Source organism: Companilactobacillus huachuanensis (genome assembly GCF_005404815.1).
GTDB lineage: Bacteria > Bacillota > Bacilli > Lactobacillales > Lactobacillaceae > Companilactobacillus > Companilactobacillus huachuanensis.
Map to the genome: position 1 here is coordinate 1 of NZ_BJDF01000006.1, position 57,671 is coordinate 57,671.

Sequence of the window (57,671 nt, forward strand, 5' to 3'; positions counted from 1 at the left end):
TAGTCATCTACCTCATTAAGTGGATTATATCAAAAAAGCACCCATAACTGGATGCTTAAAAAACATTATAAATATCTTATGGACTTTTTCAGCAGCCTCGCGCGAGACCTTGGCTCGCACCGGTCACATAGCATGCGAGACTCCCTCGTTCCCTCCGGCGGCAGGCAGAGTTGACACAAGCTATAATCTATAATATATTATTAGTGAAATCATATTATACGACGTATAATATTATAGAAACGAGGAGATAATATGGCAATTCAAGTTTCGACTGAGATTCTTGAGGGTTCAGTTTTAGCTCTGTTGACCAAAGAGGATTACTACGGTTATGCGATTACTCGAGAGGTAAAGAAAGTTTTTCCAATCTCAGAATCAACTATGTATCCCATTTTACGTCGCCTAAAAAAAGAAGATTGGTTAAGTACCTACGATGAAGCCTATGAAGGTCGAAATCGACGTTACTACAAGGTTACTGATCAAGGCTTGAGACGTTTGGAAGAGATCAGAAGCAATTGGCAGGAATTAAAGGCAGCTACGGATGCTATCTTGGAGGGGAATAATGAAGAATAAAGCGATTGATACTTACATTGATGAATGTGAAATATATTTACATCAATTAAGTGATAAAGAGAGACAAGATGTGCTTGAATTTTATCGAGAGTATATTATTGATGCGAATTTACAATCATCAGATGCCATCATTAATGAATTGGGGACACCGAAACATTTAGCTCGTAAGGTTTTGGCTGACTATTCAATCAAAATGTCCGAGGAAAATTATCAAAATGTTGATAATGGACAGATGACTAGTAATCAACGTTTTTCTAAAAATTTAAAAATGATAGGCTTAGTTATTTTAGCGCTGATGGCATCGCCCGTTGCAATTATGATTGCAATTATTTTGATTCCATTGGTTGCGGTATTCTTAGGCCTAATAGTTTTATTTATTCTACTATTCCTATTCATGGTTGCCATGTCAGTCGTCGGCGGAATCGGAGCAATATTTATTGGACTATCAGTTATTTTCCAATCATTTGGGACAACAATTTTCTACGTGGGAGCAGGTCTCTTAATACTTGGAGTCGATTTCTTTATTATTCCGATTATTGTTGCATTACTCAAATGGTTCTTCAGTGTTATCGTAATTTTCTTCCGTTGGCTAGGTAAGAAATTATTGCACGGCAGAAAGACTCCAATGAAGGGGGAAAATGAAAATGCGTAAGTATTTCGTAACCGGATTTTATCTACTGATCATTGGTGGGTTATTGTTGCTTGGCGGTGTTTTGATGGGGGGCAGTCACTCAGTTATTTGGGATCATGGATTCAAAGTTGCTCAAGTTAAGGATGAGACTTATCCACTATCCGATTTTAATAACATTTATGTTGAAGGTCGCGATGCCGATATTAATATTAAATTCGGGGACCGGTATAAGATTCATGTTGACGGTGACAGATCACAGGCGCCTACTTATAAGGTGAAAAATGGAACTTTGACAGTCACAGGCAGTAACAAAAGGGGGCGTATTGGCGTTGATGTTTTAGGCAGTGAGAAAATAACAATTACTATTCCGATGAATAAAACTTTGGACAATGTCGAATTGAGAACGGCCAATAGTAAAATTAATATCAGTGATGTAACGATAAATAATTTGGTTAAAACGGCTAAAGATATGGATTATGATGCTGATATGTCCTTGAGCGATGTAACGGTACATAATGCCGATAAAATTAATTTATATAACGCTGATTTAGAAATAAAAAATTCTAATATTACTAATATTTCACTAACGGCCAGCACACGTTCTGATATTGAGGCTGATAATACAACCTTAAAAAATGCCACTATCAATTTAGATCAATCGAATTTGAAAATTAATAATTCCAACATTGATTCAATAAAAGCTTTATCCAATCATGGAAAAGTTGAAATTAAGAGTACAACTCTGATGAACAAGAATCTCGTCAGACTTTTCAATACTGGACGTTTTACTGGTGAAAAATTAACTGTCGATGGATTGAAACTCAACACTGACAAGGGAATTGTACGTTATTTTGATAAGAGCTATGGAACTAGTTATGAAAATAAAACTGATGCTGGTAATTTACTTGATGTGAAGGCCACCAAAGGAAATATTACGATTAAGTAGATTAGGTTGTTGTAGTCATCTTTGTTATAATGGCGTTATTTATTGCGAGGGATATTGATGAATACTAACTTTAATCGAATATCTGCCATAGAAGTTCGTCGAGAAGCCCATCGAGCTTTTCGAAAAGATATTAAGGGAAATATTTCCTTGAACGTAATTCCAATTTTATTGAGATTCTTGGCAGTATTTTTTGGAACCAAACTTTATACAACCTGGATGGCTAATTTAAATGTTAATTTGGCTGACCCCGGGCAAGCTAGCCGACGCTTATCAGAAATTTCAACGGAGATGGCGAACAATCCAAGCTCGGCTGATAAATACATGTTGACGTTGACACCGCAAACTAGTGTGATTGTTTATGCATTTATGTTTTTCTTTATCATGGTTTGTGTCGGAGTATCATATACAATACTTGATAAGTTACGAAATCCAGATTACCAGATCAATGCTTTACGGGATGGACTACAAGCATTCTCAGGGCGTTACTTTTTCCCAATGCTTTTCATTACAGCTTTGTTTGGCTTGTTTCTTGAGGCTGGATTCATGTTGTATGTTATTCCAGGTATCTGGTTCTTGCTGATTTTCTCACAAGTATTCTTAGTATTTAAGGATGATGTGGAAGATCAAGGAAAATGGTCATTAAGGATGGCATTTTCAACTTTTAGTCGTAGTTCAGTTTTGATGCGGGGTTATAAGTGGACTTATTTTTCATTGTGCTTAGAGTTTTTCTTCTGGGAAATTTTGAATGCATTTACACATGAAATATTATCCGTGTGGTTGCAACCTTATGAACAATTGACTATGACAGTTTTCTATCAAAAAGTTTTAGAGAACAATCAAAAGAATCAACAAAAATAATTGAGTCCTGATGAATATTTAATTCGTCGGGATTTTTTTAGTATGCAAACAGGCACTGCAATCCGATTCTGGATTACAGTGCCTGTTTATCTTAATGCTTGAAGTTGACCATGTTTTGTCAGACCTTCTAGTTTATCTATTTTCAACGAAAATGTAATCGATAGCCTTGGCACCGATTGTAATGTTGGTTCCATCTGCTTTACGAATAACTAGAGAATTATCGAATTTCTCATGTTTAATAATTTCTATAGTGTCATCAATTTCCAGATTTAGGCTGCCGAAGTATTGTAAGAAATCATAATTATCAGAAACTCTGACGATTTGGACTTTGGCACCATCAGGAATCATGCTGAGCAACTTGTCGTCAGCATCGGTTTCTCCTTGACCGTTACCAGGAATAATACCACCATGTGGACAACGTTGTGGATGGTCCAAAAAGTCGTTTAGATGGTCCACTAGGTCGTCATCTGAAGAATGTTCTAGGGCATCAGCATTATGATGCACATTATCGACCGGATATTTGAGACACTCATGTAAAAAAACTTCCCATAATCTATGAGTGCGGACTAGTTTTTCAGAAACCTTGTTTCCCTTTGGGGTCAACACAATTTTGTTATATGGGGAGTGGGTCAAATAGCCTTCACTAGCCAACGCATTTAACATTTCTGTTACTGAAGGAGCGGAAACGTTCATGATTTCCGAAATACGTTTGTTAGTTATTTTTGTGAAGTCATAATTTAATTCATATATAGTTTTAAGATAATTTTCTTTGTTAGGGGACAATTTTACAACCTTTCGTTTAACCTAATAATATTATTAGCCATTCTATTATAGCGCATATCGCTCAACTTTGATAATGGATAATGTTAAAATATTTTCGAGGAGAGGAGGGATTTTTATGAATGAACCAAAGCGTCGTTTTGACTGGTTCGGTTTTATTATCGGATTGATTTCTTTATATGCTGGTTATTTAGTTATTTGGTACCCATTGAAAAGTTTGTCAACTGTTGCCGTAATTTTTGGAGTTTTCGTTATTTTGCGTGGGGTCTACCAATTGTGGTTTGGATCACAGATGACACGATTCTTGGGTGTTCGCAGTGGTTGGACCATTTTTGGAGCCATTGTTAATATTATTATCGGTATTATTTTCATATCTCACATTCACGTGGGAGTTGCAGTAATCGTTTATATGTTTGCCATCTGGTTCTTGTTGGATGCAGTTTTCCAAATTCTAACATCACGTCTTTACCATTTCTTTGGTAAAAAATATTACATTTTGATTGTTATTGTAGCTTGTCTAAACTTGCTATTTGCTATCATCTTGTTATTTAATCCAGTTTTGGCCGGAGGTTTCATCGTCTTTATGTTGGCATTTTTCTTCTTTGCCACCGGAATTTCCGAAATTATTGAAGCATTTTAAATAAAAGCATTTTCTACGTTTGGTAAGTTTGCTAAAATGTAGAAAGTGTTTACGCCGTCTTAGCTCAGATAGGTAGAGCATCACCATGGTAAGGTGGGGGTCGTCGGTTCAAATCCGATAGACGGCTTTATGTGTGTTTCACATAGTTTTATAGTCGGCTTTAATAGTCCCTCAAGCGTTGATATTATAACGCTTGAGGGACTATTTTATTTTTTACACAATTGCTAATTTAATATCCCATACTTCATCAGTACAATTTTTTATTTGTATTGACCATTGTAAAAGTAATCTTTTAACTTGAAGCTTAGTTTTCCCTTCCAGTACGTAGGGGACTGCATAATCAGCATATCTTTTTGAGAAACGTAGTCAGGATAGGGTACTTGGTACTTTAACATTTTATAGCTGTAAAGAAAATTAGGGTCATTCACACGTTTTAAATTGGCGTGATAATTCGAAACCGTCATAAACATTATTATTAGATAGGCACAAGCAACACAAATTGCTAACGCTTTATGCAATAAGTTAGCAAAGCTAATTTCGTATAATGATATTGCCTTGTTTAGGAACATCACACATAGAATGAAAAGAAATACGAATGAACTAAAATATTCTCTTACAAAAATTGGAGATAGGATAAACATAAATGGAATAAATAATGCAATTGAACTAAATAAGTAAAAATAAATATTTATATATTTTAATCCCTTAAAGATTATTAACACGCTTGCAATTAAGTAAATGTAAAAGAATATTGCGGCAACACTATCTAGTAGAGCTAAGTTACGATTAATGTCATGGATTCTATCGATATAGTCGATTGAGCAATTGAAATGTATATAAATATTTATGAACAGGTAGTAGGCAATAAATAAAATCGAAGCAAAAATTAAGGTGTACTTCAATTTTATATTGGAAATTTGAACAATTGAGATGCCAATAATTGATGAGGCAATTAGGATTATAACAACATAGTTGAAAGTAACCATCCAAAAATGAGTGATGTAAACATAGTTTCTAATGTACTGGTCAAACGTTGATGCAACCTGACGATAACTGCCGCTAGTTTGATAATATGAGGGATGAGTAAACATGATTAATCCGGATAAAATTGCACCCGTAGAATAATAATACGCTGGTTTTTTGGAAAGATTATGATTAGTCAGTTTATTGAAGTATATAATGAATATTATTGAAATGATTCCCACGAATACTTGATACAAGGTCATATGTTCAACGAACAGACCACCCATTATCGCTATCAAAAAATAGATTAGTGAATTAAGTTGGTGTTTGGTTTTAACGTATCGTTCAAATAACACGCAAAAAAGTAGTAGAAGGGTGATTGGTGGTAAGTAATTAGAAAAGCCCGCGAACCAGAAGAATACGTTTCGGATATATCCGGATTGAATAATTATAAAGATTGCCGAAGACATTATTAGGGACAGTGTTTTCTTGCCGGTTAACTGCCAAATACACCAAATAAATAAGGTTATAACCCCGGCGTAAATTAATCCTGCAAAGATAGGACTATGCATCATCGATATTTCAAGGATATTTCCTAGATATCGACCGTTTGAACTGCCACCATAATTTGGATTTGTACTAAAGAAGTTGTGATGTAATAAGTATATTCCTGACTTTCCCCACCAGAAGTAATCGTCACCTGAAGGAATGATCATAAATGAAATTGCGAAGAAGTATATATAAATCAACCCTAGGATAAATTTGTTTGTGTTTCTTTGTCTGAGTAAATTCCCCATAATTTATCCCTCCTAAAGTAATTTGTTTTAACAAACAAAAGTATGATAGATGTAATGCGAACATATGTCCAGAGAATCTTTGTATTTTAATCTGAAGGTTGAAAGGTGAGAAAGTGATATAAACATTTTTGTGACAGTCCTAAATTCAATTTATTTAACTAGCACAACACGTTACTTTCAAATAATCATGCTATATAGAATCCAGTACCCTCGGATGGATATGAATAAAATTCGTAAAATGAAAAATAGTTGATATGAATTATAAATGTTAGAATAAGATAAGTTAAATGTTGAATATCGGGAAATAATCCTTTTTATTTGGATGTGCGGTGCACCTAGTATCTAAAACTAGCTAATATAATTTACAAGACTAAAATAAATGATATTATTATTCAGTGACTTAAATACGAACGGTACTTAAGTCACTAATCCAACCATAGGGGGCGGGAGAATGTATCAAATACTGACTGATTCAGAATGCGATTTACCGCTAGATACTTTAGTGGCAAGTAACGTTGTCGCCATCAGTTTTCACACGAAAATTGGTGATCAAGATTTAATTAATGATTTTGGTAAAAGTTATGATATTAATGACTTCTACAAACAAATCCAATCAGGTACGATGCCTACTACGACGCAAGTTAATGTCGGTGAGTACTACGAATTTTTTGAACCATATGTCGAAAAAAAGATGCCGATTGTTTACGTCGGATTTTCTGGTGGTCTAAGTGGGTCAATGTCCAGTGCTAATCAAGCTAAAGAAATGTTGTTGGAAACTTATCCAGACGCTGATATTCGTATTGTTGATACACTCGCTGCTAGTGGTGGTGAAGGTTTGATGGTTCTTAATGCCATCAGATTGCAAAAGTCTGGAGCTACCTTAGACAAATTTGTAAAATGGTTTGATGAAAATAAAATGTTACTTCAATCATGGTTTACAGTAGATAATTTAAATTATCTTTATCATGGTGGCCGTATTTCAAGAACTTCAGCTGCTTTAGGAACACTCTTGAAAGTTAAACCAATTTTGGATGTTGATCCTGATGGTAAATTACGGATGGTTTCTAAAACTAGAACACGTAAAAAATCATTGATTGAGATAGCTGATAAAACGCTCGAGGCAATGAAGAGTGACCCAGATCAACCAATCATTGTTACAACAAGTGGCGACTATGAAGCCGCAGAAGTTGTCAAAGCGCGGATTATTGAAAAAATCAGTACGGCTGATGTTCAAGTTCATCCGATTGGAATGACGATTTCTAGCCATACGGGATTTGGTTGTGTGGCAGTCTTTGCTATTGGTGATGAACCAAGAAATTAATGTTAAATTCTTCCCCGATTTAACGATTACGAAATAAAAAATGGACGTCTAACAAATTTTGTTAGGCGTTTTTTAATGTGTCGTGGTCTAGTCTCTTATTGTTCTTAAAAATGATTAAATCCTGATTTGACAATATTTTAGAGTAGCGCAATAATTTTCATAAATAAATTATTACCATATTTGTAACAGATAATAATTATTCTAAATTAATGAGGGTGGTTTAGTTAATTATGTTAATGAAAAAGGGAAAAGAATGGGCTTTATCTTGCGTTGCAGTCAGTGCAGTTGCACTTATGGGAATGGGTACAACAGTGTACGCTGATTCAACAAATAATGATAATACCAATTCTGAAAATACAGCAGATACAAGCTCAACAAAGACCGGTGCAGTTAACAATGCACTTGGCAGTGTTGCTACAACTCAAGTAGCAAACTCTAATACAGCAGTAACTCAAGCAACAAATGATGCCGTTCCAGATGGTGGTCACGTTAGTGATGATTTTTCTAATGAAAGTCAAAATCAACTTGGCTATGCATCTAATTTCCATGTTTTTGCTAATGAAGCACATTTGAATGCACATACGAATGGTAACGTTGCTGTCGGGGATTTTTACGGTAATGTTAACTTTGGTACTAATATCAAAGATGGCGCACTAGAAAAAGAAGTTTCTTATATCCAAACACCACATAACATTGCCAGCAGTTCTTTTGTAAATAGCAATGAAACACGTGCAAATAAAGTTGTCTTTGGTGAAGACAATGATATTGATGTAACAAATCCTAATCGTCCAAGTATTAATGGAACTAATTTGGATCATATTACTGCTAGTGGTGACGATGACGCGATTAATGCTGATGAAATTTATCAAGATAAGAATGGTAATGAATATATTGATATTAAAAATTATCTTAATGATTTTTTGAGCAACAAGTCAACGTCACTAACTAATAAGACACCGCAGTTAACCGTTACGGATAGTGATTTTCCAGATAAAAATCAACGAGTTATCAACTTACAAGATTATGCAGTAACTGATGATAATAATATTGTGATTGATTTGGACCCAAGTGTTCTCAATACGGATACACCAATTTATATTTATGGATTGTCTGCTGATAAAGGTGGCACTAATATCATTATCAACGTTGATACTAAAGGAGCCAATCCTTATAATGTTAACTCACAAATTAGATTGATTTATAACGATGGAACAGCCAACAATAATGTTGAACGTCCTAATCAAGAGACCGAATTTTTTGATGATAATCACTTACTTTGGAATTTCTATGACAGTACTGCCAGTGACAAACTTTATACCGGGCAAGTTAATATCAATCGTCCTTTCCAAGGCAGTGTTTTAGCACCTAAAGCGACAGTTGAAGTCGGTCAAAACTTAGATGGCAATATCGTCGCTGATAAAGTTATCATAAATGCTGAGACTCACCGTTGGGATCTACAAGATAATTCAGATAAAGAAACTGAATATGATAAACCTGTAACAATTCCTGGTGAAATACCCGATGGATGGAATAATTTCGAAAAGCCTAATATTGATAATCCCGATATTCCTGAAGAAGAAAAAGATATTGACCCTGATACAGGTGGATTAGTTGATCCTGAGGAACCTAGCACTGAAAAACCTAGCACTGAAAAACCAGATACCGAGAAACCTGATACTGAAAAACCAGGTACTGGCGAAGAGGATAACAATACTGAAGATAACAACGGCAACGAAGAAGACAATAATACCGATGAAAACACTGATGGTGAAGGCAATTTAATTACTAACGGTGGTTCTGAAGGTAGTGATACTAATAAAGATTTGAGTAATGGTTTGTTACCTGGTGTTGTTGGCAACAATAAGGATGAATCACAAACTCCAAGCACAAGTAATACAAACGAATCTGGAACATTGCCACAAACAAGTGAAACAACTGGAATTTTAGCAACTATTGCTGGATTGATCTTGTTGGCATTCGGATTGATTTTGAAAGCAACACATATTAAAAAAGAAAATTAAGTGATAAAGTTGTCGTTGAGACAAGTCTATATGACTATGTCTAATCCGCATATTTAATTAAAAAAAGTAGCAGGCCAGATGGCTTGTTACTTTTTTAGTATTTAACTAAATATTAAAAGTTTAGTTAAGTATGCCGTTTCCAGAGCTGAGAGTATTCAATTGCTGCGCGGAACGGCCCGAGCCTGGGAAGCGGTCTCGAACCTCGGTTGAAGCCTCACAAAAACCGCGAGTCTTCAACGCGCCCGGTGGTGTAATTGCTAAAGCAATAACGCCACTTTCGCTGCAAATGAATACTCTCAGCTCTTGCAACTAGTTTGTTTTTTAATAGCCGAACAGTAAAATAAAAACTTCTGTTTATTTAAATAAATTAGCTCTAAGCCTGTAATAATAATGATTAGATAAATTTCTCACCTTTCAACCTTCAGATAAAAAAAAAGCAAGCCAGATGATGGCTTGCTACTTTTTCTTCCGAGAATTGCCTGTTAATAAATATCTTACGTAAGGAATTAAACTCAGAATCCAAATAATTAAAACCGATAGAATACTGACGACGATATAACGCATAAACAAGGCCGCTAGACCGTGAATGGCAACATGATTAGTAAACCAAGGTTCAACGTATAAAATTAAGAGGTTGTGGACTAGATAAACACCAAAAACTAATGGTGATAAGAATTCAAATACTTTAATCGTTGTTGGTGATTTGACGTGGCTTCCCCATTTTTGTAAGAGAATGAAGGCGGCAATGGACATGATGGGGATGAAAATTGAAGTTACATAATAGCCATTGTTAGGATCATTGATTTGGGGGACAGCGGTAGATACGAAATTTCCACTGATTCCAGCGAGTAAGAAAATCAAAATTAGAACTAAATTATTAGTGTTTTCAACCTTTACCTTTGTCAATAAATATCCTAGGATGAAGTATCCAGTAAAACCACCCACTAGGAAGAAACTAGCTACTGGCGAAAGCTCTAAGACTGTTTGCATATCTTTAGGTAGAAGGACTGCCAACGATGGTAAAAGTGAACAGGTGACAAGCCAGATAGCTGTAACATAAACTAGCATGGTTGTAGTCGCACTCTGAACGAACGTCTTGATTACTGGTGATAGAATGTAAATTCCAATTAAGGGATACATGAACCAGAGCGTTGGAGAAGTGGGATGGTAAAGAATAGTTTTGACGACATTGAAAACATTATGGAATGACAACGAATGCGCATAAATTCCCACGACAATGGGTGAAATGATCGACCACATGATAAAAGGAATTGTTACATGTGGGATACGCTGTTTCCAAGTGTAAGTAAGCGATGTTGTTTTACTACTATTTAATAGCAATGAACCTGAGATCATAAAGAATAGAGGCACACTGATATGTGCTAAATAATTAAGAATTTTGGTTATTTGCCATTGCCCCGTACCGATATTTTGCATCGTATCGATGGCAGAAACATGAATAAAAATTACTAAAAAAATAGCAATAACTCGAATAAAATCGAGGTAGAAAATACGTTGCTTTTTGTTCATTAAGAGCCCCTCCAATTTATGTACGTAATATGCTGTTTCCAGAGCTGAGAGCATTCATTTGTATAAATTAGTCCTAGAGACGACATAATTTAATGCGCTCCTTTAATAATAGTTGAAAACCGACTGAAAATGAAGTATTAGCGTATGATATAATGACAAAGTAAAATTATTGATTGGAAGAAGTTATTATGCGCGTAGGAGAATCCCCAGGAACTGATTTTGTTAGATATTTAATTTGGATTGCATTTTCAATTGGAACTTTAATGCTGAAAAATAATGCAGCTAATCAAAAAGGCTTTGATACACCGATGGTCATTGCATTCTTTGCTGTTGGTTTGGTCACCCTATTCTTGATGATTAGAAAATATGTCCGTGAAGAGAAGTCATTTTCAGATACAGCTGATGGGTTTGTTTACTCATTAGTTTCAAATATCGGATTAGTTAGTTTGATGATCATCATGGTCTGTTTATTGAGGGTCATGGTCAGCTATTTGCAAGTAACTGGTAAATTACCTAGTTTTGCTAACGATGATGTTTTGAGTTCTGACCAGAATGTTTTTCTATTCAATATGGTCGCAAATGTCTTTATCGTGGCAGTTCAACAACAGCTAGTTCAAACAGGATTTTTCTTTAATTATTTCTTTAGAAAGAGTTCTGCATACAGCGCCATTATGGGAATTATCTTCAGTGGTATTGTTGCCGGTTTGATCAGTTTACCGGGTTCAATCTTGCAATTCTTTATGATGATGGCCTTGGGCTGGTGTTACGCTTTAACTTACCTATATACAAAAGACGAAAAAATGGCTATCTTCGTGGCGATGGTCAGTGCCGCTGTTGGTACGATTATTATTTAAGTTAAATTATAGTGAAATCAAAAGAGGCTATATCCAATTATTTACGGATATAGCCTTTTATAGTTAAAAGTTAGCTGTCTCCAGGACTGAGAATATTTAACTGCTATGCGGACCGATCCGAGCCTGAGGGGCGGTCTCGAATCTCTGTTTGAAGACTTTCCATAAACCGGAAAGTCTCCAAACACGCCCGGTGGTGTAAGAACGGCAAAAACCGCCGTCCTAACGCCACATCCACAGCGGGTAAATATTCTCAGTCCTTCCGACTAATTTCTTATGAATTTAGATTTTCAATTATAGGCAAATTATAAAAAAATGAGTTGTATGCACACTTAAAGAATCAAATAATTAGGTGTGATACAACTCATTTTTGCTGGGTTTAATATTATTGACTAAAGGTTGAAAGTTTGATGCATTATGCCGTTTCCAGAGTTGAAAGTATTCATATGCTGCGCGGTATGATTCGAGCCAAAAGGCGGTCTCGAATCTCGGTTGAAGTCGAACCTCGAACCGGTAAGTCTCCAACACTCCTGGTGGTGTAAGAGTAAAGTTCTAACGCCACTTTCGCGACAAATGAATACTTTCAGCTCTTCCAACTAGTTTTTTAATAATAAGAATGTTCAATTGTGATTTTTTGCTATTTAACTAAATTGGTAAATAAATTGAATTTAGGACTGTAACAGCAATGTTTATATCACCTTTCAACCTTCAGATTTATTGATTGTTTAAAAACAATTAATGAAATACTTCTATAACTGAAGTTTAAAAGGGGAGGGGGGAATTAATCTAGCCATTGTGATTACAGATTTAGAGCTAATTTATTTAAATAAGCTGAAGTCTTTATTTCATGATTCGGAAATCAAATCAGCAGGTTCGTGACTCAAGAGTGGTGAAACCTCTTTATCAACACATAACGTCAAGCTATGCATGGCACGCGTACAAATCGTATACAAGACATCAGTACTTCGTTCGTCTGGATAATTTTTTGCCGAGACATCATGTCCAATAACGGCGTCGAATTCTAATCCTTTAGCCAAATAAATTGGTAAAACGAGGATACCCTTGGGAATTGAACGATAGTCGGCATCAATTAAAGTAATAATTGATTCATCACTGAAATGAGTATAAATCTGTTCAGCTTGAGCCTGATTACGAGTCAAAATAGCCACAGTATCATATTTTTTATTCAATTCACGGGCAGTATCCTTCAAACCTTGATAGTAATCGTCATTGCTGAAAACTTTGATAACGGGGTCTTCACCTTGACGTGAGAAAGCTTTGACCTCATCACCATTTGGCAACAATTTCGTGGCAAACTTGGTTATTTCCGCAGTTGAACGATAGCTCTGATTGAGTGTGATAGTTGTAATTTTTTTCTTACTGAATAATTCGTTGACTTCAGTTACTAAATCTTTTTTACGATAAGAACTAGTCAAAACGTCTTGAGCACGGTCGCCTAATAAAGTCATTTTGGCATTGGGAAAGGCTTGAGAAATATATTTCAACTGAGCCATCGTGTAATCTTGAACTTCGTCGATAAAGATATGTTGAATGGCATGATTAACGCCACCGTCAGTAATCAAATCGCGTAAATACAATACTGCGACTGAGTCACTGAGATTAAGATTATGAGATTCAATGTGGTCGTCGATGGATTCGACCATTGTTTGCCAAACATTTGTAGGAACAAGGTCCTGATCCATTTCATTCAATAGGAAAGAGTACTCCTTGTAAGGATTGAAGAAATAATTATTGACCAAAGCGTTGTAAATTGGAGCGTAACGTTCGCGTAAGAATTCTTCGGCAATAATATCACGTTGGTCAGCTGATTCCTCAATATTGTGATCAGTGATAATTTGTTGAAAATCTTCATCTGATAAATTATCAATTTCAGCTTGAACCCAATCTTGGTTGCGGTCTTCATGAATACGTTTTTGGAGTCGTTTAATTAAAATGTTTTTTGTCTTTAAGAAACGGTCAGGAATATGATAAGCGTGATTGATTCCATCATAGATTTCTGAGATTTCTTCTTTGGTAAAGAATGATTTACCGTCAAAAATAATATCTTCAAAGTGGAGGATATGCTCTGGATGGGATTCCTCAAGTTCAGATAATTGGTCAAGAAATTCGCCGCTTTCCTTTAGTAGACGAATTTTGACAGTTGTTTCTGGTAAATTTCGTTCGTCTTTTTCATAACGTTCAAAGAGTGTTTCAACATGGATACCGTTTAAACGTAATGAAAGAAATTCATTCAAAGTGACTTGACGCATATTTCTTTCACCCAAACTAGGTAAAACTTCGGAAATGTAATTACTGAAGAGTTTATTAGGTGAGAAGAGGACGATGTTATCAGCATTCATTGTTGAACGGCTGTGGTATAGAAGATAGGCGACCCGCTGTAGGATGGCTGAAGTTTTACCGGAGCCAGCGACACCTTGGACCAATAAGACGTCTGAGTGAGTGTCACGAATGATGGTATTTTGTTCTCGCTGGATAGTTGAAACGATATTTCTCAAATATTCGTCACTATATTCACTTAAAACTGATTGGAGAATTTCATCGCCAACAGTTTCATTTGTATCAAACATTGTCCGAATATTATTATTAACGATTTGAAATTGACGTTTTTTCTTGAGATCAACGGTTGTGGGTCCGTTAGGAGTTTGATAATGAACATCTCCCAAGACGCCGTTATAGTAGATACCAGAAATTGGTGCTCGCCAATCGTAAATCAAAAATTCGCCATCGTCATCTTGAAGTGTTGAAGTTCCAATATAGAGAGTATCTTCTTCACCGTCTTCGACAATATCGATTCGTCCAAAGTAAGGCGATCCTTGCAAATTTTCGAGTTTTAATTTGTTATTATTTAAAATATTTTCATTTTCAACGGCTAACTCAACTAATTGTTTCTGCTGTTGAACCGAAGCGTTAGTTTCCATTTGGTCATCGATTTCAGTCGTATTAACTTTGGTATTCTCACCGTAGTTACGTTCGATTCGGCTGGTTTCTTGATGTGCTTGAGCGATGCTAATATCAACACGTTCAATTTTTTTGTCAATCTTGTCAGCGACGACATTGACCCGTTCTTGTTCTTCTTGTTTAGATTGATTAATTGACATTGAAATACCTCACGTTGACAATTTGTGGATTTTTAATTATGCTAATAGCAATTAGAGTACATTAAAGCATAGACATTTTTGAGTACTAATTCAAGTAAGTTGGTCCAGAGAATAACTTCTAGTCTGAAAAAGTTATCGACCTTGTTTTAGGAAATGGTATGGGTGGTCACCTTATAACTTTTGAGTGGTAGAGTAGTCTCTACAAAACAGGTGGCACCACGTTTAAGCGTCCTATTATATTTTTAAATATGATAGGGCGCTTTTTTAGCTGAACGGATATTATAACACCTTAGAAATATCTTTGCATTAATGAATCCAGGAGGAAAAAACATGAAAACAAATACAATTTTAACTGGGGATCGTCCCACAGGTAAGCTCCATATTGGACATTACTTAGGTTCATTGAAGAATCGTGTGAAACTTCAAAACGAAGGTAAGTACAAGATGTTTATCATGATTGCTGATATGCAAGCTTTGACAGACAATGCTCGTGACCCTGAAAAAGTTCGTAATAGTTTGATTCAAGTTGCTCTTGATTACCTTTCAGTAGGAATCGATCCAGCTAAAACTAATATATTGGTACAGTCACAAATTCCAGCTTTGAACGAGTTGACAATGTACTATCTTGATCTAGTCAGCGTTTCACGTTTGGAAAGAAACCCAACTGTTAAGACCGAAATCAAACAAAAGAGTTTTGGCCAAAGTATTCCTGCTGGATTCTTAACATATCCTGTTAGTCAAACCGCTGATATCACTGCTTTTAAAGCTGATACTGTGCCAGTTGGTGACGACCAAGAACCAATGATGGAACAAGCACGTGAAATCGTTCGGACATTCAACAATACATATAATGTCGATACTTTAGTTGAACCAGAAGGCTATTTCCCACCAAAGGGTCAAGGTAGACTTCCTGGTATCGATGGCAATGCGAAGATGAGTAAGTCACTAGGTAACTGTATTTATTTGTCAGACCCAGCAGACGTAGTCACAAAGAAAGTTATGTCAATGTATACTGACCCCGAACACATTCATGTTGAAGATCCCGGAAAAATTGAAGGTAATACAGTCTTTACATATCTTGATGCTTTTGGAACAGATACAGATAAAATTGCTGAATTGAAAGAACAATATCAAGCCGGTGGTCTAGGGGATGTCAAAGTTAAACGTTATCTAAATGACGTATTACAAGAAATTCTCGAACCAATCCGTAATAGACGTGCTGAGTATGAAAAGGATATTCCTGGAGTTTACGATATTCTTAAAAAAGGTAGCGAGAATGCTAATATTGTTGCTAACCAGACATTGTCAGAAGTTAGAAAAGCAATTGGTGTTAACTACTTCGACTAATTCCGCCTCCGGGTTCGAGGAGGAGAGGTAAACCTGCTATGGGGACCGGTACGAGCCGAAGAGCGGTCTCGAACCTCGATTTTGAGCCGAAAACCGCGTCTCAAAAGTCGTCCCAGTGGTGTAAGAACGGGAAACCGCCGTCCTAACACCACTCCCACTGCTGGTTACCTCTCCTCCTCGAACCCTCCGGCTAGTGTGTTTATATATGCTTTTAATTATGATTGAAAAATATTTAATAGCTCGATGCATATAACTTTAGTTATATGGTCGGGCTATTTTTGTCTTATATTGGTACCTTAATGCATTGAAGAACCAGTTAAACAAATTCGATTAGAAAGAACGGAGGTTGCCAGTGATTTTTGTCCGCAATGAAGGTGGCGTTAGGGCTTCAGCCCTTACACCACAGGACGACTTTTGAGACGTGGTTTTCGGCTCAAAATCGAGGCTCGAGACCGCACCCCAGGCTCGAGCCGGTCCCATAGCGGACAAAAAATCACTGGCAACCGGAGTGGCCCCCAAGTAAACCGCTTTCTGAAAAGCAACAATAAAATTTATGAAAATAAATAGTGTCTGACTCTTGATATTGTCAAGAGTCAGGTGTAAGATGGCATTTGTTCTTAAAAAAAGAAAAGTTTTTTTAAATAAAATGAGGTGAATTTATGGATGATTATAATTTAATTGGTTTCGTAATGAAATATACGTCTGTCAAACGTCGGATTGCGTCCAGTTATTTGAAAGATAAAGGGCTGAATGCTTTTGAAAGCATTATCTTAGCAATCGTTTATAAGAAAGGATCTTGTACTCAAGACAGAATAGGTGAAATCACCCTATCTGATGGTGCGAGTGTCGCTCGATCTTTGAAAAAACTTGAGAGTTATGGATATGTTTTACGTAAACCTGATCCTGATAATGGTCGACGAAAAATCGTCACGATTACTGAAAAGGGTGAGGACCTTTATGGCAAGGTTCGCCACGATTTTCACGCAAGTAATGAAATAATGTTTAAGGGAATTACTTCAGAGGAACAGGCACAACTGGAGAACATATTAGAAAAAGTTTATAAGAATTTAGATAGTATCAAGATTCCTGCTAAATAGAGAAGAGGATTTTATTATTATGGGTAATGATAAAGCAATTGTAGATGCACATGGCAAACCATTTAATCGTAATTTATTGGTTCTAGTGCTTCTAGTTGGTACGTTCTGTACTGTTTTAAATGGGACGATTTTAACAACCGCCTTTCCAACATTGATGAAAGAATTCAGTGTTACAACTTCAGATGTTCAATGGTTAACAACTGGATTTTTGATGGTTAACGGTATTATGATTCCGGTTACTGCTTGGTTAAGCAATAACTTCAGTACAAAGATTTTATATATTATCGCTATGTCGACTTTCTTAGTCGGTACAATTATGTGTTTCACTGCTCCAACTTTTGGAGTAATTCTTGCTGGCCGTTTGATTCAGGCCGTCGGTGTTGGTATCACAATGCCACTTATGCAAGTTGTTATGTTATCAATTTTCCCGGCTAATCAACGTGGTGCAGCCATGGGACTTGGTGGTTTGGTTATTGGACTTGCTCCTGCTATTGGACCTACACTTTCAGGATTTATCATTGATAACTGGTCATGGAGAGATCTTTTCGGAATGATTATTCCTATCGTTGTCCTAGTTTTGATCTTGGCTTTCATTTTCATGAGACCCGTTATTAAAACTCATCGTACCAAGCTGGATGTTTTGTCATTGATTGAATCAACACTTGGTTTTGGTACGATTCTTTATGGTTTCTCATCAGTTGGTAATGACGGTTGGGGTTCAATGACTGTTCTTGGTTCAATTGCGGCTGGTATTATTTTCATTTTATTATTTGGTTTTCGTCAATTACACATGAAGACACCATTCTTGGAATTACGTGTTTTCAAGGAGAAAAAGTTTGCTGTTGCTGCCGCTTTGTCATCAGTTACTAACATGGCTATGATCGGTGTTGAAATGGTTCTACCATTGTATCTACAAATTGTTAAAGGCATGTCAGCGTTCCATTCCGGTTTAACATTGCTACCTGGTGCCTTGATGATTGGTATCATGAGTCCAATTACTGGTAATGCTTTTGATAAATTTGGACCCAAGGATTTAGCTCGTATGGGTATGTTCTTATTGACTGCCGGTACAATTCCATTCTTGTTCCTAACAAAAACAACACCAGTGCTCGATATTGTGGTACTTTACATGGTTCGTATGTTTGGTATTTCCATGGTTTTAATGCCTGTTACAACTGACGGTATGAATGCTTTACCATTTGACCTAATGAGTCATGGTACGGCCGTTAATAATACTGTTCGTCAAGTATTCAGTTCAATGGGTACAGCTATTTTGGTCAGTGTTTTAACAAACGTTACTAACAATTTGAAGCCAGGAAAAGCCATTTTGACTCAAGCACCACTTCAATATAAGAATGACTTCTTCAATGCAACATTGAGTGGTTATCACGCTGCCTTTGCTGTAGCTATTTTATTCTGTGTTGCTGGTTATTTGATCAGTTTGTTGGTTACAAACAGCTCTAAATCAAAGACTATTGACACTGATACATTGAAGAAAACAAGATTGGCAGGTGAAGAATAATGGTTCTTATTTCAATTTTAATTTTTGCAGGTTTAGCTTATTACTTTGCCGTTTTCTTGAGCAATAAAAAAGTTGGATATTCATTATCATTCACTTTCATCGCCTTATTCATCGTAGGATTAGTGCTATTAGTTTCAAATGAGTACAATCACTTTGGTATGCAAAAAGTAGTCAGTGAAAAGACCCATCAGATTCAATCAGTTCAAAAGGGTTCGAATCTTCTATTAAAGAAAGAATTGGGTACTAACGGTAAAGAAGATGTTTACATTTATCGCACACCTGAAACAGCTACTAAGAAGAAACCTACTACAACTAAAGTTGATGTTAATGTTACAAATAAAGTCAAGACTGGAAATTATTCAGCCGCAACTTTGGAAAAGAAAACAACTCGTTGGGAGTATAAGAATGGTTTTTATTCATTCTTGTTCGGTATTTCCGACAATAACAAAGAATTTGTCAAACAAACAAACACCTTCAAAGTTGGCAATGATTGGTTAGTTTTGACAACTACTCAAGCAAGCCAATTGCAAAAGAAGATGAAGAGTAAAGCCTTCCAAGCACAAATGAAACAAGAAGGCGCAGACTACGTTAAGGCTGCTGTTATGAAGGCTATGAAGGCTAATCCAAAGATGACAGCAGACGAGCAAAAACAAGTTACACAGCAAGCTGAAGCAGCATTTAAGGCTGAATCGCAAGCTAAGTTGATTCAAGAGATTAAGAGTCAAAAGTAGAGAGTGGTCACCAATTATCAAGCAGTTCTCTGTCGTAACTCGTTTCAAAATTACAGTCTATATAAATTCTGACCATCAATTAAATGATGAAGGTTTAGGTAAGTATGCCGTTTCCAGAGCCGAGAGTATTCAATTGCTGCGCGGAACGGCCCGAGCCAAAGTGCGGTCTCGAACCTCGGTTGAAGCCTCGCAAAACCCGCGAGTCTCCACACGCCCGGTGGTGTAATTGCTGAAGCAATAACGCCACTTTCGCTGCAAATGAATGCTCTCAGCTCTTCCAACTAGTTTATTTCTTTAATAATAGGAACAATAGAACAAACAAATAAGGTTCCAAAACTCTAAACAGGAGTTTTGGAACCTTATTTGTTTGTTCTATCTAGAAGCTCTAAAGATAAAAACCAGTATAAATACATTGTGATAGTTGATAATCTGTTTACCAAAGAACCATTTCTCAGCTCTGGAGACGGAATATGATTTTTAAACCATAGTTCTACCAAATTAAAACGCATGCTACCAAATTTGATCAGGGGTCTTCAATATTTTTTTGATTTTAATTCGATAACAAGCAACGCCTAATATTAACCAAATTAAATCAACCACTAAATCCCAATAAATCAAACCATGGCCAGTAACTACATATCGAATGGTTTGTGAAAAGGGGAAAAAGTAACTCACGATTCGTAACCACTGAGGATATTTTTCGACTAAAACCAATGTTCCAGCAACGATAGTTGTTAATGCGCCAATCAAATTCATGTAGAAGTAAGGATTATCCATTTGCCAAGCTGCGATAGTTGCTAAGAATCCGACAATCATACCAGAAATTATGATGAGCGGTGCCATTGAAATTGATCTAACTAGTAAGGGAATTGGCGCTTTCAAAAATTCTAGAATAATTAGGTTAATAATTATTAAGACTAACCCAGCCAAAGCAGATGTGAGAATTTTATCGCCCCAATATTTGATGGAAAATGGTCGATTGACTACCAATTCACGATCGATTTTTAAAGTTCGATCCATAATAAATAATTGTGCGATGCTGGACATTGCTAAAGAGCCACCTGATAAAGTTGTTGTAGCGATGGCGACTGACCAGTTGAAGGTATTTGTATATTGAGCATTGATCAAAACTAATAAACACAGGTTGATCATCGGAATCAGGATGAAATATACGAAACGTGTTTTCCAATTTTGCAAATATGATAATGAAGAAAATTGAACTTTCATATTACATCAACCCCACATTTCCAGTTCGTTTTGCAATGAGAATTACTCGATTAGCTACGAACCAGGTTATGACAAGCCATAAGATACAACTAGTCAGAAATGCAAAATAATTGAATGTTGTGGCTTGATTAAGTAGGGCATGAACTGGTGCTGCGATGGGAATTAACCATTGGAAGGGAGCTAGGATCGGCTTTAAAATTGGAGCCGTTGAAAATAGACCGGATAATAGTAATAGGGGAATCGTCACGAGTTCTTCATAGACAATAGCGTTGGTTGTGAGCAGGAAGAAAGCAGCAATCAAAAAGTCCATCAGTGAAGCCGATATCCACAGAAACAAGATTAAAAGAACGATTGACCAAGATATATTAGTATGGTTGACACCTAGAATAATTGCCAAAAGATAAGATATTGGGAAAGCCAGTAATCCAAAACTGGAAGCAGGCAATAATAATGCCATCAAAGAAATACGGCTATCAATTCTAGTATTGGTGATGTAGGGTAATGTTCCTTGAAAGCGTTGAAATCCAATGCATCCCGCTGAAGTAGTTGCGGATGACCAGAGTCCAAAGACACCACTTCGTAACCAGAGCCCAGGATCATTAAGATTATGAGTTGAGTATGCCATTACAAATTGTAATAAAAATAGTGAAACGGTACTAGAAATCGTCAACCAAATAAAGTATTGGTTAGTTGCATAAATTTTGAAGTGAAACCAAAAGAGCCGGATAAAACGCATAATTAAGGCCTCCGTAATTTCGGTGCAATAGCCAAGTATGATTCTTCCAAAGTTGCCGGTCGGTCGATATGGTGAATGTCAGATTGTTTGATTAGCTCGGTTACGGTACCAGCAGAGAAAATTTTTCCGGCTCCAATTAATAAGACTTGGTCAGCTAAGGACTCAATTTCACTCATAGTGTGACTTGTTAGTAAAATTGCCACTCCTTGCGAAGCTAATTGCTTGATGATCCGATGAATTTCGGCTGAGATTTCCACATCTAGCCCAGTAGTAGGTTCATCCAACAATAAAAGTGGAGGATTACCTAATAACGCTCTGGCGATATGTAATCGCTGCTTCATACCACGAGAGAAAAACTGAACCTTTTTGTTGGAAACATTAGTTAATTCGACCAGTTCTAATACACGAGCAACCTCAGTACGTTGATTTTTACGTGGAACCCGGGCTAAGTCTGAGAAAAATAACAGATTATCTATGGCACTAGCTCGACCGTAAAACCCCAATTCACCCCCAAGGACGATGCCAACTTTGGAATCAAATTTATCTTGATAACGATTGACGCCATTGATAATAACTTGACCACTGGTAGGAATTAAATAACCTCCAACCATTGATACTGTGGTTGTTTTTCCAGCACCATTTGGTCCCAGCAAAGATACTATTTCACCAGCATGAATATCAAAGCTAATATTATCAACAGCTTTAAAATCGTCCCCATGAGATGAAAAAGTTTTACATAAATTTTGAACAGAAAGAATGATAGACGAGATAATAAGCATCCCCTTTAATGAGTAATTAAGTATGCCGTTTCCAGAGCTGAGAGTATTCAATTGCTGCGCGGAATGGCCCGAGCCAAAGTACGGTCTCGGACCTCGGTTGAAGCCTCGCAAAACCCGCGAGTCTTCAACGCGCCCGGTGGTGTAATTGCTGAAGCAATAACGCCACTTTCGCTGCAATTGAATACTCTCAGCTCTTCCAACTAGTTTTTTTATATAGTGGGAATAATATAATTAACATTTTTGATTATTTAAATAAATAAGCTTTAGCTCATAACAACAATGGATATAAACTTTCACCATTCAGTCTTCAGTAAGTACCTGTAAGAACTGCGGCTTGTTGAGTTAATTATAGGGTATGAAAATGATAAATCAAGAATTAAGTTAGAACGAAACTAATCTTATTACAAAAAAACACATAAAATAATTGGCAATCATTTTGCGGCCACTTCTTGAATTTGATTATGGAAAATATTATTCCCATTGGATTATTTTTTTAATTGGAAAAATAAAAAAGAAGCTATTTTTTCACTTAGAAATCCCAAGTTAAAAACGGCTTCTTCTTTTGCCAATGACCAAAAAAGATATAAAAAGAATTGACTATTTTTATATTCAATTAATAACGATTATTTAGTCGGAAGAGCTGGGAAATATTTATGTGCCGTGGAAGTGTTGTTATGGCTTTAGCCATTACAACACCGGGCGTGTTTGGAGACTTGACGAACTATGTCAAGGCTTCAAACCGAGGCTCGAGACCGCACTTCGGCTCGAACCGTTCCGCACAGCTGGTGAATATTTCTCAGCTCTGGAGACGGCAAGATCAATATTAATAACACGACCAAATTTAGAATATCTTATTGATTATCGGTTCTTTTTTGATAGCTTATTCTGGAACATATTCGTTAGTGGCGACACGATACATCTTGATACCGTTGACTGTAATGTAGCCATCGGTTCTCCAATTACTGCCAGCTGCTAAGGTTAATGTAAGCTTTTTACCTTGAGAGTTGTAAACGGCAGTTTTAACGCTTAGATGAATCTTGGATTGATCAACGGAAGGTGTAAAGGTAGTTGCCGAGTCAACTGCTAAGTAACCGTCACGAGCTAATTGATAGTAAGCTTGACCATTAATTGCAACTATCTTGTTGTATTTCCATTTAGTACTTGAAGCAAGTTTCTCGCTAGTAGGTTGGCCTTTGTCGTCAACTAGGTTAAGAGCAACGTCGTGAGTGATAAGTATTCCGGTCTTAGTTGAAGCAACTGCATCATAATCATTGGCTTCGATAAATTCACCATCATCTAGAAGATAGAATGGTTTGCCGTTGATAATTGTTGTTCCGTGAACGTTGATATCAGTCAAATCTGGATCGTTGGTCAAATCATGGATAGCGACTTTTTCATGATTATTTGAGGTAGCTGGATGTTTTGGATTTGGAGCTGGTTTTACAATAGGTTTTGTAGTATCAGAATCTGTAGAGGTTTTAGGAACTGAACTATAAGCCAAAGTAATCGTCTGTGGATCTTGGGTGTATGCACCTTTTAGAAGAGTGGCTGGACTAGTTAATTTGTATCCGGAAACGTCACTGTCAGTGGTTAAATCAAAGGCAGAACCAATGGTTGTACCGCTGATAGTTTTAGTTAGGGGAGCACCATTGACCATAATTGGAGCACCGGTAGAATCGACATAATTAACAGTTACAGTTGGAGCAGCTTGCCAGATTAGCGGTTGATTAACGGTTGTGGCATTTTCAAAGTAAGTGTTGCCAAGGTTTTCTTGAATCATAGAACCTTTAGTAAATCCGTTGTGATAACCATAGTTGCCGTAACTTAAAGTTTTTGCCGTAGGGTCAGCGTTATTTAAAGTGAAATCGTCGCCACCAACACTAGTCAAGTTTCCGTTCTTCAAGTCAGCACTAGTAGTTGAACCAGAATATGTGTATTGCGGTGCAAGATCAATGCCACTAGGATCAAGGAGCTTTGGTGCTGTGAAACTAATCGGTTGACCGTCCACAGCATAAACTGGTGTTGGGTCGGTAACAGTGTTGCTGACGGCATCAATCATAACGTTCTTTCCAGTTTCAGTACCTTTTAAAGGTGAAAAGTCACTGATAGAAGAATTGTCGAATTCAATCAAGTCGAGACCCTGACCATTATTAGCAAATTGATTGATCGTAGGTGCTAATTCGTTTAATTGAGCTTGATTAATTCCGTTAGTATCAGTACTACCTTCGAAATCTAAGGTGCCTGCGACGGATAGATCAAGTTTGCTGACCTGGCTGACATCAATTTCTTTAGCAGTCGAATCGCTGAAGTTACCAGCCAAGTCCAAACTAGCTAAGGGGATACCGTTCAATGGGGTTAAATCTGGATTAGCATTGGTGTCAGATGCCAAAAGAACTTGGACTCCGACGGTTGATTTAGCAGGTAAAAGTGTCAGATATTGCATACCATTGAGACTTTCAATTGGAGTACTGTCTTCATCAGATATGTAAGAACCAGGAATGGAAGTTGAAGTAGGGCCATTTGGGTGAGCCAATTCGTAATAATCCATTGATACGAGCAAATATTGACCCGTATATGATCTAACATCACCAACCGTTAAATTAGAAGTATATGGAATATTCAAAGCAAATTTTACGGCACTTTCCAAATTAGGATCAGTAAAGGTGATGACTGTGTCATTAGTTACATTGCTTGGAATTGCATATGGAGATGTAGTGGTACCTGTGGTCGTAGTAGTTGCAGTCGTTGTACCTGAAGTTGCTGAAGTTGAAGTGGAAGAAGCTGGCGTAGTTGTCGTGGTTCCAGAGGTTGCGGGCGTTGAGCCAGTGGAAGCCGGTGCAGTAGTGGAAGAAGTTGTTGAGGTTCCAGTAGTTACAGGAGCTGTCGAACTAGTAGCTGGTGTTGTAACTGTAGAAGAAGTTGTCGTGGTTCCAGAGGTTGCAGGTGTTGAGGCAGTAGTGGAAGAAGTTGTTGAGGTTCCAGTAGTTACAGGGGCTGTCGAACTAGTAGCTGGTGTTGTAACTGCAGAAGAACCAGTCGTAGTTCCAGATGTTACGGGCACTGAAGCAGTAGAAACTGGTGCAGAGGTTGCAGGAGAACCTGTTTTGGCACTAGTGACTGTTGTTGCAGTTGAACTAGATGTAGTTGGTGTCACTGTGCTAGTAGTGGCAGGTGCTGCTGTACCTGTACTGATTGTGGTTGTAGTACTAGTAGTTGAGCTAGTTGGAGCTGAAGTTGTCGTTGGCGTCGCAGACGTGGTACTTGAGGCGGCTGGGGCACTTGTTGTTGGGGATGAAATCGTGTCAGCCTTAACAGTTTGTGATGACATGACCCCAAGAATCATTGCAGAAAATAACGAAACACCTAAATATACACATTTTTTATTTAATAACATTTTATTCATCCTTCTTTGTTTTGAATTCGACCCTATCTTAGTTTCCCATTGAACAAAACTGATAATACTAGCGCTAGACAAAGTGGACGATGAAAAAATGTGAGTAAAAAGGTGATTCTAATTGGCTTTATATGAATAGTTTTGTAAGCTTATTAAAGGCACCTTAGATGAATTGAGAGTATGGATCTATTATGCAGTGATCAAAGTTGCACTCAACTATTTTAATTAATTTGTTGATTATTATTAAATTTATTAATGTTGTAAATTATTTCTATGGATACATTAAATAGACAATGATTTATGTTATTACGATGAAGTTTTAATTGAATTTAATTATTGTGCTAGTGAATATTTTTCAGCACTGGAGACGGTATATTTAATTAGCAGAGCACATTATATAAATACGATTCAAGAAGAGGTGTGATCGTGGAAAAAATATTCGAAGTTAGAAACTTATTTTATCAAGTTGGGGAAACCAAAATTTTAAAGGATATTAACTTAGAAATAGAGCAAGGAAAATATTTAACTGTGGTTGGTCCTTCAGGAAGTGGAAAAAGTACATTTATGCGAATTTTGGCATCAATGATTAGTGCCACTACTGGGGAAGTACTGTTCCATGGCAAGGATATCGCTACGTTTGAACCAACTAAATATCGACAAAAAGTTTCATACGCCTTTCAACAACCAACACTTTTTGGAAAGACCGTCCGAGACAATTTAGCTTTTCCATTTGAGGTTCGAAAACAAGAATTTGATGAATCTAAAGTTATTAAATATCTGGAGATGGTCAATCTCAATCAAACTTATATCGACAAGAGTGTTAATGATGTTTCTGGAGGTGAAAAGCAACGAATCGCATTATTGCGAAATCTACTTTTTCAACCAGAAGTGTTGATAACTGATGAAGTGACCGCTGGTCTTGATACGGAAAATAAGGCAATTGTACATAAGATGTTGAATGAATTTAATCAGCGTGGGCTAACAATTTTACGTGTCACACATGATGAAACTGAAATTGCGAATGCTACAGATAAAATTACGATCAAAGACGGGGTGTTACAAAATGTCTAATTTAACAGTTTCCAATTCTACCTTGGCGCTCGGATTTAGTTTAGTTTTAGTAGCCTTAGTTATCGGCTATGTTGAAAAATTACGTATAGATAAAGATATTATTATTGGTGTTATTCGTGCCATTGTTCAATTATCAATAGTTGGATATGTTTTGAAATTCGTTATTAAGGCAAACGACAATTGGCTAACACTGGCTTGTTTTGTCATAATTGTCTTGAATGCTTCGTGGAACGCTGCTAAACGTGGCAATGGTATTCCAAAGGCTTTTCAATCGTCACTTTTGGCTATTTTTGTTGGGACGACGATTACTTTAACAACATTGGTTTTAACGGGTTCAATTAAGTTTGTTCCCGCACAAATCGTTCCAGTAACAGGGATGATTGCTAGTAATATCATGGTTGCCATCGGACTTTGTTATCGCAATATGAAACAGACTTATACCGATCGTCATCAACAAGTTTTGGAAAAATTGGCTCTGGGGGCCGATATAAAACTGGCTTCATTAGATATTTTGCGAGATTCGATCAAGAGTGGGATGCAACCAACGATTGATTCAATCAAAACATTGGGATTAGTTAGTTTACCTGGGATGATGTCAGGATTGATTTTCGCTGGGGTCGATCCTGTCAAAGCCATAAAGTATCAGATTATGGTGACGTTTATGTTACTTGCATCAACAAGTATTGGCTCAATTATTTCCTGTTATTTGGGGTATAAACAATTTTTCAACGATAGAAAACAACTACGTGATGAATAGATTATTCAGGAATATTAAAATAGGCCTACTATGTAGGTCTATTTTTTTATATAATTGATACAATGGGATGTGATGTAGATTTGAAGTTAGCAGTTATAGAAATTGGATCTAACTCCATTAGAACATCAGTGTATAGATCTTCAAAAAAGAATCGTTTTAAGACTTTGAATCGTTGGCGTGAGCCTGTTAGACTCGGAAAATCAATCACTCAGAGTCGACTTTTGACTAATGATCAAATTGAAGAAACAATTGATGTTTTAAAAAAATTTCAAACTCGAATTGAAAGATATCAAGTTGACCGGACGAGTTTAATCGCTACGGCCGCGGTACGAATGGCTAAGAATCAAGACCAATTGAACTTCGCTATTCTTAAAGAAACTGGCTTACAGCTAGAGATTATCAATGAAAAAGAAGAAGCTTACTATGATTACGTAGCCGTTAGAAGTACGATGCGTATCAAGGATGCTTTAATCGTCGACGTTGGTGGCGGTAGCAGTGAGATCAGTTTGGCTAATAAGGGACGTTTAAAACACGGCTTGAGTATACCGATTGGTGCAATTTCAATTTCGGATTTATATTTGGCGAGTGATCCAATCAAAGAAAACCAATTACAAGCAGCAAGAAAAGATATCAGTCAACGTTTAGAAAGTCTCGATTGGATGAGAGCCCCGGCAACATTTGTTGGTCTAGGTGGAACATTACGGGCTGTTACAAGTATTCTGAATCGTGAAGGTAAAAATAAAAAGAACCTACACAATTCTGTTATTTCGCGTGACCAAATTGATGAATTATTTGATCAGTTGATTCACGCCTCTTTGGAAGAAAGAAGCCAAATCAAAGAGCTTAGCGATGGCAGATACGAAGTCATTTTAGGTGGAATTTTGATAATTTCTGAAATTATTAAAAAAACCCCCTCTAAGGAAATCCGTTTTTCGAATTTCGGCGTTAGAGAAGGTTATGTATTTAACTTTTTCCACAAAATGAATCTTCAGGATAAACAGTAATTACACACGACTAGGAATAGTCTTTTGAGCGGTAGCAATAATGTGACCGTCCATCTTGTGTAGCAATTCATTCATCCAAAAACCATTTTCCAAATCAAGATTGTCATCTAGGGCAAAGACTTTGAGTAAATAATCATGGGTTTTGTCAGGTGGATAAGGTCCATTGTAGCCATCGGTCACATCTTTGGGGCCATTAACTAATGGGCTAGCAGAGCTATTCTTACCTTGAACAATTGGAGCATTCGCAGTTTGACTGAAATTTTCAGGTAATTCAACTTGAGAACTAGGGATATTTGCGGCTGTCCAGTGGATCCATTCGAAACCACAAACAGGAATTGAATCAGGATCGGTGAAAGTTAGAGCAATAGTTTTTGCGTCTGCCGGAATGTCTGATAATTTAATTGGGAAACTGATAATTGGTTTCCCATTTTTTATATCTTCAGATGAAGCATGTTTGCCATATTTATCAGGCAAAAGGTTATTGGGTAAAGATACTGTTATTTCCATATAAAAATCTCCTTATATTGAGGTATGAATAATGAAAGAATTAAAAATTAACGAACTTCCTGAACTTATTGTAAAACAGGTCGAAAGTATTGAACAACAATATAATAAAAAAATAGAAATCTTTGCGAATTACATACAACAGAGTGTTTTAACACTTGATCAAGCTGATCATAGTATTAACGGTGATACGATCAAAGTTACGATTACTAATGAAAAGTATGGGGAATTTGTTTTAAGTCATGAACTCCATCATATTGAACTAGAACTTTCAGACGAGCCAAGTATTTCAGCTGCTTTGACAACTGGAAAGCCAGACCGGGATGGCCGAGTATTAGCCATTGCCAATTCAGTATTTGAAACGCTTGAACACGTAACTGTAGTAAAGCGTCAAAAAGAAGATGGTACTTATACTGATGAGATCAAAGCCGAATACTTAAAAGGTATTGAAACTGCATTGCACCCTAAGGTTGAGTTAGATCGAGCTAACATGCGTTTCTATCGTACATTGATCATGTTGGACGGAATGATTTTTGGCGAACACAGTCGCGATATTGAATGGCAACAAGATTTTGCAATGTCATACAAGTATGCTGATAAAATGGCTAAGATTGCTGAAGAAAATGATCTATCGGTTCCATTTCAATTTCGCCGAGCACTAGTAAATATGTTAGATGCCTACAACGAAATCATTATTTCAAACGGTTATCAAGGTTTACATTTCCATACTTTCCTAAATATCACACCAGTTGTATCAGAACGCCAGTTGCGTTTAAGTTTAAACCAAGTTTATCAAATCAAGCACTCTGAATATAAGAACCGAGCAACCGGACGAGATGGCTTTGCTTTGATTGGAATTAATGATGGGCAAAGTGTTGAGACTTTGAATTTGGATCCGGAAAAAGTAACCCCTGAATTTTATAAAACATTTTATCAATATACTGTTGAGGAAGTGTTTAAAGAGCAGGGCACCAATTATTTGATAAGGTAGTTGGATGCCGCATTCGATTGTGCGTGATGGAGCCAGCTGTGGGACCGGTGCGAGCCAAGGTCTCGCGCCTCGATTTTGAGCTTCGCATAACCCGCGAATCTCAAAATACGTCCGTGGAGTAAGGCCGGAAAATCACCGGTCTAACACCACGACCACTGCGGTCTCCATCACGCACAATCGAATGCTAGGGTGTTTGGGGATTTGATGAATACAATTGGCAATAACATTTTGCATACTTCTAGTTCATTGAGAACCTTGTAAGACTTCGATTTTGGTTAGAATTATAAGAGGATTAAGTGTTATATTCATTATTTCTTTTACTTTTTAATTCATTAACTAAAGGTTGAAAGTTTAGGTAAGTATGCCGTTTCCAGAGCTGAAAGTATTCATATGCTGCGCGGTACGATTCGAGCCAACAGGCGGTCTCGAATCTCGGTTGAAGCCTTACCCCGAACCGGTAAGTCTCCAACACGCCCGGTGGTGTAAGGACTAAAGTCCTAACGCCACTTTCGCGGCAAATGAATACTTTCAGCTCTTCCAACTAGTTTTTTTATAACAGGACTGTTCAATTGTGTGATCTTTTGATATTTAAATAAATTGAATTTAGGACTGTCACAGCAATATTTATATTACTTTTTCACCTTTCAACCTTTAGTCATTAAATATTGAAGAATTAAATACACTAGCCAGATGGAGTGAGAAATTATACCAGCAGTGCAGGTGGCGTTATGGCTTTAGCCATTACACCACAGGACGACTTTTGAGACGTGGTTTTCGGCTCAAAATCGAGGCTCGAGACCGTACTTAGGCTCGAACCGGTCCGCACAGCAGGTATAATTTCTCACTCCATCTGGCGGAAGATATAGCAGAAGATATATAGGAGGAAAAGACCTATGTCCGATAAGATTGAAGAGTTTAAAGAATTGCTGGCGCAAGCTGAATTTGTTACTTTTCTAACTGGTGCTGGTGTATCTGTACCATCAGGGATTCCTGATTATCGTTCAAAAAATGGGCTTTACAAGCGGGAGAAATTTAACTTTCCTCCGGAATATATGCTAAGTCATGATAATTTGGTCAAACATCCTGATATTTTTCATGACTTCGTTATTCATAATATGTATTTTCCAGAGGCTCAACCGAATATCATCCATACCAAAATGGCGGAGATCAGCAACCAAAAGGGTGCAATCGTTACTCAAAATGTTGATAAGCTACACACTAAAGCTGGCGCCAAGAATGTCGTAGAATTTCATGGAAATTTGTATGATAATATTCACTGCTTAACGTGTGGCAAAGAATTTGATTATCAATATTATTTAAAAGATTACCGTCATCATGAAGATAATGGGATTATTCGTCCCGGAACAACTGTTTTATATGGCGAAAATATCAATCCAGTAAACTTTCAAAATGCGGCACTTGCAGTCCAAAAAGCAGATCTATTAGTTGTCGTGGGTACGAGTTTTAAAGTTTATCCATTTGCAGGCTTATTGGAATATAGTTCACCGAAAGCTAAATTGGTCGTAATTAATAAAGAAGATTTAAACTTAGATTCATCCATTCTGGCAATCTCAGACGATGCCACAAATGTTTTTTCACAGATATAAAAGTTTGAAGAAGTAAATTAGTGGGCAAGGATGAGAATATACTCATCCCTGTAGACGCCCGTAAGTAACAAATATAAAAAAATGCTATACTTAATATCAATTTAGTAGCGGTGGAGGTTAATATATTGACTCAAGAGAAAAAGACTTTTTACATTACAACACCCATTTATTATCCATCAGGAAAATTAACAATTGGGAATTCATATACAACGATTGCAGCGGACACTTTGGCTCGTTACAAGCGTAATGAAGGCTACGACGTTTTCTTCTTAACTGGAACTGACGAACATGGTCTCAAAATTGAACAAAAGGCCGAAGAAAAGCACATGCAACCTAAGGAATATGTTGACATGATGGCCAAAGGTATCAAAGAACTTTGGAAATCATTGGATATTTCTAATGATAAATTTATTCGTACAACTGACGAATATCACGTTAAGGCTGTTCAAAAAATCATCGAACGTCTAATTAAACAAGGGGATATTTATTTAGGCGAATATGCTGGTTGGTATTCAGTTGATGATGAAGAATATTTCACTGAATCACAAATGGCAGAGGTTTATCATGACGCTGACGGTAATGTCACTGGTGGTAAAGCTCCTTCAGGTCACGAAGTTCAACTTGTTAAAGAGCCTTGTTATTTCTTTAAAATGAGTAAGTATGCTGATCGTCTGTTGAAGTATTACGAAGATAATCCGACTTTTATTGAGCCAGAAATTCGTAAGAATGAAATGATCAATAATTTCATCAAGCCGGGTCTTGAGGATTTGGCGATTTCTCGGACAACTTTCAACTGGGGTGTTAAGATTCCAAGTAATCCCGAACATGTCGTTTACGTTTGGGTCGATGCCTTATTGAACTATATCACTGCTCTTGGTTATGGTAGTGATGACGAGTCATTATTTAACAGATATTGGCCAGCTAACGTTCAATTTGTTGGTAAAGAAATCGTACGTTTCCACACAATTTATTGGCCAATTATTTTGATGGCTTTAGATATCGATTTGCCTAAACAAGTCTTTGGTCACGGTTGGTTGTTGATGAAAGACGGTAAGATGTCGAAGTCTAAAGGTAACGTCGTTTATCCAGAAATGCTAGTTTCACGTTATGGTCTTGATTCATTACGTTACTATCTAATGCGTGCAATGCCATTTGGTAGTGATGGTGTCTTCACTCCTGAGGATTATGTTGATAAGATCAACTATGACTTGGCTAATGATTTAGGAAATCTTTTGAACAGAACGATTTCAATGATCAACAAATATGACGACGGTAAAGTTGTAACTGTTAAGGCTGCAACAGATTTAGATAAGGAACTTGAAAAAGCTTATGCTGACACGCTAACTGACTATCGTAATCATATGGATAAGTTCGAATTTCCTGATGCCTTAGCTAGTGTTTGGACATTTATCAGCCGTGCTAATAAATATATTGATGAAACAAAGCCATGGGTTCTAGCTAAAGATGATAGTAAAAAAGCTGAATTACAATCAGTTCTTGGTCATTTGGCCGAATCATTGCGCCTCATTGCCTTGTTGATCAGTCCAGTTATGACACAAGCACCAGTTAAGATGTTTGATCAATTAGGTCTGGACTATAGTAAAGATAAGTCACTTGATTTTGGTGAGACAGTGGTTGGTAAAACTGTTACTGCTAATCCAGAACCAATCTTCCCACGTCTTGATACAGACGAAGAAGTTAAATATATCAAGGATAAGATGGCTGAAGAACAAGCTAAAAATGGTAGCGGTAAATTGAGCAAGTCGGCTCAAGCCAAAGCTAAAGCTCAAAAAGAAGCCGATGACGAATTTCCTAAAGAAATCGAATTTGATGATTTTGCCAAAGTTAAGATGGTTGTAACTGAAATCTTGGATGTTAAACCATTTGAAAACTCAAGCAAATTATTACAATTCAAGCTTGACGATGGTTCCGGTGTTGATCGTCAGATTCTTTCCGGAATGCACAAGTTCTACCCAGATTATAAGGAACTTATCGGTAAGAAGGTCCTTGCTGTTGTTAACTTGAAGCCACGAAAGATGGTTGGCGAATGGAGTAACGGAATGTTGCTTTCAACTGAAATGGGTGACGAAGTTAAACTAGCTATCGTTGATAATTCACACAAAAATGGGGCTATTTTAGGCTAATGAAAATTTTTGATACACATACACATTTAAATGACGAGGCTTTTGCCGGGAAAACTCAACAATTCATTGATAATGCTAAAGAGTTAGATGTTGTTGAAATGGCAATTATCGGTTCAAATGAGGAATTTAACATTGAAGCAATTCGTTTGGCTCAAAATTATCAACCATTACACGCTGTAATTGGTTGGCATCCGGAATTTGCTAAAGAATACAATGAAGAACAATTGGTCAATCAAATCAAATTACCCGAAGTGGTTGGAATTGGTGAAATTGGACTCGATTATCATTGGGAAGAAGATCCTGACCCCAAGATTCAACAAAAGGTCTTGATCCAACAATTGGATGTGGCACAACAATACAACATGCCAGTTTCAATTCATTGTCGAGATGCTTTTGATGATATGTATCGAATTTTAAAAGATCATGACATGTCAAAATCCGGTATTATCATGCACAGTTTCAACGGGAATATTGATTGGCTCAATAAATTTTTGGATTTAGGTTTATGGATTTCATATAGTGGAGTGGTTTCTTTCAAGAACGCTCCTGAAGTTCAAGAATCTGCTAAAAATACGCCACTTGATCGTTTGCTCGTTGAAACTGATGCACCGTATTTAACGCCAGAACCATATCGTGGTCGTCCCAATCAACCGGCATATACGCGTTACGTTGTTGATGCCATTGCCAAATGCAAAGGTATTACACCTGATGAAGTTGCTGAACATACCTTTAATAACGCTCACCAAGTGTATAATCTATAATTATGAAAAAAATAAAAGAAATTATTGTAGTTGAAGGTAAGTCGGATACCAATCGTTTGAAAGATTGTTTTGGCGATGAATGCGTCGATACCTTGGAAACAACTGGATCCGCATTGAGTGAGGAAACAGTCAAACGAATCAAGATTGCTCAACAAAAGAGGGGTGTAATTATTTTTACTGATCCCGATTTTAACGGCAATCGTTTGCGGACTATCATTCAAAAGGCTGTTCCTGATGCTAAGCAAGCTTTTTTACCTCGTAACAAGGCGGTCCCTAAGCACAGTGATGGCAGTTTAGGAATTGAGCACGCTAAAGATGCTGATATTAAGGCCGCTTTGGCAGCTGTTTATACCCATAGTGATGAAGAATTTGCTGAATATGATCATACTGACATGGTTGATCTTGGCTTAATAGGTGAACCAGATTCACATCAACGCCGGTTAGCCGTTGGCTCGGAGTTAAAAATTGGTTATACGAATGCTAAACAATTTTTGAATCGGCTAAATATGTTTCAAGTTGCTCCAGATGATTTACTAACTGCGGTTAAAAATTTTGATAAGGGAAGTACTCATGACACAAAATAGATTAAGTATTGCTGATCCTATTCGTACAAATGATATTTTGCGTAAATATAAATTACGTGCAAAGAAAAGTTTAGGACAAAATTTCTTAACCAATGAAAAAGTTTTGGACGCCATCGTTGATGCAAGTGGCTTAAAGTCTGATGAAATTGCGATTGAAATTGGACCTGGTATCGGAGCTCTTACGGAAAAACTGGCTCAAGTAGCTGAACACGTTTATGCTTTTGAAATCGACGATAAATTGATACCTGTTTTGGCTGATACGTTGCAATATTACGATAATATTGATGTTATTAATCAAGATATTTTGAAGGTTGACCTCGATGAATTTGTTAAAGATAACAATTTAGAAGGTAAGACTATCAAGGTTGTAGCCAATTTACCTTACTACATCACGACACCAATTATGTTGAACTTGATTGAAAGCGACTATCCGTTCCAAACCTTAGTTTTGATGATGCAAAAGGAAGTTGCTGAAAGAATCACTGCCAATCCGGGGCACCGTGAGTATGGTTCATTATCAATTGCCGTTCAAACACAGATGAATGCTAGAATTGACCGCATTGTCGGGAGTAAATCATTTATTCCGAGACCGAAAGTCGATTCAGCAGTAGCCGTTTTGGATAGATTGCCTAAAGAACAAATCGATATTGAAGATCCTGAATTTTTTAACAAATTAATTCGATCAGCTTTCATGCAAAAACGGAAGAGTTTGATGAATAATATGTTAAATTGGTTAGGCCGTACCGATGAAAATCGTGAAAAAATCAAAAAAGTTTTTGAAAAATGCGGAGTTGCTGAAAATGCCCGTGGCGAACAGGTTTCAATCGCACAATTTAAGCAAATGGCAGTCGAATTTAGCAAAAATTAGATTAAAAATATATTATTTTATTGTAAATTTCAGTGATACGTGGTAAAATTTCACTCCTAAGGAGTGATTATTATAATGCCAACATCATTAAAGACAATCAAGAGTCGTTTGGATTCACACTTAGGTGAGAATTTGACCATTGTCGCACAAGCAGGTCGTAAAAAGGTTGTCCGCCGTCGCGGAACTTTATCAGAAACATTCCATTCGGTTTTTGTCGTAGATTTAGATCAAAATGAAAACTCATTTGAAAGAGTTTCATACAGCTATGCTGATTTACTAACAAAATCTATTGATATTCAATTTGATAGTGATGAACCTGTTGAAGCAGATTCAGAGTCAGATTCAGACGTTGAAGCTGAAGCTGAATAAATATAATAAGCGTTCATTAGATGGGTTTGAGCATTTTTGTTCAAGCCCTTTTTTTGTTGTGCTTTTTAGTGCCGGTATATTGAAGGATGTCGCCTCCGGTTGCCAGAAATGTAGATACCCGCTAGTGGGACCGACTTGAGCCAAGGTCTCAAGTCTCGATTTGAAGCCTTGCCACGGTTCGGCAAGTCTCCAAATTCGTCCGTGATGTAATGGCTAAAGCCATAACGCCACTTTCACAGCGGTACTACATTTCTGGCAACCGGAGGCTGGGGCTTTTAAAAAAATCAATTTTTTTATTAATAATGTTTAAATATTTAATAATGGACTATTTGATGGGGACTGCATGAATAATTTGGTGCCAAGTGCGTAAGGTCAAGCTCATTGGTTCCATTATTTGATGGAATTATTTATTTTAAGTACGGATTTCAATCTTAGAACGCAAATCTTAGATGAAATTTTATGAGAATATTTTGAAGTAATCATATACCTGATTTAAAAAAATTAGTCGGAAGGGATGAGAATATTTACCTGCTGTGGGTGTGGCGTTATGGCTTTAGCCATTACACCACCGGGCGTGTTTGGAGACTTACTGGTCTTTGGTAAGGCTTCAAACCGAGGTTCGAGACCGTTCTTTGGCTCGGACCGGTCCGCATAGCAGGTAAATGTTCTCATCCCTGTAGACGGTCAACTTTAGAAACCAACTCTCAGCTCCGGAGACGGCATATTTAACATTACTTCGAAAAAAACATGAATTGTTCACTGTTTTGCTTTATAATCTTGTAGGAAGATATGTTTTTAGGAGAAAAAAAGATGAAAACACGAAGAAGCGAACGTTTAATTGATATGACTCGCTATTTATTGGAACGACCACATACACTGATTTCTTTGGCCTTTTTCGCTGATCGATTTGAATCAGCAAAGTCATCGATATCTGAAGATTTAGGAATTTTACGCAGAACTTTTATGATTAGGGGAATCGGAGTTCTGGAAACATTGCCTGGAGCTGGTGGCGGTGTTATTTTCACACCTGGAATTTCCAAGAAAGAAGCTACTGAATTTGTTGAAAGCACCTCAAAACGTTTGGTTGAACCTAATCGAATTTTGCCTGGTGGCTATTTGTATTTGACTGACCTTTTGGCTGATCCCGAACTATTGAGAACAGTTGGGAGAATGATTGCAACACAATATTCACAGAGTTCAATTGATGTTGTTATGACTGTAGCCACTAAGGGTATACCAATTGCCCAAAGCGTTGCTAATTTCTTGAACATTCCATTTGTGATTGTCCGTCGTGATTCAAAGATCACTGAAGGCTCAACCATTAGTGTTAACTATGCCTCTGGATCATCTGATCGAGTTGAAAAAATGGAACTTTCTAAACGAAGTCTTGATGAAGGATCACGTGTCCTTGTCGTCGATGACTTTATGAAGGGCGGCGGTACTATCAACGGATTGCAGAGTTTAATTTCTGAATTCAATGCAATTTTTGTTGGTGCTACGGTCTTTGCTGAGAACATCAATATTCATAGTCAATTTAGTGATGCTGAAATCACTTCAATATTTAAGGTAACTAAAATCGATACACATAATAAAATTTTGAACGTAGAACCAGGGAATTATTTAGCTAATACCGATTTCAGTTATTTTGAATAAATTCTTGATTGAGCAGTCATATATAATAATGCTATTATATATAAGGATATTTGAATGACTGAAGGGAGTTTCTGATGTCGAATCGTTATGTAATAATTCTTGCTGCTGGAAAAGGCACAAGAATGAAGTCGAGATTGTACAAAGTTTTACATCCTGTTGCTGGTAAGGCTATGGTCGACCATGTTCTAACTCAAGTAGAAAAGGTCCAACCGGACATGATTGAAACAGTTATTGGGAATGGTGCTGACAAAGTTAAAGAATTACTTGGTGACAGAACAAAGTATGCTTTGCAGTCTGAGCAATTAGGTACGGGTCATGCTGTCTTGCAAACTGAAAAAGATTTAGGTGATAAAGACGGTATTACTTTGGTTGCTACTGGTGATACACCATTGTTCACTGCTGCAACTTTTGAAAAACTGTTTGATTTTCATGAAAAAGAAGGCGCTGCTGCCACTATTTTGACAGCTCATGCTGATGATCCATTCGGTTACGGTCGTATTGTCCGTGATGGCAATGGAAATGTTGAAAAGATTGTTGAACAAAAAGATGCTTCAAGAAGTGAACAAGAAATTCAAGAAATAAATACTGGTGTTATTTGTTTTGATAACAAATTGTTGTTCGAAAACTTACATAATGTTAAGAACGACAACGCTCAAGGCGAATATTATTTACCAGACGTAATTTCAATGCTTAAAGAACAAGGTAAGAAGGTCTCAGCTTACGAAATGGCTGACCTCAGTGAATCAATGGGTGTTAATGACCGAGTTGCTTTGTCTAAAGCTGAAAAAATTATGCAAACAAGAATCAACGAACAACATATGCGTGATGGTGTTACAATCGTTGACCCTGACAATACTTACATTGATGTAGATGTTGAAATTGGCAACGATACTGTGATTGAACCTAACGTTAAGATTTTTGGTAGTACAAAAATTGGTTCAGAATGTATTATTGGTTCTGGTTCAAGAATTTCTGATTCAGAGATTCAAGACAATGTTGAAGTAATTAGTTCAACGATTGAAAATGCTATTATGCACAAAGGTAGCAATGTCGGTCCTAATTCACACCTCAGACCTAATGCTGAAATTGGTCGCGATGTTCACATTGGTAACTTCTGTGAAATTAAGAATGCCAAGATTGGTGACAGAACTAAGGTAGGTCATCTATCATATGTTGGTGATGCTACACTTGGGACTGATATTAATGTTGGTTGTGGTGTTGTCTTTGTAAATTACGACGGTGTAAAGAAGTGGCACAGTAATATTGGTGACCATTCATTTATCGGTAGTAATTCAAACATTGTTGCTCCAGTTGAAATGTCTGATCACTCATTTATTGCTGCTGGTTCAACAATTACAAACGACATCCCTAAGCATGCTATGGCTATTGCGCGTCAAAGACAAACTAATAAAGAAGATTTTTGGAATAGATTACCACTATCAAATAGTGAAGATTGGGAATAAGGGTGAATAATTAAATGTCATTTCAAAATAACGAACAACCAATGAAGATTTTTGCATTGAATTCAAACAAGCCTTTAGCAGAAAAAATTGCTAAAGAGGTTGGCGTACCACTAGGAAAGTCATCAGTTACACGTTTCAGTGATGGTGAAATCCAAATTAATATTGATGAAAGTATTCGTGGTTCCGAAGTATTCTTGATTCAATCAACTTCAGCTCCAGTTAATGACAATTTGATGGAACTATTGATCATGGTTGATGCTTTGAGACGTGCTTCAGCTTCAGTTATCAATGTTGTGATTCCATATTATGGTTATGCTAGACAAGACCGTAAGTCACGTTCACGTGAACCTATTACTGCTAAATTAGTCGCTAATATGTTAGAACGTGCTGGTGTTGACCGTGTTCTTGCACTTGATCTCCATGCTGCACAAATCCAAGGATTCTTTGATATTCCAGTTGATCACTTGATGGGTGCTCCATTATTGGCTGATTACTTCTTGTCAAATCATCTTGAAGAAGGCGCAGTTGTTGTTTCACCTGATCATGGTGGTGTTACACGTGCCAGAAAACTTGCTGAATTCTTGAAGACACCAATTGCCATTATTGATAAACGTAGACCTCGTGCCAATGTTGCCGAAGTTATGAACATTATTGGTAATGTTGAAGGCAAACGTGCCATCATTATTGATGATATGATTGATACAGCCGGTACAATTTCATTAGCATCACAAGCACTTATTGATGCCGGTGCTACTGAAGTTTACGCTTGTTGTACACATCCAATTCTTTCTGGCCCAGCTATCGAAAGAATTGAAGCATCACCAATCAAAACTTTAGTTGTTACAGATTCAATCAACCTTCCTAAAGATAAGATCATCGGCAAGATGGTTCAAGTTTCAGTTGGACCACTTATCGGTGAAGCTATCAAACGTGTTCATGACAATGATCCAGTTAGTCCATTGTTCAATACTCGTTTTGAAAGAAAAAGTAAATAATAAAAGAATAGAGAGTGAAACAAGGGCGTCCAGCTCCCGAGCATTTTCGTAATTAAGTGAATTGCACGCCGAACTTAGCGGGCGATTTACTTAATTACGAAAAGCGGAAGGAGTTGCCCTTGTGTAACTCGTTATAGAGCCACTGCAGAGTAGTGGTTCTATAACTGTTCGATATTAAAAATGAAAAGAGAGTTTGTAATCAACCTTTGAAGATTACGAACTCTCTTTTTCTATGTATAGGTATATTGAATTAGCAAAATTAAATGTAAGCCTTTTCCGTAAGCTATGTAATAACATCAGACTTCGTGATATTATGAGCAATAGATAGGCCGATTCAAGACCGAATTGGGGTGATATGATGAAACAGTATAAAGTGATTGTTTGGGGTCTCGGTAATGTTGGCCGGGCCGCAATTAGAATGATCCAAGAAAAGGAATCTTTGAAATTAGTTGCCGCAGTTGATGTCGATCCAAAGAAGATTGGCAAAGATGCTGGAGAGATTTTTGATTTTCCAAAAACTGGCGTTACGGTAATTGCTGATATTGATGAAGCATTGAAACTTGATGCTGACGTAGTTTTAGATTACACACCGCTGGTTCGTGATGAAAAGGGTGGCTTTACGCCAAGTGCAGTCGATGTTTGTCGTGTCTTGAAAGCTAAGAAAAATGTTATTACAACTTTGCCAATATATTACTCACAAGCAACGACACCAGATCTTTACAAGATGATCAATGATACCGCTAAAGAAAATGATGTTTCGTACTTACCAACCGGTTTGTTACCTGGAGCTTATGCATCATATATTCCAACGGTATTGGCAGGTTTAATGGGTCGTGTCGATAAAATCACAGTTCAATCAGGTGAGGATGATCAACACAATTATTCAAGTTGGGTCAAAGTATTTGGTTACGGGATGGATCCTGATAAATTCCCACAAGATAGACTTAAGTTAGGAATTGCCTCGTATTATGTTTCAGGTGTTTACGAAATGGGTGAGCGTTTAGGATTTAAGTTTGATGATATGAAGATCGAACACGAGTGGTACACGGCTCCCGAGGATTTGCATCCAACATTTGGAACAGTTAAAAAGGGAACCCTCTGTGGTCATAAGTTTACAATGAGTGGCATGGTAAATGGTGAGGCCAAAGTAAGCTTGATATATGTACATAAAATTTGTGATGATGTTGTTAAGACACCAGCAATTGATAATAAGATTCATATCGAAGGGATGCCAAAATCTTTGGATATCACGATTGATGGTATGATGCCTTTGGATGAAAGCTATGTTACTAGTGCTGCACCAAGTGTCAATGTAATACCAATGGTTGTTGATGGTACCAGCGGCTTCATACAGGCATTAGATTTGAAAGTTGTTACACCGCTCAAATAAAATGTAGTCAATTTTCTAGCATTAAAACAAAGAGACACTGTAGTCCAATTTGGATTACAGTGTCTCTTTGTTTTAAGTGGAACAGTTATATCTATAGTTGTTTTACATTATTACTGATTTTTAAAATCACTAAATTAATACCTATTGTTATGATCGTTTCTCTGTTGGTATCTCAATAAATCACGGATCTGTTGTAAGTATTCAGTTTGTGGATCAGGTATTTCGTCACCATTTTGATCAAACTTACTACGTGAACCATCACGACGCATTTTGTTCATCATCTTAACAATCATAAAGACCACAAACATAATGATTAGAAAATTGATTAATGCGTTAATGAAATCACCAATCAAAAAATTGGCTCCTAAAACTTGAAATTTCATATCTGATAGATCAATTTGTCCAATAAAAAGTCCGATTAACGGATTTAAGAGGTAAGTAGTCGTCGCTGATACCAAACTATTAAAGGCAGCACCAACGATAACACCGACAGCCAAGTCAATAACAGTACCACGGGAAATAAATTCTTGAAATTCCTTAAACATTCTCGTCAAGTCTCCTTTATTAATAGTACCTAACTAAAGATTGAAAGCTTAGATAAGTATGCCGTTTCCAGAGCTTAGAGTATTCAATTGCTGTGCGGAACGGCCCGAGCCAAAGTGCGGTTTCGAACCTCGGTTGAATACTCTCAGCTCTTCCAACTAGCACCATGCGTTGTATCCAACATACTTTTTTCAATCTTCAGATAGTACCTGTTTCAAAGTACAAGACCAACTTTACTATATTTTTAAAAAAATTAAAGAGATGGATTGTTTTTTATTTAAATTTTAATAGAGCATGAGGCTGTTTTTTTTGAAATCCATGTTCATTTTCAATAAAAAAAGCAGTTCACAAGTATTGAAAATATTGTGAACTGCTTTTATTGGCTCTGTAATATGGTCTGTTGCATTTATCGATTGATTTATTATTAAAGAGCAACTAGTCGGAAGAACTAAATATTTCTCGGCTCTGGAGACGGCATAATAAAACAATTATCTCTTCAAATATTCAGCATACTGAGCCTTTACATCACTCAAATCAGTCAAGGCTAACTTCTGATTGACCTCATCAGTCATATCCTGTTTTGTTTCGTCATCCCAGTCAAAATACTTACTCATATAATCGATAACAGCGGTTTTAATAGTCTTCATGTGATTAATATCAAACAGCATTTGACTGCTACGTCTAAGCAAGTAGTCGATAGGATGTTCAACCATTTCAAACTTAAGGCCATAATTCAACATTGCCCAGTCGATTCGTGGTAGGCGGGCCTTAGTTTTTGTTTCAGGTAACAATTGATAAACATCGATGACGTTAGAACCATAACGCTGGACCAACTTTTCTGCATCTTCACGTTCAAGGTCGTAATTAATAATGCCCTCGTGAACTTCTTGGTCAAAGAAATCCATCCAGCCATTGTCACCACCAACATCACCGCCAGATAAAGTTAAATCTTGAGTGATCGTTGCCTTGAATTCGTAATCAGTTTCAAATGATAACTGTTGGGCGACACGGTCGACAATTTTTTCTGCCATTTTGCGATAACCGGTCAATTTACCACCGGCAATTGATAATAGATCGGAATCGGATTGAAAAATTTCATCTTTACGAGAAATTTCGGAAGGAGATTTACCCTCTTCTTGAATTAGAGGTCGGACACCGGACCAACCACTTTCGACATCATCTGGTGTTAAGTATTGTGGTAAATCAAACATTTCATTGGCGGCAGCAAGGATATAGGTGACATCTGTTGCGGTAATATTTGGTTCTTTGGGATCGGCAGTCCAAGTCGTATCAGTCGTTCCAATATAAGTTTTGCCTTCACGCGGAATTGCAAACATCATTCGACCGTCGTGAAATGGTGTGTCAAAATATACGGAATTTGAAATCGGAAATTTTTCGTGGTCAATAACTAGATGTACACCCTTAGTTAAGTGTAGATGCTTGCCTTTATCGGAATCATCCATTTGTCTAATATCGTCAACCCAGGGTCCACAAGCGTTGATAACTTTCTTGGCATGAATTTCACCAGTCGAACCGTCAATGAGGTTTTTGAAAATAACACCGCAGATTTTATTGTTTGCATCATATAGGAGACCAGTAGCCTTAACGTAATTGGCAATTAAGGTGCCATTTTCGTTCGCCTTTTTCAAAACTTCTAGCGTCAAACGGGCATCGTCAGTCCGATATTCAACATATACACCAGAACCCTTTAGATTTTCACCTTTCAAATAAGGCTCCCGTTCCAGAGTGTCGTGTGGATTTAACATGTACTTGCGTTCAGAATGTTTGACTTGAGCTAAGCGGTCGTAAACATCCAAACCAATGGCAGTTGAGAATGGCCCAAAGGTACCATCTTCATAAAAGGGCAGCATCATTTTTAGTGGCGTTGTAACGTGTGGAGCATTGTTATAGACGAGTGCTCTTTCACTGCCGACTTCATGAACTTCCTTGATAGCGGCCTGTTTGAGGTAACGAAGTCCGCCATGGACTAATTTGGTTGAGCGACTTGAAGTTCCGGAAGCAAAATCGCGCATTTCAATTAAACCGGTTTGGATATTTCTTGTTTGGGCATCGAGCGCAATGCCACTACCAGTAATACCGCCTCCAATTACTAACAGGTCTAATACTTGATCCTGCATTTTTTGTAAGTTGTCTGATCTTGTTTTGCTGGAAAATTCTGTCATAGTACCCTCCTGTATTTCACACATTTTGGCAAATTAAGCATAATCTCATCAGCCAGTAATTGCACAAATAAAATATCAAAATAGGCTAGTTTTATTTTAATAAAATTATGGAGAAGTTGAAAGCGTTTTAATGAACGATTTTGTCATTATGGATATGTTTTTGAAATTCTTCGTAATCATCACTGAAAATATCGTCGGGATGTTGAATCAACATAAATTTAGGGAAGTAGAAACGTTCGTCACCTAAAATTTTCCCGGTTAAGGCATTAACCAAACGACTGACGGTTGATAATTCAATCAATGAACCATCGTCTTGCATAATTTCAATCTGAGTTCGACTCTTGTTGGAGTTAGGATTATAAACATCGTAGGGTAAGTCGTAGCTAGTATTAGTAGCGGTGTAATAGTCTTTGTCAAAGCCAACATTTTCGACTACTTGAGCAAGCTGTGGCAACATTTTTTCGGTGTTGGTATCGTATTCTGCAGACTTGAATGGTTTACGAGATAAAAAGCGATATGCTAGATCCTTGAGAATTTCGTCGGGGTAGCTTTGCCAAAGGGTAAAGTACGTATTAAGGATTCCATCATCGAGTAACAAGTAATCGTTAATAGTGACTTTGTTTTCAAAGAAGGGAATCAAGAGACTAGGCATTTCGAAACCGTTCATATGATTGTGCTCATAGAGATCTTTGGCCCGTTGCAATAACTTAGTCAAAACGACTTCCATACCGCGTGAGACAGGGTGAAAATAGACCTGTTGATACATCTGGAAGCGACTAACGATATAATCTTCAACCGCATGCATTCCATCATTGTCAAAGGCAATGCCACCTTTGTATGGTCGCATAACCCGCAAAATCCTTGTGAGATCAAACATCCCGTATTTGGTACCGGTAAAGTAGGCATCTCTTAAAAGATAATCCATTCTGTCAGCGTCTACTTGACTGGAGATCATTTGAACAACTTGAGGATTAGGATAAGTGTGAGCAATGACACCGGCAACTTTTTCAGGGAAATCATCAGATATTTGGCGTAAAACGGCGTTGATTTCGGTTTCTGGTGAAGTGATTATTTTTTGAGTCCACAATTCATGATCAGTATTGAAAATATGTTCGAAAGTATGTGAATAAGCCCCATGACCGACATCATGCAATAGTGCTGCACACAAAGCTACGATACGTTCGTTGTCATCCCAAAGGCCATCTCCGGGTGTCTTGGTAGGATAATTGCGTTGAAAATTATCACAAATCTGGCGAGTTATTTCGTAAACACCCATACAGTGTGTGAAACGAGAATGTTCAGCCCCTTGGAAAGTAAAAGATGATGTTCCCAACTGTTTAACTCTACGGAGACGTTGAAATTCTTTAGTGTTGATTAAATCAAGAATCACTTTGTGCTGAATGTGAATGTAATTATGGATCGGATCACGAAAAACTTTTTCTCGTGGTAACATTTCGATATTGTATGGCATTTATTTTTCCTCCAGAATAAATTTGTTACGTTTAATTAAATCAGTTAATGTAGTATTATAAGCTTTTTGATAAGGCTCCGAACTTTGAACGATAAAGAATTCTTCACGGTCAATTCGATAATGGGCTTCTAGGACATCAAGAATGTTTTGCTTAGCTTCAGCAATGGAAAGCTTTCGATTTAATAAAGTGTCGAGGTTTTCCATGGACTGCAAGTCGATTTCCGGATATTCGAAGCGTTCGTGTTTGGGAAAATTACTGACTTCGTAAAAGTCTTTCATCAGTTGACTACGTTTCCTTTGGTTGCCACTGATACTAATGTAGGCCATGACAGCTACTGCATTTCCAGCGCGTCGTTGCGAGATTCCCGCAAATTTTTTACCGTCAATGCTGAGATCATAAGTCCCAGGACAATATGAATGAGTGATTTCACCAGTTTTGATTTTTGTTGAGAAAGCTTGTTTTAATAAGGAATACATCTTTTCGTAGGCATCATCGATTTGTAGATTATCCTTGTCTGATAAGAAGATTGTACAGTTAAGGATTCCCTCGTCAGTCACAACACCTAAGCCACCAGAATTGCGCAAATAAAAGAGATGATTTTTTTCTGCTAGCATTTCCAATCCAGCTGACAAGTTGTGTAGACGTTTATCTTGCATACCTAAGATGACTGTAGGTGGCGTCGTCCAGAAGTGGAGCACTGGTTGATGATTTTCAGAGACAAATTTTAAAATAGCACCAGTGTCCGAAAATGGAACAAGCATTTCTTTGTTAGAGCTTATTTTTTGGTCGTATAATATAATAGTATTGTTCACTTGATCACTTCTTCGTTTTTGTTGTTATTGAGGGATGCTGCTTCTGGTAGTCAGAAATTTTCGCCTGCCATGAGGACCGGTACGATCCAAGGCCTTGCACGAGGCTGCTGAAAAACTAAATTAGAGAAATTTAATCCACCATTTTCGTTTTATTTGAGACACTATTTTGGGTAATTCCACCCACTTTTGTACTCAATAATAACTGTTTTATGGGAATTGATTTTTTAAAATTAAAAATTCAGAAGTTTTTCAGCAGCCTTGTCTTGCACCTCGCTTTGAATCTGGCATTATAGTGGCTGAATCCTCTCTTAGATCCGGAGATGGCTTACAAATATAATTTTATCATGTAGAGGCAATAGGGTATTGGAAAATAATAGTTTTGATATAAATGTCGAATTAAATATTGAGACATTGCAATCGGGAGAATTAACGCATACTAAAATTTCTGAACCGGGTAAATTTACTCAAGTTGGAAATTCGATTTATTTAAGATTTAACGAAAGTCTAGAAAATAATGACAAAGCATCAATCTTAGTTAAAATTACGGAAAAGGGTGAAATTCATGTTAAACGTGTCGCTAAATCGACTAATTTAGCATCTTTACTCTATTTCACTCATCAAGAACACAATAATGGTCACCTGGAAACAGAATATGGAGTTTTACCATTAGACACTTATACCAAGGATTCTAAGGTCGAAATTGTAAGTAATCCGCTTTCTGGAAAAATAAACATTGATTATGACTTGATTTACGACAATAATGTAATAGGTAATTATAAGTTTAGATTGATTTTTAGCGCTTAGGTCTATATCATTATAAGTAAGACGCTGCGAAAGGACGTGTACACGTTTGAAGTTTGACAAATTCAAGGATCAAAACAAAGACGAACTCTCATTGATCGAGGTCGCGTATGAGATTCTAAACAACAATAAAAAAGAAGTAATGAATTTCTCAGATATCGTTAATGAAATTCAAGATTATTTGGGTAAATCTGATTCAGATATTAAGGAGTCACTTCCTCAATTCTATACAGATTTAAATAACGACGGTAGTTTTCTTTCACTCGGCGAAAATGTTTGGGGTCTACGTAAGTGGTACCCATATGACTCAGTCGATGAAGAAGTAAATCACCCTGAGGATAATGGTACTGAAAATACTCACAAAGCTGCTCAAAAGGTTAATGCCTTCTTGAGTGACGATGATGATGACGATGTTGTTGATTATGACGACGACACTGATTTGAATGTAACTGATATGGATGATGATGACGAAACTGACGGCAATACATCAGATAGTGGTCCAGACTTATCTAAGTTTACTAATTCAGATTTGACATCAGTTGATGACGATGATGATGACGAACACGATGACAGTCTTGAAGATGGTATCGAAGGTCAATTATCAGAATTTGACGCTGACGACGATGATGATGAAGACATTGATCTCTCAGATGACGATGATGACGACGACAGTGATGATGATGACGCTGACGAAGATACAGATAAATAAGTCAAACTTTTTTAATTAAAAGTTTGACGAGCTGAACATATCACGGTATTATATAGTTCGGGCTCTATTAGATAGACAAATTCAAGTTCCCTGTTCATGCTGAATAGGGGACTTTTTTATTTTTGTGAGTAAGAAATCCCTAGAATTAATATGTGGAGGAAATCTATGACTAAGTACATTTTTATTACAGGTGGAGTTGTTTCATCATTAGGTAAGGGAATTGTTGCCGCATCCCTTGGTAGACTATTAAAAAATCGCGGACTAAAGGTGACAATGCAAAAATTCGATCCTTATATTAATGTGGACCCAGGAACAATGAGTCCATATCAACACGGTGAAGTTTATGTTACCAACGATGGTACTGAAACTGATCTTGATTTGGGACACTACGAAAGATTTATCGATAACGATTTGAACAAATATTCAAACGTTACAACTGGTAAAATCTATTCCGAAGTAATTCGTCGCGAACGTCACGGTGATTACAACGGAGCAACTGTTCAAGTAATTCCACATATTACAGATATGATCAAACAAAAAATTATGCGTGCTGCTACAACAACTGACTCAGACGTTATCATAACTGAAGTCGGTGGTACTGTTGGTGATATTGAATCACAACCATACCTAGAAGCATTGCGTCAAATGAAAGCTGAAGTTGGTTCAGAAAACGTTGTTTACATTCATACATCACTAGTACCTTACTTGAAGGCTGCTGGCGAAATGAAGACTAAGCCAACTCAACACAGTGTTAAAGAATTACGTGGAATTGGTATTCAACCTAACATCTTAGTTGTTAGAACTGAATTACCAATGCCACAAAACATGAAAGATAAGATTGCTTCATTCTGTGATGTTGACGCAGAAGCCGTGATCGAATCACGTGATGCAAGTTCACTTTATGACATTCCTTTGAATCTACAAGCTCAAAACTTTGATGATATCGTTTGTCGTTACTTGCACTTAGATACTAAGAAAGCTGACATGGCTAACTGGAATAAATTAGTTGACCGTGTTCACAACTTGAAGCACAAGACAAAGATCACTCTAGTTGGTAAGTATACAAAGTTACAAGATGCCTACATTTCTGTTACAGAAGCACTCCGTGCCGCTGGATACGCTTATAATACAGAAATAGAACTAGAAAAGATTTCAGCTGATCTTATTACAGAAGACAATGTGGCTGATTATCTTAAGGATTCTGATGGTATTCTAGTACCAGGTGGATTTGGTAGTCGTGGTCTAGAAGGTATGATCACAACGATCAAGTATGCTCGTGAACATGATGTGCCATATCTTGGAATCTGTTTAGGTATGCAAATGGCAAGTATTGAATTTGCTAGAAATGTAGCTGGTATCAAGGACGCTACAACTGGTGAAGTCGATGCTAATGCTCCACACAAGGTTATCGACATCATGGCTGATAAGAAAGATGTTGAAGATCGTGGTGGTACTTTACGTTTGGGTGCTTATCCATGTAAACTAAAAGAAGGTTCAAAAGCAGCTGCTGCTTATGATAATCAATCAGTTATCCAAGAAAGACATCGTCACAGATATGAATTTAACAACGAATATCGTAAGCAATTTGAAGATCTTGGCCTAGTATTCTCAGGCGTTTCACCCGACAACCGTTTGGTTGAAGTAATTGAAATTCCTGAAAACAAGTTCTTCGTTGCCGCTCAATACCATCCTGAATTCTTGTCAAGACCTACTAAACCAGAAGGCTTGTTCAAAGGATTTATCGGTGCAGCTTCAGGCCTTGAAGAAGACAACATGTAGTCTTCTTTTGAAGTAGTCAAATATAGTTAGGAAAAAGCTTATGCAAAAACTTGTAATCAACGGTGGAAAGAAATTATCGGGTGAAGTGACAATCGGTGGTGCTAAAAACAGTACCGTAGCGTTGATTCCAGCAGCCATTTTATCTGATACACCTGTAGTGTTAGATTCCGTTCCCCAAATTAGAGATGTAAAAAATTTACGTTCTATTTTGAAAGATATGAACGTTACTTCAGAAATGAATAATGATGTATTGCGAATTGATCCGACCAAGATCCAATTTGCTGAATTGCCCAGTGGTAAAGTAAGCAGTTTACGTGCCTCATACTACTTTATGGGAGCCATGCTAGGTAAATTTGGTAAGGCTGTAGTCGGTTTTCCCGGCGGCGACGATATTGGACCACGTCCTATTGATCAACATATCAAGGGATTTGAAGCATTAGGTGCACACGTTGAGAACAAACATGGACAAATCATTATTACAACTCCTGAAGAAGGCCTCAAGGGAGCAAAAATCTTTTTAGATATGGTCTCCGTTGGTGCAACAATCAATGTCATCTTGGCTGCTGTTAAAGCTAAGGGAACAACCGTGATTGAAAATGCTGCCAAAGAACCAGAAATTATTGATTTAGCAACGTTTCTAAATAACATGGGTGCTGTCATCCGTGGTGTTGGGACTGAGACGATTCGTATTGAAGGTGTTGATACGCTTCGTTCAAATAATGCACATACAATTATTCCTGACCGGATTGAAGCGGGAACTTATTTAAGTTTAGCTGCTGCAAACGGTGGGGATATCTTAGTTAAAAATATTATCAGTGAACATTTGGATGCCTTTTTAGCTAAGTTGGATGAAATGGGTGTTAACTTGGAAGTTGGCGAAGACAGTATTTACGTTAAGCCATCTCCTGAATTGAAGGCTGTCAATATCAAGACGATGCCATATCCGGGTTTTGCAACTGACCTTCAACAACCAATCACGCCACTTTTGATGAAAGCAAGTGGTGAAGCGATGATCATTGATACGATTTATCCTAAGCGTGTGAAGCACATTGCACAATTAGCGAAGATGGGTGCCGATATCACAAGTGAAAATGATTTGATTTTTGTTCACGGTGGAGCCAAGCTCAAGGGCGCTAATGTAACTGCTGATGAAATTAGGGCCGGTGCCTGTTTGATGATTGCTGGCCTTTTGGCTGACGGTCAAACGGTTATCGATCATGCCGAAAACATTTTGCGAGGTTATGATCAAGTTGTTTGGAAGTTACACTGTTTAGGTGCGGATGTTAAATTAATCGGTGAAGATGATTTAATTGAGTCTTGACAGAAATGATTTAACCTGATAAATTAATTTATATCTTAAAACCAGAGAGGAAGTGCGCCGTTGAGAAATTAAGTTCAAATTTTAAATTATACAAAAATATTAATAATAATATTTCGTGTAGTTTGATTTGGCTTATTTTCTCAACAGTGCTTCCTTAAAAATAATTAAGGACGCTGTTCAGCGTCCTTTTTTTGTACGCAATTTCGTACTGCCAGATCAATCTGCACCTGAATGAGGGTGTTTTTAAATGGGAACAATACAAATAGAAAACGTGAGTTTTAAATATGATCAGATGGTTGATAACTTATTTGATTCTTTGAATTTGAAGATTGATGAATCTTGGAAGTTAGGCTTAATTGGTCGCAATGGTCGTGGTAAGACAACATTGTTGAAGTTGTTGATGGGACAGCTCGATTATCAAGGCAAGGTCGTCTCCAACTTAAATTTTTATTATTATCCACAGACGGTTGTTGATAAAAATGTTCCAACTGTTGAAGTCGTCAAAAGTTTAGCCAATTTGGAAGAATACGATCTTTGGAAAATCGAAATTGAATTCGAAAAGCTTCAAATTGATACGGAAGTTTTGCAACAAGAATTTGCAACCTTGAGTCCAGGCGAGCAGACAAAAGTTCTTTTAGCAATTTTGTTTATTGACGAATCAGGTTTTCAATTGATCGATGAACCAACAAATCACTTAGATATTGAGGGACGAAAGATTGTCTCCGATTATCTAAAAAACAAAAAAGGCTTCATCGTTATTAGTCATGACAAGTCCTTCCTAAATCCAGTCATCGACCACGTTATTTCCATCAACCGAGCGGATGTGGATGTGTATAAAGGCAATTTTGACACATGGCAAGAAAATAAGAACCGTCAAGATCAATCAGAAATAAATCAAAAAGATCAATTAAAAAAAGATATTCAGCGATTGCATGAGACAGCCGTTAAACGTGAGAACTGGTCAGACCAAGCAGAGTCACAAAAAAATAAAAAACATTATACTGAAAAAGTTAATTTGGACAAAGGCTTCTTGGGTCACAAGTCAGCCAAAATGATGAAAAAAGCGAAGACTGCTACTAAGCGTGCCAATGATGCGATTGATGAAAAGCAAAGTTTGTTAAAAAATATTGAAATTGAAGAACCAATTACTTTAAATTACGAAGAGGTTAAACATCCCAATATTTTTGTGACGGTGGATAACTTACAGTTGCAGCATGAGAATATAAAGACGCCAGTAGTTAACTTTGAATTAAAACGTGACCAAGTAGTGGCTATTTTAGGTCCAAACGGAATTGGTAAAACAACGATTTTCAAACAAATTCTCAGTTTGCCACAACCTTTTACACAAACAGGGGATATCCACCTGGCAAGTAATCTCAAAGTTTCCTATTTGAGACAGGACAATGAATTAGTTGGAAATATCAAACAATTAGCAATGGCTAAAAAGATTGAACCAGAAACAGTCTATTCAAATCTTCGTAAGTTAGGATTTGAACGCTATCTATTCGAGCAACCTGTGGAAAACATGAGCCAAGGCCAACGCCGAAAAGTTGCCTTAGCAATCAGTCTTTCAGAACCAGCTAATTTGTATTTCTGGGATGAACCGTTGAATTATTTAGACGTCATTACCAGACAGCAAATTATTGATGCAATAAAAAAACAGCACCCAACGATGCTGTTGATTGATCATGATCAAGATTTAATTGATGCGGTTGCTACAAGGAAAGTGGAATTACGCGAAGATAACTGATGATAAAGCGATAAGAAGTAATTAATTGAGAATTAGATACTTGGGATTTTTAAGTAATTTGGTATTAAGCTTGGGAGGTCAGGTCGTCTGGTATGACTTGGATTGTTTAGTTAATATCGTTGGTAATCGACAAATTAGTCCTCGGTTGTGAGAGATTTTGCCAGCAGTGAAAGTGGTGTTAGAGCAGTGAATTTCTGCTCTTACAGCACAGACGTGTTTTGAAATTCGCGGGCTTTGCGAAGTTCAAAACCGAGACTTGAGACCTTGGCTCAAGTCGGTCTCACAGCAGGCAAAATCTCTCGCAACCGAGGGCGGCAAAAAAAGAATAGTATTGAATATTTGCACAAGTCATGATAATATTAAACACTGTTAGTTAATATAATCTATATTTCCGTTAAGGATTTATGGCAAAGGAGCGACATAGAATGAAACAAGGAATTCACCCAGAATATCGTCAAGTTGTATTTATGGATTCATCAACAGGTAAGAAATTCTTAGCTGGTTCAACAATGAACTCAAAAGAAACAACTGATTTTGAAGGTACAGACTACCCATTGATTCGTGTTGAAATTTCATCAGATTCACATCCTTTCTACACTGGTAAACAAAAGTTTGCTCAAGCAGATGGACGTATCGATCGTTTCAACAAGAAATATGGTTTGGCAAACAAATAAAAAAAGTCATCCGTTCGGATGGCTTATTTTTTTGCTTTCGTATTCTTTGGCTTCAGGTGTGAAAATACCCAAACAAAGTTGATACCTGCTAAGAGGCTAGTACTTAGAAAGACTGCTGAATAGCTAAGTACGCTTGATATAGAGGAACCTAATAATGGTCCACAGACATTACCAACTGACTGGAAGGACTGGTTATAACCGAAGATCCGACCAGTATATTTGGGATCAGTGTATTTGGCTAAAATTGTTTGTACTTGCGGAACCAAGCAAGCGTCAGAGATACCAACTAAGAATCTTAAGGCAGCTAACTGCCAAACGTTGGTAACAAAGGCCTGAGGGATATAAACGATGATGGCAAAAATTAAACCACCAATCAGAATTTTCCCAGTACCGATCTTATCACCTAAAGCACCAAATCTTGGTGCGGCAATAATATTAGCGATACCTGGCATGGCCGCGACGACACCAGCGATTAACGTGACCTGATTCGAATTGTGCATCAGTTGTTTAACATACAAACTGATAATTGGATTGATCGAGTTGTTAGAAGCTTGGATGATCATTGTGGTAACAAACATTGCCAAAATTAAATTGGGATTTTTTAACTTGTGGAAAATTTCTTTGGTTGACTCTTCTTGACCTTTTGGAATAGGCTTGAAATCTTCCTTAATAAAAATCGTCACGAGAATAAAAGCTATAAATAATAATGACCCGGTTATCATAAATGGAATCCGATAACCGAAGTATTGGGCGATAACGCCACCGACCAGCGGACCAAGCAAAGTACCAGAAATGACTCCGGTATTAAGTGTTCCTAAAGCCTTGCCGCTTTCAGACCTTGGGGCTGTGGAAGCTATCAGGGTGTTAGAATTACTAACAAATCCTGAGAAGACACCTTGTAGGAGTCTTAAAACGACCAGCTGCCAAGGAGCAGTAACAAAAGCTTGCAGGAAAATTACAATGGCCATACCAAGTGATGCTCGAATCAACATCAATTTACGGCCACGGCGGTCAGCAATTTTACCCCAAACAGGTGAGATGATCGCCATGACTAGAAATGTTGATGAAAAGGCGATACCATTCCAAATGACGAGCTGACTTTTTGTGAAATTACCTAACTGGTTAATGTATAATGGCATAAAGGGTGTTATCATACTGAAGCCAATACCGGATACAAAAGTACTGAACCAAAGAACAATTAGATTTCTCTTCCAATAATTATTCGGCTCAGCACTGTCATCTGTATTAGATGTCATATACATCAAATCCTTTCTAAGTATCTTAGTATACTCTTTTTTTGTTTATATCTGATATATTTAATTTTTTATAGTTGAGGAAGTTTATTCATGAAAATGAAGTTAAGGGAAGTCTATTCAGCATTAAAAATTCAAAGTGATACGATTGAAGACGTTGAAATTACGGGCGTTTGTTTTGACAGTCGTAAAGCAAAGAAGGGCGACTTATTTTTTCCATTACAAGGGGACCGTGATGGACATGAATTCATCAACAGCGCCATTGAGCATGGGGTAAGTGCGACTATTTGGCAGAGTGATCATGATATTCTTAATGACAAGATACCTTATGTTGTCGTTAAGAATGTTTCGAACGCGTTTGAAACATTGGCCAAGTATTATTTGAACAAGGTTAATCCGAAAGTCGTTGCTGTAACTGGTAGTAATGGGAAGACTACCACGAAAGATATGATTGCAAAGGTTTTGAGCACTAGTAACAATGTTGCTAAAACACCGCAGAATTTTAATAATGAAATCGGTGTACCTTTTACGATCTTGAATATGCCTACTAATACTGAAGTATTGGTTATTGAAATGGGAATGGATCGTCCTGGACAGATCAATCATTTGAGTAGTATTGCTAATCCCGATATTTCAGTCATTACAATGATTGGAGAAGCTCATATTGAATTCTTTGGTACTCGTGACAAAATCGCTGATGCCAAGATGGAAATAACTGATCATTTAAATGAAGATGGAACTTTCGTTTATAACGGGGATGAACCATTATTGTTGGAACGTGCTAAAAATATTGAACAAAGACAATTGAGTTTTGGTAGTCACGACAGTAATGATTTGTATGCAACAGAAATTGAAGCAGGCAAAACAACGACAAGTTTTACTACCAATCAATGGCCGGACATTAAATTTGAAATTCCAATGATGGGTGAGTATAACGTCAATAATGCCTTGGCAGCTTTATTAGTTGGTCGCGCTTTACATATTAAACCAGCTGCTATGCAAAAAGCTTTGGGTGAATTATTTGTAACAGAAAACAGAACCGAATGGCTGAAGTCCCAAAATGGGGCCGACATATTGAGCGATGTGTATAACTCTAATCCCACTGCAGCCATTGAAGTTTTACACAGTCTCAAAGATATTAAGACTGACGGTCGTAAGCTGATTGTTTTAGGCGACATGCTAGAGCTTGGTGATGCTTCCAAGAATTTGCATGAGTCTTTAGCTGCACACATTGATAATACAGATTTTGAAAAAGTTTATCTGGTTGGTCCTGATATGAAGTATTTGCGTGACAAATTAAGTTCCAAGTATGACCAAAATGATCTGCTTTGGTACGACAAAGACCAACTGGCAGATTTGACCACAGATCTTAAAAAAGAATTAAAACCAAATGACACTGTCTTGTTAAAAGCAAGTCATGGAATTCACTTAGAAAACGTTTTACATGATTTAATGTAGTAGTTGTCATTTGAGTTTGTGTATAAAACGTGGTAAAGTAGTCAAATTGTTATTTATCGTGTTTTAAAAAATGGAGGACATTTGTGAAATTTAAAGAATTAGATTTAGATCCCAGATTATTGAGTGCCGTAGACGAAGCTGGTTTTGAAGAAACTACACCAATTCAAGCTCAAACTATTCCACTAGTTATGACCGGCGATGACGTTATTGGGCAAGCTCAAACTGGTACAGGTAAGACGGCAGCCTTTGGTTTACCATTACTAAATGCCGTTGATACTCAATCAAGCGAAATTCAAGCATTGATTATCTCACCAACTAGAGAATTAGCTATTCAAACTCAAGAAGAGTTATACCGTTTAGGTAGTAAGAAGAAAGTTAAAGTTCAAAGTGTTTACGGTGGTTCTGATATCAGACGCCAGATCCGTGCTTTGAAGAGTCATCCTCAAATTATTGTCGGTACACCTGGTCGTATGCTTGACCATATCAACCGCCACACTTTGAAGTTGCACAATGTTAAAACAGTTGTGCTTGATGAAGCTGATGAAATGTTGGACATGGGATTCGTTGAAGATATCGAAAGTATCTTATCAAACGTTCCTAACAAGCATCAAACATTGTTGTTCTCAGCAACAATGCCTAAGCCAATCCTTAAGATTGCTGACAAGTTCATGACAGAACCTAAGATCGTTAAGATCAAGTCAAAAGAATTGACTGCTGATAATATCGAACAATACTTTGTTAAGGCAAAAGAATTTGAGAAGTTTGACTTGATGACACGTCTTTTCGACGTTCAAGCTCCAGAACTTGCTTTGATCTTTGGTCGTACAAAGCGTCGTGTTGATGAATTAACACGTGGTTTGCAAGCTCGTGGTTACAATGCTGAAGGAATTCACGG

The 57,671-nt window shown here is 37.2% G+C and carries 48 protein-coding genes and 1 tRNA gene (1 of these 49 running past the window's edge); 35 read left to right on the plus strand and 14 right to left on the minus strand.

What is annotated here, in order from left to right; translation table 11 throughout:
* The first annotated feature begins 252 nt into the window (after nt 1–252).
* The 4 genes from FFM71_RS04470 to FFM71_RS04485 are packed head-to-tail and all read left to right on the plus strand — an operon-like array spanning nt 253 to nt 3,005.
* Complete coding sequence (locus FFM71_RS04470; RefSeq protein ID WP_137610995.1) at nt 253–570, plus strand: PadR family transcriptional regulator; 318 nt, start codon at nt 253–255, stop codon at nt 568–570.
* A complete protein-coding gene (locus FFM71_RS04475) occupies nt 560–1,222 on the plus strand; it encodes a DUF1700 domain-containing protein (protein WP_137610996.1) in 663 nt (220 codons plus the stop codon). Before FFM71_RS04470 ends, FFM71_RS04475 begins: the two co-directional genes overlap by 11 nt.
* Nucleotides 1,215–2,147 (plus strand): DUF4097 family beta strand repeat-containing protein, encoded by a 933-nt coding sequence (locus FFM71_RS04480; protein ID WP_171000472.1) that lies wholly within the window; start codon nt 1,215–1,217, stop codon nt 2,145–2,147. Before FFM71_RS04475 ends, FFM71_RS04480 begins: the two co-directional genes overlap by 8 nt.
* A 57-nt stretch (nt 2,148–2,204) precedes the next feature.
* Entirely contained in the window at nt 2,205–3,005 is an 801-nt protein-coding gene (locus FFM71_RS04485) for a DUF975 family protein (RefSeq protein ID WP_137610998.1), read from the plus strand.
* 132 nt (nt 3,006–3,137) lie between these two features.
* On the opposite strand, the gene FFM71_RS04490 is transcribed toward FFM71_RS04485, so the two are convergent.
* Nucleotides 3,138–3,788, minus strand: a complete 651-nt coding sequence (locus FFM71_RS04490; RefSeq protein ID WP_137610999.1) for a metal-dependent transcriptional regulator — start codon at nt 3,786–3,788, stop codon at nt 3,138–3,140.
* 115 nt (nt 3,789–3,903) lie between these two features.
* Here FFM71_RS04490 and FFM71_RS04495 point away from each other — a divergent pair, with 115 nt between their 5' ends.
* Nucleotides 3,904–4,425 carry an HdeD family acid-resistance protein gene (locus FFM71_RS04495; RefSeq protein WP_137611000.1) on the plus strand — a complete coding sequence of 174 codons (522 nt, stop codon included), beginning with the start codon at nt 3,904–3,906 and terminating at the stop codon, nt 4,423–4,425.
* A gap of 53 nt (nt 4,426–4,478) precedes the next feature.
* Nucleotides 4,479–4,552 (plus strand) — tRNA-Thr (locus tag FFM71_RS04500).
* Nucleotides 4,553–4,685: 133 nt separating this feature from the next.
* Here the strand turns inward: FFM71_RS04500 and FFM71_RS04505 are convergent.
* Nucleotides 4,686–6,185, minus strand: coding sequence for a DUF6056 family protein (locus tag FFM71_RS04505; RefSeq protein WP_137611001.1), 1,500 nt, complete (start codon nt 6,183–6,185; stop codon nt 4,686–4,688).
* A gap of 451 nt (nt 6,186–6,636) precedes the next feature.
* On the opposite strand from FFM71_RS04505, the gene FFM71_RS04510 reads away from it, so the two are divergent.
* Both FFM71_RS04510 and FFM71_RS04515 read left to right on the plus strand, forming a co-directional pair.
* Nucleotides 6,637–7,506, plus strand: coding sequence for a DegV family protein (locus tag FFM71_RS04510; protein WP_137611002.1), 870 nt, complete (start codon nt 6,637–6,639; stop codon nt 7,504–7,506).
* A gap of 230 nt (nt 7,507–7,736) precedes the next feature.
* Nucleotides 7,737–9,527 carry an LPXTG cell wall anchor domain-containing protein gene (locus FFM71_RS04515; RefSeq protein ID WP_137611003.1) on the plus strand — a complete coding sequence of 597 codons (1,791 nt, stop codon included), beginning with the start codon at nt 7,737–7,739 and terminating at the stop codon, nt 9,525–9,527.
* A 456-nt stretch (nt 9,528–9,983) separates the two neighbouring features.
* On the opposite strand, the gene FFM71_RS04520 is transcribed toward FFM71_RS04515, so the two are convergent.
* Complete coding sequence (locus FFM71_RS04520; protein ID WP_137611004.1) at nt 9,984–11,057, minus strand: acyltransferase; 1,074 nt, start codon at nt 11,055–11,057, stop codon at nt 9,984–9,986.
* Nucleotides 11,058–11,245: 188 nt separating this feature from the next.
* Here FFM71_RS04520 and FFM71_RS04525 point away from each other — a divergent pair, with 188 nt between their 5' ends.
* Nucleotides 11,246–11,911 carry a CPBP family glutamic-type intramembrane protease gene (locus FFM71_RS04525; RefSeq protein ID WP_137611005.1) on the plus strand — a complete coding sequence of 222 codons (666 nt, stop codon included), beginning with the start codon at nt 11,246–11,248 and terminating at the stop codon, nt 11,909–11,911.
* A gap of 842 nt (nt 11,912–12,753) precedes the next feature.
* On the opposite strand, the gene helD is transcribed toward FFM71_RS04525, so the two are convergent.
* A complete protein-coding gene (helD, locus tag FFM71_RS04530) occupies nt 12,754–15,027 on the minus strand; it encodes an RNA polymerase recycling motor HelD (RefSeq protein ID WP_137611006.1) in 2,274 nt (757 codons plus the stop codon).
* A gap of 330 nt (nt 15,028–15,357) precedes the next feature.
* Between helD and trpS the strand changes: the two genes are divergently transcribed.
* The 4 genes from trpS to FFM71_RS04550 all read left to right on the plus strand — a co-directional run bounded on the left by trpS (nt 15,358) and on the right by FFM71_RS04550 (nt 19,724).
* Nucleotides 15,358–16,374, plus strand: a complete 1,017-nt coding sequence (trpS, locus tag FFM71_RS04535) for a tryptophan--tRNA ligase (RefSeq protein WP_137611007.1) — start codon at nt 15,358–15,360, stop codon at nt 16,372–16,374.
* A gap of 659 nt (nt 16,375–17,033) precedes the next feature.
* Nucleotides 17,034–17,471, plus strand: a complete 438-nt coding sequence (locus tag FFM71_RS04540; protein ID WP_137611008.1) for a MarR family winged helix-turn-helix transcriptional regulator — start codon at nt 17,034–17,036, stop codon at nt 17,469–17,471.
* Nucleotides 17,472–17,490: 19 nt separating this feature from the next.
* Entirely contained in the window at nt 17,491–18,993 is a 1,503-nt protein-coding gene (locus FFM71_RS04545) for an MDR family MFS transporter (RefSeq protein ID WP_137611009.1), read from the plus strand.
* Nucleotides 18,993–19,724, plus strand: a complete 732-nt coding sequence (locus tag FFM71_RS04550) for a DUF4811 domain-containing protein (protein WP_137611010.1) — start codon at nt 18,993–18,995, stop codon at nt 19,722–19,724. Before FFM71_RS04545 ends, FFM71_RS04550 begins: the two co-directional genes overlap by 1 nt.
* A 510-nt stretch (nt 19,725–20,234) precedes the next feature.
* Here FFM71_RS04550 and FFM71_RS04555 read toward each other — a convergent pair.
* From FFM71_RS04555 to FFM71_RS04570, 4 genes are all read right to left on the minus strand, one after another.
* Complete coding sequence (locus FFM71_RS04555) at nt 20,235–20,951, minus strand: antibiotic transporter permease (protein WP_137611011.1); 717 nt, start codon at nt 20,949–20,951, stop codon at nt 20,235–20,237.
* A 1-nt stretch (nt 20,952) separates the two neighbouring features.
* The gene (locus tag FFM71_RS04560) at nt 20,953–21,687 is read right to left on the minus strand and encodes a multidrug ABC transporter permease (RefSeq protein ID WP_137611012.1); all 735 of its coding nucleotides are present in this window, start codon (nt 21,685–21,687) and stop codon (nt 20,953–20,955) included.
* A 2-nt stretch (nt 21,688–21,689) separates the two neighbouring features.
* Entirely contained in the window at nt 21,690–22,466 is a 777-nt protein-coding gene (locus FFM71_RS04565; protein ID WP_137611013.1) for an ABC transporter ATP-binding protein, read from the minus strand.
* 880 nt (nt 22,467–23,346) lie between these two features.
* Nucleotides 23,347–25,860, minus strand: coding sequence for an SLAP domain-containing protein (locus tag FFM71_RS04570; protein WP_223876478.1), 2,514 nt, complete (start codon nt 25,858–25,860; stop codon nt 23,347–23,349).
* Nucleotides 25,861–26,286: 426 nt separating this feature from the next.
* On the opposite strand from FFM71_RS04570, the gene FFM71_RS04575 reads away from it, so the two are divergent.
* The 3 genes from FFM71_RS04575 to FFM71_RS04585 all read left to right on the plus strand — a co-directional run bounded on the left by FFM71_RS04575 (nt 26,287) and on the right by FFM71_RS04585 (nt 28,692).
* Entirely contained in the window at nt 26,287–26,931 is a 645-nt protein-coding gene (locus tag FFM71_RS04575) for an ABC transporter ATP-binding protein (RefSeq protein WP_137611015.1), read from the plus strand.
* Nucleotides 26,924–27,688, plus strand: coding sequence for an ABC transporter permease (locus FFM71_RS04580; protein WP_137611016.1), 765 nt, complete (start codon nt 26,924–26,926; stop codon nt 27,686–27,688). Before FFM71_RS04575 ends, FFM71_RS04580 begins: the two co-directional genes overlap by 8 nt.
* 80 nt (nt 27,689–27,768) lie before the next feature.
* Entirely contained in the window at nt 27,769–28,692 is a 924-nt protein-coding gene (locus tag FFM71_RS04585) for a Ppx/GppA phosphatase family protein (RefSeq protein ID WP_137611017.1), read from the plus strand.
* Here FFM71_RS04585 and FFM71_RS04590 read toward each other — a convergent pair whose 3' ends face one another.
* A complete protein-coding gene (locus FFM71_RS04590; protein WP_137611018.1) occupies nt 28,693–29,199 on the minus strand; it encodes a YbhB/YbcL family Raf kinase inhibitor-like protein in 507 nt (168 codons plus the stop codon).
* A gap of 31 nt (nt 29,200–29,230) precedes the next feature.
* Here FFM71_RS04590 and FFM71_RS04595 point away from each other — a divergent pair, with 31 nt between their 5' ends.
* The 11 genes from FFM71_RS04595 to FFM71_RS04645 all read left to right on the plus strand — a co-directional run bounded on the left by FFM71_RS04595 (nt 29,231) and on the right by FFM71_RS04645 (nt 42,021).
* On the plus strand, nt 29,231–30,187 hold the full coding sequence (locus tag FFM71_RS04595) for a hypothetical protein (RefSeq protein WP_137611019.1): 957 nt from the start codon (nt 29,231–29,233) through the stop codon (nt 30,185–30,187).
* A gap of 905 nt (nt 30,188–31,092) precedes the next feature.
* Nucleotides 31,093–31,794: an NAD-dependent protein deacylase gene (locus tag FFM71_RS04600; RefSeq protein WP_373278788.1), complete on the plus strand. Its 702-nt coding sequence runs from the start codon at nt 31,093–31,095 to the stop codon at nt 31,792–31,794.
* Between the two features lie 125 nt (nt 31,795–31,919).
* A complete protein-coding gene (gene metG / locus FFM71_RS04605) occupies nt 31,920–33,938 on the plus strand; it encodes a methionine--tRNA ligase (protein WP_137611021.1) in 2,019 nt (672 codons plus the stop codon).
* Nucleotides 33,938–34,699: a TatD family hydrolase gene (locus FFM71_RS04610; RefSeq protein ID WP_137611022.1), complete on the plus strand. Its 762-nt coding sequence runs from the start codon at nt 33,938–33,940 to the stop codon at nt 34,697–34,699. Before metG ends, FFM71_RS04610 begins: the two co-directional genes overlap by 1 nt.
* A gap of 2 nt (nt 34,700–34,701) precedes the next feature.
* Complete coding sequence (gene rnmV, locus FFM71_RS04615) at nt 34,702–35,283, plus strand: ribonuclease M5 (protein ID WP_137611023.1); 582 nt, start codon at nt 34,702–34,704, stop codon at nt 35,281–35,283.
* Nucleotides 35,270–36,151: a 16S rRNA (adenine(1518)-N(6)/adenine(1519)-N(6))-dimethyltransferase RsmA gene (gene rsmA / locus FFM71_RS04620; RefSeq protein WP_137611024.1), complete on the plus strand. Its 882-nt coding sequence runs from the start codon at nt 35,270–35,272 to the stop codon at nt 36,149–36,151. Before rnmV ends, rsmA begins: the two co-directional genes overlap by 14 nt.
* 75 nt (nt 36,152–36,226) lie before the next feature.
* Nucleotides 36,227–36,520: a Veg family protein gene (locus FFM71_RS04625; protein ID WP_137611025.1), complete on the plus strand. Its 294-nt coding sequence runs from the start codon at nt 36,227–36,229 to the stop codon at nt 36,518–36,520.
* Between the two features lie 810 nt (nt 36,521–37,330).
* A complete protein-coding gene (gene purR, locus FFM71_RS04630) occupies nt 37,331–38,173 on the plus strand; it encodes a pur operon repressor (protein ID WP_041501286.1) in 843 nt (280 codons plus the stop codon).
* Between the two features lie 74 nt (nt 38,174–38,247).
* Nucleotides 38,248–39,636 (plus strand): bifunctional UDP-N-acetylglucosamine diphosphorylase/glucosamine-1-phosphate N-acetyltransferase GlmU, encoded by a 1,389-nt coding sequence (glmU, locus tag FFM71_RS04635; protein WP_137611026.1) that lies wholly within the window; start codon nt 38,248–38,250, stop codon nt 39,634–39,636.
* A 14-nt stretch (nt 39,637–39,650) separates the two neighbouring features.
* The gene (locus tag FFM71_RS04640) at nt 39,651–40,631 is read left to right on the plus strand and encodes a ribose-phosphate diphosphokinase (protein ID WP_137611027.1); all 981 of its coding nucleotides are present in this window, start codon (nt 39,651–39,653) and stop codon (nt 40,629–40,631) included.
* A 355-nt stretch (nt 40,632–40,986) separates the two neighbouring features.
* Nucleotides 40,987–42,021, plus strand: a complete 1,035-nt coding sequence (locus FFM71_RS04645) for a hypothetical protein (protein WP_137611028.1) — start codon at nt 40,987–40,989, stop codon at nt 42,019–42,021.
* Between the two features lie 134 nt (nt 42,022–42,155).
* On the opposite strand, the gene mscL is transcribed toward FFM71_RS04645, so the two are convergent.
* From mscL to FFM71_RS04665, 4 genes are all read right to left on the minus strand, one after another.
* Complete coding sequence (gene mscL / locus FFM71_RS04650; RefSeq protein ID WP_137611029.1) at nt 42,156–42,566, minus strand: large conductance mechanosensitive channel protein MscL; 411 nt, start codon at nt 42,564–42,566, stop codon at nt 42,156–42,158.
* Nucleotides 42,567–43,052: 486 nt separating this feature from the next.
* Nucleotides 43,053–44,747: a glycerol-3-phosphate dehydrogenase/oxidase gene (locus tag FFM71_RS04655; protein ID WP_137611030.1), complete on the minus strand. Its 1,695-nt coding sequence runs from the start codon at nt 44,745–44,747 to the stop codon at nt 43,053–43,055.
* Nucleotides 44,748–44,874: 127 nt separating this feature from the next.
* A complete protein-coding gene (locus tag FFM71_RS04660; RefSeq protein ID WP_137611031.1) occupies nt 44,875–46,218 on the minus strand; it encodes an HD domain-containing protein in 1,344 nt (447 codons plus the stop codon).
* A complete protein-coding gene (locus tag FFM71_RS04665) occupies nt 46,219–47,031 on the minus strand; it encodes a lipoate--protein ligase family protein (RefSeq protein WP_137611032.1) in 813 nt (270 codons plus the stop codon).
* Between the two features lie 363 nt (nt 47,032–47,394).
* On the opposite strand from FFM71_RS04665, the gene FFM71_RS04670 reads away from it, so the two are divergent.
* The 6 genes from FFM71_RS04670 to FFM71_RS04695 all read left to right on the plus strand — a co-directional run bounded on the left by FFM71_RS04670 (nt 47,395) and on the right by FFM71_RS04695 (nt 54,065).
* The gene (locus tag FFM71_RS04670) at nt 47,395–47,835 is read left to right on the plus strand and encodes a YwiB family protein (RefSeq protein WP_137611033.1); all 441 of its coding nucleotides are present in this window, start codon (nt 47,395–47,397) and stop codon (nt 47,833–47,835) included.
* Between the two features lie 46 nt (nt 47,836–47,881).
* Entirely contained in the window at nt 47,882–48,541 is a 660-nt protein-coding gene (gene rpoE, locus FFM71_RS04675; protein ID WP_137611034.1) for a DNA-directed RNA polymerase subunit delta, read from the plus strand.
* A 165-nt stretch (nt 48,542–48,706) separates the two neighbouring features.
* A complete protein-coding gene (pyrG, locus tag FFM71_RS04680; RefSeq protein WP_137611035.1) occupies nt 48,707–50,320 on the plus strand; it encodes a CTP synthase in 1,614 nt (537 codons plus the stop codon).
* A gap of 40 nt (nt 50,321–50,360) precedes the next feature.
* On the plus strand, nt 50,361–51,641 hold the full coding sequence (murA, locus tag FFM71_RS04685) for a UDP-N-acetylglucosamine 1-carboxyvinyltransferase (protein WP_137611036.1): 1,281 nt from the start codon (nt 50,361–50,363) through the stop codon (nt 51,639–51,641).
* Nucleotides 51,642–51,888: 247 nt separating this feature from the next.
* Nucleotides 51,889–53,391, plus strand: coding sequence for a ribosomal protection-like ABC-F family protein (gene abc-f, locus FFM71_RS04690; protein WP_137611037.1), 1,503 nt, complete (start codon nt 51,889–51,891; stop codon nt 53,389–53,391).
* Nucleotides 53,392–53,816: 425 nt separating this feature from the next.
* Nucleotides 53,817–54,065 (plus strand): type B 50S ribosomal protein L31, encoded by a 249-nt coding sequence (locus FFM71_RS04695; RefSeq protein WP_137611038.1) that lies wholly within the window; start codon nt 53,817–53,819, stop codon nt 54,063–54,065.
* Nucleotides 54,066–54,088: 23 nt separating this feature from the next.
* Here the strand turns inward: FFM71_RS04695 and FFM71_RS04700 are convergent, their stop codons facing one another.
* Nucleotides 54,089–55,321, minus strand: coding sequence for a multidrug efflux MFS transporter (locus FFM71_RS04700; protein WP_137611039.1), 1,233 nt, complete (start codon nt 55,319–55,321; stop codon nt 54,089–54,091).
* A 90-nt stretch (nt 55,322–55,411) separates the two neighbouring features.
* Between FFM71_RS04700 and FFM71_RS04705 the strand changes: the two genes are divergently transcribed.
* Nucleotides 55,412–56,776, plus strand: coding sequence for a UDP-N-acetylmuramoyl-tripeptide--D-alanyl-D-alanine ligase (locus FFM71_RS04705; protein ID WP_137611040.1), 1,365 nt, complete (start codon nt 55,412–55,414; stop codon nt 56,774–56,776).
* An 83-nt stretch (nt 56,777–56,859) separates the two neighbouring features.
* Nucleotides 56,860–57,671, plus strand: the 5' portion of a protein-coding gene (gene cshA, locus FFM71_RS04710; protein ID WP_137611041.1) for a degradosome RNA helicase CshA. Its footprint extends 745 nt past the window's final position; the window shows 812 of its 1,557 coding nt (coding positions 1–812); it begins with the start codon at nt 56,860–56,862; its stop codon lies off the right edge, out of view.

What these genes read in the sequence shown, in the direction of transcription:
- FFM71_RS04470 (WP_137610995.1), top strand. Translation starts at nt 253, where the DNA reads ATGGCAATTCAAGTTTCGACTGAGATTCTTGAGGGTTCAGTTTTAGCT.
- FFM71_RS04475 (WP_137610996.1), top strand. Translation starts at nt 560, where the DNA reads ATGAAGAATAAAGCGATTGATACTTACATTGATGAATGTGAAATATAT.
- FFM71_RS04480 (WP_171000472.1), top strand. Translation starts at nt 1,215, where the DNA reads ATGCGTAAGTATTTCGTAACCGGATTTTATCTACTGATCATTGGTGGG.
- FFM71_RS04485 (WP_137610998.1), top strand. Translation starts at nt 2,205, where the DNA reads ATGAATACTAACTTTAATCGAATATCTGCCATAGAAGTTCGTCGAGAA.
- FFM71_RS04495 (WP_137611000.1), top strand. Translation starts at nt 3,904, where the DNA reads ATGAATGAACCAAAGCGTCGTTTTGACTGGTTCGGTTTTATTATCGGA.
- FFM71_RS04505 (WP_137611001.1), bottom strand. Translation starts at nt 6,185, where the DNA reads ATGGGGAATTTACTCAGACAAAGAAACACAAACAAATTTATCCTAGGG.
- FFM71_RS04510 (WP_137611002.1), top strand. Translation starts at nt 6,637, where the DNA reads ATGTATCAAATACTGACTGATTCAGAATGCGATTTACCGCTAGATACT.
- FFM71_RS04515 (WP_137611003.1), top strand. Translation starts at nt 7,737, where the DNA reads ATGTTAATGAAAAAGGGAAAAGAATGGGCTTTATCTTGCGTTGCAGTC.
- FFM71_RS04520 (WP_137611004.1), bottom strand. Translation starts at nt 11,057, where the DNA reads ATGAACAAAAAGCAACGTATTTTCTACCTCGATTTTATTCGAGTTATT.
- FFM71_RS04525 (WP_137611005.1), top strand. Translation starts at nt 11,246, where the DNA reads ATGCGCGTAGGAGAATCCCCAGGAACTGATTTTGTTAGATATTTAATT.
- helD (WP_137611006.1), bottom strand. Translation starts at nt 15,027, where the DNA reads ATGTCAATTAATCAATCTAAACAAGAAGAACAAGAACGGGTCAATGTC.
- trpS (WP_137611007.1), top strand. Translation starts at nt 15,358, where the DNA reads ATGAAAACAAATACAATTTTAACTGGGGATCGTCCCACAGGTAAGCTC.
- FFM71_RS04540 (WP_137611008.1), top strand. Translation starts at nt 17,034, where the DNA reads ATGGATGATTATAATTTAATTGGTTTCGTAATGAAATATACGTCTGTC.
- FFM71_RS04545 (WP_137611009.1), top strand. Translation starts at nt 17,491, where the DNA reads ATGGGTAATGATAAAGCAATTGTAGATGCACATGGCAAACCATTTAAT.
- FFM71_RS04550 (WP_137611010.1), top strand. Translation starts at nt 18,993, where the DNA reads ATGGTTCTTATTTCAATTTTAATTTTTGCAGGTTTAGCTTATTACTTT.
- FFM71_RS04555 (WP_137611011.1), bottom strand. Translation starts at nt 20,951, where the DNA reads ATGAAAGTTCAATTTTCTTCATTATCATATTTGCAAAATTGGAAAACA.
- FFM71_RS04560 (WP_137611012.1), bottom strand. Translation starts at nt 21,687, where the DNA reads ATGCGTTTTATCCGGCTCTTTTGGTTTCACTTCAAAATTTATGCAACT.
- FFM71_RS04565 (WP_137611013.1), bottom strand. Translation starts at nt 22,466, where the DNA reads ATGCTTATTATCTCGTCTATCATTCTTTCTGTTCAAAATTTATGTAAA.
- FFM71_RS04570 (WP_223876478.1), bottom strand. Translation starts at nt 25,860, where the DNA reads ATGTTATTAAATAAAAAATGTGTATATTTAGGTGTTTCGTTATTTTCT.
- FFM71_RS04580 (WP_137611016.1), top strand. Translation starts at nt 26,924, where the DNA reads ATGTCTAATTTAACAGTTTCCAATTCTACCTTGGCGCTCGGATTTAGT.
- FFM71_RS04590 (WP_137611018.1), bottom strand. Translation starts at nt 29,199, where the DNA reads ATGGAAATAACAGTATCTTTACCCAATAACCTTTTGCCTGATAAATAT.
- FFM71_RS04595 (WP_137611019.1), top strand. Translation starts at nt 29,231, where the DNA reads ATGAAAGAATTAAAAATTAACGAACTTCCTGAACTTATTGTAAAACAG.
- FFM71_RS04610 (WP_137611022.1), top strand. Translation starts at nt 33,938, where the DNA reads ATGAAAATTTTTGATACACATACACATTTAAATGACGAGGCTTTTGCC.
- rnmV (WP_137611023.1), top strand. Translation starts at nt 34,702, where the DNA reads ATGAAAAAAATAAAAGAAATTATTGTAGTTGAAGGTAAGTCGGATACC.
- rsmA (WP_137611024.1), top strand. Translation starts at nt 35,270, where the DNA reads ATGACACAAAATAGATTAAGTATTGCTGATCCTATTCGTACAAATGAT.
- FFM71_RS04625 (WP_137611025.1), top strand. Translation starts at nt 36,227, where the DNA reads ATGCCAACATCATTAAAGACAATCAAGAGTCGTTTGGATTCACACTTA.
- purR (WP_041501286.1), top strand. Translation starts at nt 37,331, where the DNA reads ATGAAAACACGAAGAAGCGAACGTTTAATTGATATGACTCGCTATTTA.
- glmU (WP_137611026.1), top strand. Translation starts at nt 38,248, where the DNA reads ATGTCGAATCGTTATGTAATAATTCTTGCTGCTGGAAAAGGCACAAGA.
- FFM71_RS04640 (WP_137611027.1), top strand. Translation starts at nt 39,651, where the DNA reads ATGTCATTTCAAAATAACGAACAACCAATGAAGATTTTTGCATTGAAT.
- FFM71_RS04645 (WP_137611028.1), top strand. Translation starts at nt 40,987, where the DNA reads ATGATGAAACAGTATAAAGTGATTGTTTGGGGTCTCGGTAATGTTGGC.
- mscL (WP_137611029.1), bottom strand. Translation starts at nt 42,566, where the DNA reads ATGTTTAAGGAATTTCAAGAATTTATTTCCCGTGGTACTGTTATTGAC.
- FFM71_RS04655 (WP_137611030.1), bottom strand. Translation starts at nt 44,747, where the DNA reads ATGACAGAATTTTCCAGCAAAACAAGATCAGACAACTTACAAAAAATG.
- FFM71_RS04660 (WP_137611031.1), bottom strand. Translation starts at nt 46,218, where the DNA reads ATGCCATACAATATCGAAATGTTACCACGAGAAAAAGTTTTTCGTGAT.
- pyrG (WP_137611035.1), top strand. Translation starts at nt 48,707, where the DNA reads ATGACTAAGTACATTTTTATTACAGGTGGAGTTGTTTCATCATTAGGT.
- murA (WP_137611036.1), top strand. Translation starts at nt 50,361, where the DNA reads ATGCAAAAACTTGTAATCAACGGTGGAAAGAAATTATCGGGTGAAGTG.
- abc-f (WP_137611037.1), top strand. Translation starts at nt 51,889, where the DNA reads ATGGGAACAATACAAATAGAAAACGTGAGTTTTAAATATGATCAGATG.
- FFM71_RS04695 (WP_137611038.1), top strand. Translation starts at nt 53,817, where the DNA reads ATGAAACAAGGAATTCACCCAGAATATCGTCAAGTTGTATTTATGGAT.
- FFM71_RS04700 (WP_137611039.1), bottom strand. Translation starts at nt 55,321, where the DNA reads ATGACATCTAATACAGATGACAGTGCTGAGCCGAATAATTATTGGAAG.
- FFM71_RS04705 (WP_137611040.1), top strand. Translation starts at nt 55,412, where the DNA reads ATGAAAATGAAGTTAAGGGAAGTCTATTCAGCATTAAAAATTCAAAGT.